This window comes from Promicromonospora sp. CA-289599, from assembly GCF_050936155.1.
In the GTDB taxonomy this organism is placed as follows: Bacteria; Actinomycetota; Actinomycetes; order Actinomycetales; family Cellulomonadaceae; genus Promicromonospora.
Genome location: NZ_JBNJNI010000001.1, coordinates 458,771 through 516,441 on the forward strand (window position 1 = coordinate 458,771; position 57,671 = coordinate 516,441).

Annotated in this window: 45 protein-coding genes (2 of these 45 running past the window's edge); 19 read left to right on the forward strand and 26 right to left on the reverse strand. The window is 68.9% G+C overall.

What is annotated here, in order from left to right; genetic code table 11:
- Together ACQEVI_RS01965 and ACQEVI_RS01970 are read right to left on the reverse strand one after the other, a co-directional pair.
- Window positions 1–1,659: the beginning of a GDSL-type esterase/lipase family protein gene (locus ACQEVI_RS01965; RefSeq protein ID WP_432894104.1), read on the reverse strand. It extends 1,947 nt beyond the left edge of the window; 1,659 of the gene's 3,606 nt are visible here — the first part of the coding sequence; its start codon is at window positions 1,657–1,659; its stop codon lies beyond the left edge, outside the window.
- A 181-nt stretch (window positions 1,660–1,840) separates the two neighbouring features.
- Complete coding sequence (locus ACQEVI_RS01970; protein WP_432894106.1) at window positions 1,841–2,860, reverse strand: LacI family DNA-binding transcriptional regulator; 1,020 nt, start codon at window positions 2,858–2,860, stop codon at window positions 1,841–1,843.
- A 95-nt stretch (window positions 2,861–2,955) separates the two neighbouring features.
- Here ACQEVI_RS01970 and ACQEVI_RS01975 point away from each other — a divergent pair, with 95 nt between their 5' ends.
- Window positions 2,956–4,086 carry a LacI family DNA-binding transcriptional regulator gene (locus ACQEVI_RS01975; RefSeq protein WP_432894108.1) on the forward strand — a complete coding sequence of 377 codons (1,131 nt, stop codon included), beginning with the start codon at window positions 2,956–2,958 and terminating at the stop codon, window positions 4,084–4,086.
- Here ACQEVI_RS01975 and ACQEVI_RS01980 read toward each other — a convergent pair.
- Genes ACQEVI_RS01980 through ACQEVI_RS01990 form a run of 3 tightly spaced genes read right to left on the reverse strand, consistent with a single transcriptional unit; the run spans window position 4,043 to window position 7,326 of the window.
- Window positions 4,043–5,380 (reverse strand): ABC transporter substrate-binding protein, encoded by a 1,338-nt coding sequence (locus ACQEVI_RS01980; RefSeq protein WP_432894110.1) that lies wholly within the window; start codon window positions 5,378–5,380, stop codon window positions 4,043–4,045. The two genes, ACQEVI_RS01975 and ACQEVI_RS01980, sit on opposite strands and share 44 nt — an antisense overlap.
- 58 nt (window positions 5,381–5,438) lie before the next feature.
- Window positions 5,439–6,350 carry a carbohydrate ABC transporter permease gene (locus tag ACQEVI_RS01985; RefSeq protein WP_432894112.1) on the reverse strand — a complete coding sequence of 304 codons (912 nt, stop codon included), beginning with the start codon at window positions 6,348–6,350 and terminating at the stop codon, window positions 5,439–5,441.
- On the reverse strand, window positions 6,340–7,326 hold the full coding sequence (locus tag ACQEVI_RS01990; RefSeq protein WP_432894114.1) for a carbohydrate ABC transporter permease: 987 nt from the start codon (window positions 7,324–7,326) through the stop codon (window positions 6,340–6,342). The genes ACQEVI_RS01985 and ACQEVI_RS01990 overlap by 11 nt, the downstream gene beginning before the upstream one ends.
- Before the next feature lie 215 nt (window positions 7,327–7,541).
- On the opposite strand from ACQEVI_RS01990, the gene ACQEVI_RS01995 reads away from it, so the two are divergent.
- Window positions 7,542–11,189 (forward strand): glycosyl hydrolase 115 family protein, encoded by a 3,648-nt coding sequence (locus ACQEVI_RS01995; protein WP_432894116.1) that lies wholly within the window; start codon window positions 7,542–7,544, stop codon window positions 11,187–11,189.
- Window positions 11,190–11,193: 4 nt separating this feature from the next.
- Here the strand turns inward: ACQEVI_RS01995 and ACQEVI_RS02000 are convergent, their stop codons facing one another.
- Window positions 11,194–12,219 carry a LacI family DNA-binding transcriptional regulator gene (locus ACQEVI_RS02000; protein WP_432894118.1) on the reverse strand — a complete coding sequence of 342 codons (1,026 nt, stop codon included), beginning with the start codon at window positions 12,217–12,219 and terminating at the stop codon, window positions 11,194–11,196.
- 374 nt (window positions 12,220–12,593) lie between these two features.
- Here ACQEVI_RS02000 and ACQEVI_RS02005 point away from each other — a divergent pair, with 374 nt between their 5' ends.
- From ACQEVI_RS02005 to ACQEVI_RS02015, 3 genes are all read left to right on the forward strand, one after another.
- Window positions 12,594–14,912 carry an RICIN domain-containing protein gene (locus ACQEVI_RS02005; RefSeq protein ID WP_432894120.1) on the forward strand — a complete coding sequence of 773 codons (2,319 nt, stop codon included), beginning with the start codon at window positions 12,594–12,596 and terminating at the stop codon, window positions 14,910–14,912.
- A gap of 85 nt (window positions 14,913–14,997) precedes the next feature.
- Window positions 14,998–16,341, forward strand: a complete 1,344-nt coding sequence (locus ACQEVI_RS02010; protein WP_432894122.1) for an RICIN domain-containing protein — start codon at window positions 14,998–15,000, stop codon at window positions 16,339–16,341.
- A gap of 169 nt (window positions 16,342–16,510) precedes the next feature.
- On the forward strand, window positions 16,511–17,986 hold the full coding sequence (locus ACQEVI_RS02015; RefSeq protein ID WP_432894124.1) for a GDSL-type esterase/lipase family protein: 1,476 nt from the start codon (window positions 16,511–16,513) through the stop codon (window positions 17,984–17,986).
- Window positions 17,987–18,097: 111 nt separating this feature from the next.
- On the opposite strand, the gene ACQEVI_RS02020 is transcribed toward ACQEVI_RS02015, so the two are convergent.
- Window positions 18,098–18,565 carry a MarR family winged helix-turn-helix transcriptional regulator gene (locus ACQEVI_RS02020; RefSeq protein ID WP_432894126.1) on the reverse strand — a complete coding sequence of 156 codons (468 nt, stop codon included), beginning with the start codon at window positions 18,563–18,565 and terminating at the stop codon, window positions 18,098–18,100.
- 138 nt (window positions 18,566–18,703) lie between these two features.
- Between ACQEVI_RS02020 and ACQEVI_RS02025 the strand changes: the two genes are divergently transcribed.
- The 5 genes from ACQEVI_RS02025 (at window position 18,704) to ACQEVI_RS02045 (ending at window position 25,323) form a co-directional block, all read left to right on the forward strand.
- A complete protein-coding gene (locus ACQEVI_RS02025) occupies window positions 18,704–19,249 on the forward strand; it encodes a GNAT family N-acetyltransferase (protein WP_432894128.1) in 546 nt (181 codons plus the stop codon).
- Between the two features lie 388 nt (window positions 19,250–19,637).
- Entirely contained in the window at window positions 19,638–22,496 is a 2,859-nt protein-coding gene (locus ACQEVI_RS02030) for a glycosyl hydrolase (RefSeq protein WP_432894130.1), read from the forward strand.
- A gap of 243 nt (window positions 22,497–22,739) precedes the next feature.
- The gene (locus ACQEVI_RS02035; protein ID WP_432894132.1) at window positions 22,740–23,180 is read left to right on the forward strand and encodes a hypothetical protein; all 441 of its coding nucleotides are present in this window, start codon (window positions 22,740–22,742) and stop codon (window positions 23,178–23,180) included.
- A gap of 250 nt (window positions 23,181–23,430) precedes the next feature.
- On the forward strand, window positions 23,431–24,735 hold the full coding sequence (locus tag ACQEVI_RS02040) for an RICIN domain-containing protein (RefSeq protein ID WP_432894134.1): 1,305 nt from the start codon (window positions 23,431–23,433) through the stop codon (window positions 24,733–24,735).
- Window positions 24,736–24,804: 69 nt separating this feature from the next.
- Window positions 24,805–25,323, forward strand: a complete 519-nt coding sequence (locus tag ACQEVI_RS02045; RefSeq protein WP_432894136.1) for a hypothetical protein — start codon at window positions 24,805–24,807, stop codon at window positions 25,321–25,323.
- 170 nt (window positions 25,324–25,493) lie between these two features.
- Here ACQEVI_RS02045 and ACQEVI_RS02050 read toward each other — a convergent pair whose 3' ends face one another.
- The gene (locus ACQEVI_RS02050) at window positions 25,494–27,107 is read right to left on the reverse strand and encodes a cellulase family glycosylhydrolase (protein WP_432894138.1); all 1,614 of its coding nucleotides are present in this window, start codon (window positions 27,105–27,107) and stop codon (window positions 25,494–25,496) included.
- A 408-nt stretch (window positions 27,108–27,515) separates the two neighbouring features.
- On the opposite strand from ACQEVI_RS02050, the gene ACQEVI_RS02055 reads away from it, so the two are divergent.
- Together ACQEVI_RS02055 and ACQEVI_RS02060 are read left to right on the forward strand one after the other, a co-directional pair.
- Window positions 27,516–28,253, forward strand: coding sequence for a phosphotransferase family protein (locus ACQEVI_RS02055; protein ID WP_432894140.1), 738 nt, complete (start codon window positions 27,516–27,518; stop codon window positions 28,251–28,253).
- Window positions 28,254–28,423: 170 nt separating this feature from the next.
- Window positions 28,424–29,206 carry an NPP1 family protein gene (locus tag ACQEVI_RS02060; protein ID WP_432894142.1) on the forward strand — a complete coding sequence of 261 codons (783 nt, stop codon included), beginning with the start codon at window positions 28,424–28,426 and terminating at the stop codon, window positions 29,204–29,206.
- Between the two features lie 108 nt (window positions 29,207–29,314).
- Here ACQEVI_RS02060 and ACQEVI_RS02065 read toward each other — a convergent pair whose 3' ends face one another.
- Together ACQEVI_RS02065 and ACQEVI_RS02070 are read right to left on the reverse strand one after the other, a co-directional pair.
- The gene (locus ACQEVI_RS02065; protein ID WP_432894144.1) at window positions 29,315–31,489 is read right to left on the reverse strand and encodes a DEAD/DEAH box helicase; all 2,175 of its coding nucleotides are present in this window, start codon (window positions 31,487–31,489) and stop codon (window positions 29,315–29,317) included.
- Between the two features lie 305 nt (window positions 31,490–31,794).
- Window positions 31,795–32,319 carry an N-acetyltransferase family protein gene (locus tag ACQEVI_RS02070; protein WP_432894146.1) on the reverse strand — a complete coding sequence of 175 codons (525 nt, stop codon included), beginning with the start codon at window positions 32,317–32,319 and terminating at the stop codon, window positions 31,795–31,797.
- A 46-nt stretch (window positions 32,320–32,365) separates the two neighbouring features.
- Between ACQEVI_RS02070 and ACQEVI_RS02075 the strand changes: the two genes are divergently transcribed.
- The gene (locus ACQEVI_RS02075) at window positions 32,366–32,935 is read left to right on the forward strand and encodes a helix-turn-helix domain-containing protein (protein WP_432894148.1); all 570 of its coding nucleotides are present in this window, start codon (window positions 32,366–32,368) and stop codon (window positions 32,933–32,935) included.
- Here the strand turns inward: ACQEVI_RS02075 and ACQEVI_RS02080 are convergent.
- The gene (locus ACQEVI_RS02080; RefSeq protein ID WP_432894150.1) at window positions 32,927–33,763 is read right to left on the reverse strand and encodes an HAD family hydrolase; all 837 of its coding nucleotides are present in this window, start codon (window positions 33,761–33,763) and stop codon (window positions 32,927–32,929) included. The genes ACQEVI_RS02075 and ACQEVI_RS02080 overlap by 9 nt on opposite strands.
- An 82-nt stretch (window positions 33,764–33,845) precedes the next feature.
- Window positions 33,846–34,703, reverse strand: a complete 858-nt coding sequence (locus tag ACQEVI_RS02085; RefSeq protein ID WP_432894152.1) for an HAD family hydrolase — start codon at window positions 34,701–34,703, stop codon at window positions 33,846–33,848.
- 94 nt (window positions 34,704–34,797) lie between these two features.
- Between ACQEVI_RS02085 and ACQEVI_RS02090 the strand changes: the two genes are divergently transcribed.
- Complete coding sequence (locus tag ACQEVI_RS02090) at window positions 34,798–35,829, forward strand: helix-turn-helix domain-containing protein (protein WP_432894154.1); 1,032 nt, start codon at window positions 34,798–34,800, stop codon at window positions 35,827–35,829.
- Here the strand turns inward: ACQEVI_RS02090 and ACQEVI_RS02095 are convergent.
- Window positions 35,826–36,674 (reverse strand): 1-aminocyclopropane-1-carboxylate deaminase/D-cysteine desulfhydrase, encoded by an 849-nt coding sequence (locus ACQEVI_RS02095; RefSeq protein ID WP_432894156.1) that lies wholly within the window; start codon window positions 36,672–36,674, stop codon window positions 35,826–35,828. The genes ACQEVI_RS02090 and ACQEVI_RS02095 overlap by 4 nt on opposite strands.
- A gap of 118 nt (window positions 36,675–36,792) precedes the next feature.
- Between ACQEVI_RS02095 and ACQEVI_RS02100 the strand changes: the two genes are divergently transcribed.
- The 3 genes from ACQEVI_RS02100 to ACQEVI_RS02110 all read left to right on the forward strand — a co-directional run bounded on the left by ACQEVI_RS02100 (window position 36,793) and on the right by ACQEVI_RS02110 (window position 40,235).
- The gene (locus ACQEVI_RS02100; protein WP_432894158.1) at window positions 36,793–37,254 is read left to right on the forward strand and encodes a hypothetical protein; all 462 of its coding nucleotides are present in this window, start codon (window positions 36,793–36,795) and stop codon (window positions 37,252–37,254) included.
- 367 nt (window positions 37,255–37,621) lie between these two features.
- Window positions 37,622–38,446, forward strand: a complete 825-nt coding sequence (locus ACQEVI_RS02105) for a transposase family protein (RefSeq protein ID WP_432894014.1) — start codon at window positions 37,622–37,624, stop codon at window positions 38,444–38,446.
- Window positions 38,447–38,471: 25 nt separating this feature from the next.
- Window positions 38,472–40,235, forward strand: coding sequence for an AAA family ATPase (locus ACQEVI_RS02110; protein ID WP_432894160.1), 1,764 nt, complete (start codon window positions 38,472–38,474; stop codon window positions 40,233–40,235).
- Between the two features lie 68 nt (window positions 40,236–40,303).
- On the opposite strand, the gene ACQEVI_RS02115 is transcribed toward ACQEVI_RS02110, so the two are convergent.
- Window positions 40,304–40,492, reverse strand: coding sequence for a hypothetical protein (locus ACQEVI_RS02115; RefSeq protein ID WP_432894162.1), 189 nt, complete (start codon window positions 40,490–40,492; stop codon window positions 40,304–40,306).
- 423 nt (window positions 40,493–40,915) lie between these two features.
- Complete coding sequence (locus ACQEVI_RS02120) at window positions 40,916–41,818, reverse strand: hypothetical protein (RefSeq protein ID WP_432894164.1); 903 nt, start codon at window positions 41,816–41,818, stop codon at window positions 40,916–40,918.
- A gap of 98 nt (window positions 41,819–41,916) precedes the next feature.
- On the opposite strand from ACQEVI_RS02120, the gene ACQEVI_RS02125 reads away from it, so the two are divergent.
- Entirely contained in the window at window positions 41,917–42,054 is a 138-nt protein-coding gene (locus ACQEVI_RS02125; protein ID WP_432894166.1) for a hypothetical protein, read from the forward strand.
- Between the two features lie 164 nt (window positions 42,055–42,218).
- Here the strand turns inward: ACQEVI_RS02125 and ACQEVI_RS02130 are convergent, their stop codons facing one another.
- Complete coding sequence (locus ACQEVI_RS02130; RefSeq protein ID WP_432894168.1) at window positions 42,219–42,944, reverse strand: hypothetical protein; 726 nt, start codon at window positions 42,942–42,944, stop codon at window positions 42,219–42,221.
- Window positions 42,945–43,584: 640 nt separating this feature from the next.
- Window positions 43,585–44,220, reverse strand: a complete 636-nt coding sequence (locus tag ACQEVI_RS02135) for an SIMPL domain-containing protein (RefSeq protein ID WP_432894170.1) — start codon at window positions 44,218–44,220, stop codon at window positions 43,585–43,587.
- Window positions 44,221–44,578: 358 nt separating this feature from the next.
- Between ACQEVI_RS02135 and ACQEVI_RS02140 the strand changes: the two genes are divergently transcribed.
- Entirely contained in the window at window positions 44,579–46,297 is a 1,719-nt protein-coding gene (locus tag ACQEVI_RS02140; RefSeq protein WP_432894172.1) for a cellulase family glycosylhydrolase, read from the forward strand.
- Between the two features lie 128 nt (window positions 46,298–46,425).
- Here ACQEVI_RS02140 and ACQEVI_RS02145 read toward each other — a convergent pair whose 3' ends face one another.
- The 9 genes from ACQEVI_RS02145 to ACQEVI_RS02185 form a co-directional block, all read right to left on the reverse strand.
- Complete coding sequence (locus tag ACQEVI_RS02145) at window positions 46,426–46,671, reverse strand: hypothetical protein (RefSeq protein WP_432894174.1); 246 nt, start codon at window positions 46,669–46,671, stop codon at window positions 46,426–46,428.
- Between the two features lie 67 nt (window positions 46,672–46,738).
- Window positions 46,739–48,589: an exodeoxyribonuclease V subunit alpha gene (gene recD / locus ACQEVI_RS02150; RefSeq protein WP_432894176.1), complete on the reverse strand. Its 1,851-nt coding sequence runs from the start codon at window positions 48,587–48,589 to the stop codon at window positions 46,739–46,741.
- The gene (locus ACQEVI_RS02155; RefSeq protein ID WP_432894178.1) at window positions 48,586–51,930 is read right to left on the reverse strand and encodes a UvrD-helicase domain-containing protein; all 3,345 of its coding nucleotides are present in this window, start codon (window positions 51,928–51,930) and stop codon (window positions 48,586–48,588) included. Before ACQEVI_RS02155 ends, recD begins: the two co-directional genes overlap by 4 nt.
- Window positions 51,930–55,334, reverse strand: a complete 3,405-nt coding sequence (gene recC, locus ACQEVI_RS02160; protein WP_432894180.1) for an exodeoxyribonuclease V subunit gamma — start codon at window positions 55,332–55,334, stop codon at window positions 51,930–51,932. Before recC ends, ACQEVI_RS02155 begins: the two co-directional genes overlap by 1 nt.
- Window positions 55,335–55,400: 66 nt before the next feature.
- Window positions 55,401–55,823: a type II toxin-antitoxin system VapC family toxin gene (locus ACQEVI_RS02165; protein ID WP_432894182.1), complete on the reverse strand. Its 423-nt coding sequence runs from the start codon at window positions 55,821–55,823 to the stop codon at window positions 55,401–55,403.
- Entirely contained in the window at window positions 55,823–56,059 is a 237-nt protein-coding gene (locus tag ACQEVI_RS02170; protein ID WP_432894183.1) for a FitA-like ribbon-helix-helix domain-containing protein, read from the reverse strand. Before ACQEVI_RS02170 ends, ACQEVI_RS02165 begins: the two co-directional genes overlap by 1 nt.
- 138 nt (window positions 56,060–56,197) lie before the next feature.
- Window positions 56,198–56,425, reverse strand: coding sequence for a helix-turn-helix domain-containing protein (locus ACQEVI_RS02175; RefSeq protein ID WP_432894185.1), 228 nt, complete (start codon window positions 56,423–56,425; stop codon window positions 56,198–56,200).
- Complete coding sequence (locus ACQEVI_RS02180; protein ID WP_432894187.1) at window positions 56,425–56,931, reverse strand: DUF2975 domain-containing protein; 507 nt, start codon at window positions 56,929–56,931, stop codon at window positions 56,425–56,427. Before ACQEVI_RS02180 ends, ACQEVI_RS02175 begins: the two co-directional genes overlap by 1 nt.
- A 77-nt stretch (window positions 56,932–57,008) precedes the next feature.
- Window positions 57,009–57,671, reverse strand: partial view of an alpha/beta fold hydrolase gene (locus ACQEVI_RS02185; RefSeq protein ID WP_432894189.1) — the 3' portion only. Its footprint extends 195 nt past the window's final position; 663 of the gene's 858 nt are visible here — the last part of the coding sequence; its start codon lies beyond the right edge, outside the window; the stop codon is at window positions 57,009–57,011.

Here is a 57,671-nt window from a genome sequence, read left to right on the forward strand (position 1 = left end):
GCCCGTGATCTCGTTGTGCTGGACGGTCACGCGGTCCGCGGCGTACGTCTCGATGCCGGAGACACCTACCCGGTCGACGAGGTTGCCCTCCACCAGTGCGTCCCGGGCGTCGGTCAGGTACACGCCGTTGGCGCCGTAGTCGGTGCCGGCCTGGGTGAGGTAGTTGCCGCGGATCGTGATGTCCGTGTGCGGCGTGAAGCGCACGTCGTCGGCCGTGCGGCGGGTACCCCAGCCGGTGGCCGTGTGGGCGGGGTCGTTTCCGGTCCACTGCTTGACGGTGATGCCGGCGAAGGACGTGTTCTTCACGGTGGAGTCCTGGACCGTGATGCCGGTCAGGACGGTTGCCCGTCCCGGAGCGGCCGGGTCGGCGGTCGTGGTCCGGAACACGATGCCGCCGGTGTTCTTGGAGCGGTCCCAGCCGGTGCCCCAGTGCACCCCGGGCGTATCGGCGGCGGTGCCGCCGATCCAGTTGATCTCGCCGGTGACGTCGTGGACGTCCACGGCGTCGATGACGAAGTGGTCGAGGATCGCTCCCGAGTCACCATGGACGCCGATACCCCGTAGGTCCCTCAGGTTCTCCCCTGGCGTACCGGTCGACGGTGCCGCGTTGGAGACGTCGAGACCGCGGATGACCCAGTGCTCCTGGTTGAACAGCCGCACGGCCTCGGCGACCGTCCCCGCACCGGCGATGCGCGGCTTCGCGCCCTCGCCATAGGCGTCGACGGTGATCGGGTGCCCGGGAACCCCGGACCCCTTCGGCCAGAGCTGCCCCGTCCACGTGTCACCCGACCGCAGCCGGATCCGGTCACCGGGCGCGAAGGTGGTGGCGCCCACCTTCTGCAGCGAGCGCCAGGCCGCGTCGGGGCTCGTGCCGCTCGCGCGGTCGTCGCCGTCGGTGCTGACGTAGTAGGTCACGGGGTCCACCGCGAAATCTGTGCGGGTGACGGCGATGTCGTCCACGTGCACGGCTCCGCGCTCACCCCCGTTGGCGTACCAGGCGATGCGGCTGATCCCTGTCAGCGACGTCCGCGGCGCCGCGTCGTCGAGCGCCCTCCGCCCGTCGATCGTGAGGTCGAACGTCTGCGCGCTGGTATCGACGGTCAGGTCGATGTCGTACCAGCGGCCCGCCTCGTACGTGCCGATCGTCCGCGACGTCCTGCCGTCGTAGGCCAGGATGTCCCCGCGTGCCAGCGCGACGCTCACCGCCGGCCGGCCGGCCTCGTCGTACAGATAGGGCAGGCCGAAGAACCCGCCCTCGCTGTCGGAGCGCATGACGCGTGCCGAGACGGTGACGACGCCGGTCAGCGGCGTCTCGAACACGCGGGCGAGCGCCGAGCCCGATGCCCCCGTGCCGGCGGTCCGGGAGACCCGCACGCTCCGGTCGTCCGCCGAGGGCACGGAGACGACGTTCACCGAGTTGCCGGTGGCGACGTCGACGTCCCAGCCCTCGGTACCACGGACGAATCGTCCCGCCGGACGGTCGTCGAACGACGAGCGCACGACGACGTCGGCGTCCGACAGCTCGCTCGACCCTTCGTACGGCACAGCGGCCGCGGGTTGCGCGGCCGCTGCCAACGGCGTGAGCACCATCGCGGCGGCGGCAGCGAGCGCGAGTCCGGGCCGCGGTCGTCGCCGTGCGGCTGTGCGTCGATTCGACATGATCATCCTCCTCATTGAGGGACCGTTCCTTGTGTGACAACGCTTTCACCAGCCGACACGCAGCGGCTACCCACGTAGGTGCGGTGTCATACAAGGTCTAGCGGCGCTCATTCTGACAACGCTTCCAGAGTCCGTCAAGAGCGCTTCGACCTGATCGCGGCACTTTCGGCGTCGAACCGCGCTACCCGGCAGTGCTGGAGCGCACGACCAGGGTGGCGGGGATGTGGACGTCGGCCGTGGCAGCGGGGTCGAGGGCCAGGGTGAGAGCCGCACGCCCTGCCTCCACGAACGGCAGCGAAACGGTCGTCAGGGACGGTGTCACGTCCTGGGCGATGGGGATGTCGTCGACACCGGAGACGGCTACGTCCTCGGGCACGCGCAGGCCGGCCTCGCTCAGGGTGTGCAGCGCGCCGATGGCCAGCACGTCATTGCCGGCGAGGATGAGGTCCGGCCGCTCGTCACGGCCCAGGAGGCGGGCGGTCGCGCTCCGCCCTCCTTCCCTGGAGACCTCCGTGGTCTCCACGACGATCGCGGTGGTGTCGTATCCATGGGCGACCAGACCTTCGACGAACCCCTGGGTACGGCTCTCCACCGCGGGGTGGTGGACGGCGGTCAGCACTGCCGGACGCGCCCTGCCGAGGGTCGCCATGTGATCGGCCACCACCCGGCCGACCGTCACGTCGTCGAACCGGATGGACGGGTAGTCGTAGTCGTGCTCGCCGACGAAGACGACGTTGGCACCCTCGGCGCGGATGAGCTCGAGCTCGGCGAGCACACGCTCGCTGTCCGTGCCGGCGAAGCTCGCGCTCGTCACGACGAGGGCGAGCGGGCGAAGGCCGCGCAGAATCCGCAGCGCCTGAAGATGGGCGTCCGCGTCAGATCCGACGGCGGTGATGCTGACCGGCACGCCGCTCGCGCGACCCGCCTCCTCCATGCCGGCCGCCAGCGCGGCGACCGACGCCGTGCGCGGATCGGTGACGATCAGCACGACACCCGACCGCCGTCCGCGCAGCGCCCGGGCGGCCTGGTTCCGCACATAACCCAGGGCGTCGGCGACGGCGACCACCCGCACGGCGAGCTCGTCGCTCACCGGCGCTTCGCCCCCGTTCAGGACCCGGGAGGCGGTCGACGGCGACACGCCCGCGACCTCGGCCACGTCGCGCAGCGTCGCGGACCCGCTCCGCTGACGAGCAGCTGCCACGCCCTGCCTCCGTTCCCTTGGCCGCACATCGGCCGCACCGCGCCAAGTATCCCATCCGGCATCACACCGTCCCGTTGAAATGGGACAATGGCCCCGTGCCGACAGATGCCAGGAGCGACACCGGGGCTCCGCCCTCCGCCGTCCGGCTGCCGGTCACTCTGCGGGACGTCGCCCGCGAGGCCGGCGTCGGCCTCGCCACGGCCTCACGCGCCCTGGATCCGGACTCGCGTTACGTGACCACGGAGGTACGACAAAGGGTCAAGGATGCGGCCCAGCGCCTCGGATACCGCCCCAACGCCTCGGCCAGGGCAACCACGACCGGCTCGACGCCGACGATCGCGATGCTCGTCTCGGACATTCGTGACCCGTACCACGCGGAGCTCGTCCATGGGGCGATCCAGCAGGCCCGATCCTCCGGTCTGATGGTGACCATCACGGGGACGGAGCACATCATCGACGACGAGGTGCGAGCCGTGCAGATGATCCGTAGCCAGCGGCCCCGGGCCATGGTGCTGACGGGAACACGCAGCGGCTCGGCGTCGTCGCGGACCGCGCTGCTCCGCGAGCTGGAGCGATATGAACAGGACGGTGGTCGGATCGTCGTCGCCGGCGACGACGAGCTACCCTTCGACACGGCGGCCGTGCCGCGGCGCGAGGGTGCCCGCAAGCTCGTCGCTGTGCTCGCCGGGCTCGGCTACCGGTCGATGGCCCTGATCACCCCCGACGTGGACTCCACCGGGGTGCGCGAGTGGGAGACCGGTGTCCTGGAGGGAGCCCGGGAACACGGGGTGCGCCTCGATCAGGCGAGCATGGTGCGCGTGCCGATGTCCCGCGAGGGCGGCCGCTCCGCCGCGTCCGGCTACCTCGGCGTGGGCCGGCCACAGGTCGACGCGCTGCTGGCGGCGACGGACACGATGGCGCTCGGAGTGATGAGCGCCGTTCGCGACGCCGGCCTGGTCATCGGGCAGGACATCGGCGTCGCCGGGTTCGACGACGTGGTCGACGCCGATGACGTGACGCCGGGCCTGACCAGCGTCGACCTCTCGCTCGAGCCCATCGGCCGCACCGCGGTCGACCTCGCGCTCCGGACGCCGGGCCCTCGCCGCCGCCTCATCGTCTTCGAGGCTCGGGTCGTGGTGCGGGGCAGCACCCCGCCCCGCACCGTGCGAGAGCAGCCCTCGGCTACTGGTTCGCCGACTGGATCGACGAGTCGAGCTCGGCGATGAATGCCTCGGCCGCCTCCTCCGGCGTCTGCGACTCGAACAGCACGTCCTGCAGGTAGCGAGCGATGAGCGTGTCGAGCTCGCTCCCGCCGTTCGGCGTGATCTCAGGGGCCTCGCCGATGTACTCCTCCTCCGCCGCGACGAAGTCCGCCGCCCGCTTCTCCCCGGGCGCGAGGCCGTCGAGGATCGAGTCCCGGACGGCTCCGTTCGACGGGATGCCGCGGTCCGCGCCGAGGATCGCCCCGGCCTCGGGGTCGTTCACCATGAAGTCGACGAACAGTGCCGCCTCGGCAGGGTGCTCGCTCGTCGAGGAGACCGACCAGTACATGCCCGGCTTGAGGTACGAGTACTTCGCCTCGTTCGCGTCCTCGCTCGGGATCTTGACGGGCTCGAGCGTGGCCCCACCGGTCGCGGCCTCGTACGCCGGGATCTGGGTGATCTGGCTGAACGCCATGGCCTGCTTGCCGGTCGAGAAGTCCGTCTGGTCGAGCCCGACCCCTGCCAGCTCCGCCTGACGCGACGCGGGAGCCGCCGCGCCCGATGCCGTCCAGTCGAGCGCCTGCTGGAAGTAGCCGGCGAGCGTCTCGGGAGAGATCGACACCCCGCCGTCGCGGAACAGCGACTCGTCGTTCTGGCGCGCCCAGAGCTGCAGCGAGTACCCGTTGTTCAGGGCGGAGATGCCGAATACCTCGCCGTCACTCTTCTCGCTGATCTCGGCCGCGAAGTCGCTGAGGTCCGCCCAGGTCCACGTGCTGGTGTCGGGGAGGCTCAGGCCGAGCTCGTCGAGCAGGTCCTGGTTGACCAGGATGCCGAAAGCGGTGGTGCTGATCGGCATGCCGTAGAGCGTGCCCTCCGAGCGTCCGAGGTCGAGGACCTTCGGGTCCAGGCCGGCGCTGTCGAGCTGCGCCGTCCGCTCGAGGTCGTACAGGGCGCCGCGGTCCGCGTAGGAGGCGAGGTAGAGCTCGTCCATCTGCATGACGTCCGGCGCGTTGCCCCCGGCCGTCTGGGTCGCGAGCTTGTCCCAGTACCCGGCCCAGTCGGCGAACTCGCCGACCACATCGATGTTCGGGTGCTTCTCCTCGAAGGCATCGATCGCCTCCTGCGTCAGGGGGTGGCGGGAGTCGCCGCCCCACCAGGTGGCACGGAGCGTCACCTGGTCCTCGCTGAGCTCCGGGGCGGTGCCATCGCTTCCGGCCCCGGGAGCGTTCCCGGTGCCGCAGGCCGTCAGCCCGGCCAGTACGGTGATGCTGGCCGCGGCAGCCGTGACGCGGCGTGCGGACGACGTTGTCAGGCGCATGATTCCTTCTCTCTGTGCTGCTCTTCCCGCCTGTACGGGAGGACGACTCACTGGTGGTTCACTTGCCGCCCGTGGTCGCGATGCCGCGGATCAGGTACTTCTGCCCGACGGTGAACGCGACCAGCAGCGGAACGATGGACACGACGCTCATGGCGAACATCGAGCCGTAGGAGGACTGGGACTGCGCGTCGATGAACGAGCGCAGCGCCACCGGCACCGTGTAGAGGTTCGGGTCGGTGAGGTAGATGAGCTGACCGAAGAAGTCGTTCCAGGTCCAGATGAAGGTGAAGATCGCGGTGGTCGCGAGGGCCGGAGCCATCAGCGGCAGCAGGATCTGGAAGAAGATCCGGGCGTGGCCGGCCCCGTCGATGCGAGCGGCCTCGTCGAGCTCTCGTGGTAGACCACGGATGAACTGGACCAGGAGGAAGACGAAGAAGCCGTCGGTGGCCAGGAACTTCGGGATGATCAGCGGCCAGAACGTGTTCACCAGCCCGGCCTGGGCCCAGATGACGTACTGCGGGACGATGACGACGTGCACCGGCAGCATGATCAGCAGCAGCATCACCGCGAAGGCCTGCCTCTTGAACCGGAACCGCAGCCGCGCGAACGCGTACGCTGCCATGGAGCAGGTGATCAGGTTGCCGATGATCGCGCCGGCGACCACGATCGCCGAGTTGAGCAGGTAGGTGCTGAACGGCGCCCCCAGTGCGTTCCAGCCGTGGGTGTAGTTGGTGACCTCGAACGTGTTCAGCACCAGCGAGGGATTGCCGAAGATGGACCCGTCCGGCCGCAGCGAGCTGACGATCATCCACAGCACCGGATACAGCGCGACCGCTACCACGCCGAGCAACAGCACGTGCCGTAGCAGCCGGCCGACGCGCGACCACGGGCCGGACGCGGTGGAGCGGGTCTTCCGTGGGGTGCGGTTGCCGTGTACCGCGGGCGATTCGGCGAGCAGCTCAGTCGTCATAGTGCACCCAGTACCTCGAAGCCCAGAAGTTGATCAGCGTGAAGGCGCCGATGATGACCACCAGCAGCCAGGCCAGCGCGGAGGCGTACCCCATCCGGAAGGCGCCGAAGCCCTCCTGGTAGAGGTACAGCGTGTAGAAGAGCGTCGAGTCGCTCGGCCCGCCCCTCCCTCCGGAGACCACGAAGGCCTGCGTGAACGCCTGGAACGAGTTGATGACCGCCAGGACCAGGTTGAAGAAGATGATCGGAGTCAGGAGGGGCAGGGTGATGGACCGGAATTGCTTCCAGGGTCCGGCGCCGTCGGTCGAGGCCGCCTCGTAGTACTCGCGTGGGATCTGCCTCAGACCCGCCAGGAAGATCACCATCGGCGACCCGAACGTCCACACGTGCAGCAGGATGAGCGTCGCCAACGCCGTGTCCGGGTCGGCGATCCAGCTCGTGCTCGACGGGATGCCGACCGCGCCCAGGAGACTGTTGAACAGGCCGGTGCCGCCGAAGATCAGGCGCCACAGCACCGCGATGGCCACGCTGGAGCCCAGCAGCGAGGGCAGATAGAACGCCGAGCGGTAGAACGTCAGCCCGCGCATGCCGCGATCCAGCACCACGGCCAGGCCCAGGGCGACGACGAGCTGTCCCGGGACACCGAGCAGCACATAGGTGAACGTCACCTCCAGCGACTTGTGCAGCCGCTCGTCGCCCAGCATCCGGGTGAAGTTGGCGAGACCCACCCACCTCGGATCCTCCAACAGGTTGTAGTCGGTGAACGCCAGGTACAGCGAGGCGACCATCGGGCCGACCGTCAACGCGACCACACCCACCAGCCATGGACCGAGAAAGGCCAGCGCCGCCTTGTCGTCCGGCGTCTCCTGCTTGGCCCGGGGCCCGCCACGGCGTCGGGCCACCCTCTGCAACTCAGCCAGGCTCACGGCCTTGCACCTCCCCTTCGAGGACCTGTGACCGTCTGCCGCGCGGCTCATTCCAGCGCGGCTCGTTGCCATGGTGACAACGGTTCCATATGCTTGTCAACAAGCCGGTCCGATCACTCCTCGGCTGCGATATCTTCGCAGTTAGGACCTCATTTCATTGCTTCGCGGGCATGTGGGTTCGGCCGGTTTCGCACGGAACACAGTCCGGTAACGGTTCCATTGGCCCCGCAGGCGCCATACCGAGCTCGGACGCCAACGGAGGTGCCATGAGCAGGGGTTTTGTCCTGGACGAGCACGAGGACGGACTGGTTCTCGCCGGGCCGGGCACAACGGCGCACGTAGCGATCGCCGAGTCCGAGCCGGCTGCCGTCCGGCGCGCCGTCGTCCACCTCGTTCGCGACCTCGGGAACGTGACCGGCCGGCCGGCTACGACCTCGCACCGAAGTGCCGGGGCGAACATCGTGGTCGGCACGATCGGCACCTCGCCGCTGGTCGACGCTGCTATCGCCGACGGCTCCCTCGACGTCTCCCAGCTGCGAACCGCCGACGGCGGCCTGCGCTGGGAAGGCTTCGTGATCGCCGCCGTCGGCGCCACCCTCTACGTCGCGGGCGCCGACCGGCGCGGCACCGTCTTCGGTGTCTACGACCTGTGCGAGGAGGTCGGCGTCTCGCCCTGGTACTGGTGGGGTGACGTGCCGGTGCACCGGCGCGAGCGCATCACGGTCGCCGCGGGGACGAGCGTCGCGGACTGGCCAGGAGTCGCCTACCGGGGCATCTTCCTCAATGACGAGGAGGAGCTCGAGAAGTGGGCCATGACCCACACCGGGGACGACACGATCGGGCCGGAGACCTACGAGCGGGTCTTCGAGCTGATCCTGCGACTCAAGGGCAACTACATCTGGCCGGCGATGCACGTGGGCGCGTTCAACCACGACCCGGCCAACGGTGCGCTCGCGCAGGAGATGGGCGTCGTCGTCGGTACGAGCCACTGCGACATGCTGCTGCGCAGCAACGAGAAGGAGTTCGGGCCCTGGGCCGCGGCCCAGGACGCGCCCGTCGACTACGACTACTCGGTCCCGGGCCGCAACCGGGAGCTGCTCCAGGAGTACTGGCGCGGGTCCGTACGACAGAACGGCGGCTACGAGGTCTCCTGGACCGTCGGCATGCGTGGCATCCATGACTACGGGTTCAAGACCTCGGTGATCGACACCGACGAGCACCTGTCCGACGCCGAGAAGCACCGGGCCCGCGTCGCGCTCCTCGGCCAGGTCATCGACGACCAGCGCGGCATCCTCGCCGAGCAGCTCGGTGAGCGCGCGCCGGGCGCCCTGCAGGTCTTCATCCCGTACAAGGAGGTCCTCCCCCTGTACGACGCGGGCCTCCCGGTACCTGACGACGTCACCATCGTGTGGGCCAACGACAACTTCGGGTACGTGCGCCGCTACCCCACCGAGGCCGAGCTCGACCGCCCTGGCGGGCACGGCCTGTACTACCACTCGTCCTACTGGTCCGAGCCCCCGCGCTCCTACCTCGCCACGTCCTCGACCCCCCTGGCGCTGGTGCGCAACGAGCTGAGCAAGGCCTGGGACCACGGCATCCGGCGGCTGTGGGTCGACAACGTCGGCGGGCTCAAGCCGCTGGAGATCGAGACCGAGTTCTTCCTCCGCTGCGGCTGGGAGGCGGGCAAGGAGACCACGACGGCCGACGTGACCGGGTTCGTCGAGCAATGGGCCGACAAGACGTTCTCCGGCGGGCACGGCAAGCAGGTCGCCCTGCTCTACGCCACCTACTACCAGCTCAACAACCAGCGCAAGGTCGAGCATCTCGAGTGCGGCGTCTTCGCTCAGACCGGATACGGCGACGAGGCGTCCCGACGTCTCGCTGAGCTGCGCCGCCTCTACCAGGAGACGAACGAGATCTTGCGCGCTCTGCCCGACGACGAGCAGGAGGCGTTCTTCGAGCTGGTCGCGGTCAAGGTCCACCTGGCCTATCTCGTCGCGGGGCAGTTCCTGCACGCCGACCGCAGCGCGCTCGCCCACCAGCAGGGGAAGGCGTCCGCGGCCGACCACCACCTGGAGCTGTCACGTACCTTCGATGCCCACAAGCGCGCGCTCCTGCACTACTACGACACCGTCCTGGCCGGTGGTCGCTGGCGGCACGTCTTCACCCCCGAGGCCTTCCCCCCGCCCGTCATGGCCATGCACCCGGCAGCGCGGCCCGCACTGCGGATCGGCCCCCCGGGGCTCGGTGTGGTCACCTACGACGGCTCGGCCGACCCAGACCCCGGCGCCCGGCCTGCCCTGACGTTCTGGCCCCACGGCGTCGCGACCAAGTGGATCGAGGTGTTCACCACCGGTGCGCCCGGAGTGTCGTTCACCATCGAGGCCGACGACTGGATCGAGGTCTCGGCCGCATCCGGCACGGTCGACACCGAGGCACGTCTCCAGGTCCGGATCGCCGACGTGCGGGCCCGCGCGGGCTCGTCCGGAACCCTCACCGTCACCGGGGACGACGGCACCGCCGTCGCCGTCGAGGTGCGCGTCGCCTCAGCGCCGCACCTGGACGCCGGGTTCGTCGGTGCCGTCGAGGCCGACGGCCACGTCACGATCGACCCCGCACACCCGGACTCGCGCCAGGACGGCGTGACCTCCTCCTGGCGAACCGTCCCGGTCCTCGGCCGGTACGGGAACAGCCTGACCGAGGCCTGCCGGTCCGGCGACGCACCGGACGTGCCGGCGGCCGACGACGCGGTCCTGACGTTCGGCGTCCACCTGACCACCCCGGGCGCCCACCTGCTCGAGCTGCACCGCCTGCCGACGCTGGACTCCACCGGTCGCCTGCGGGTCGGCGTGAGCTTCGACGACGCTCCCCCGTTCGTCGTCGAGTCCCCCACCACGGACGAGTTCCGGGGTTCCTGGACGACGGCGGTGCTCGACAACGTCGAGCGGCTCGTCGCCCGCCTGCCGTACCTCGACGCCGGGCCGCACGTCCTGCGGCTGCACGCCCTGGACCAGCACGTGGCCCTGTCCAAGATCGTCTTGTACACCGCGGACCGCAAGGAAACCAACCTTGGTCCCTCCTTCAGCCACCACACGGGCCGCCCCCTGCGCGACACGCCCGACCCGGTGGTCGACACCTTCGCCACCGAGCTCGACGACGTCGCCCGTGAGATCTACCGGACCGACCCCCGCGAGGTCCCCCTTCCGCCCGTGGTCTACACCGGTCCGAGCTTCTGGGACACCCCCACGACGTTCAAGCCCAACGTCGCCGTGCCGCAGACCGCCCTGGCCGAGCCACGGGACTGGACCGGCCCCGACGGCCGGAAGGACGTCGTCGCCGCGCTCGGCTCGGGCGTGAGCGTCGAGTCCGGCGGCGTCGTCGCGCTGGAGGCCGAGCATGCCCTCGCGCAGACCTCATCGGCCTGGTCGACGCCCGGCATCGGCGATCCGTCCGTGAGGTGGACCCACACGCAGGCCGAGACCGACGGCGGGTCGGGGCTCGCCATGCACGTCGCCCGGCGCGGGCTGCGCTGGGACGACCCCACGCACGCACCCGGACTGCACTACGCGCTCGACATCACCACGGCCGGGACCTACCACGTGTGGCTGCTGGTGAAGTTCAGCGCCCGCGACGACGACGCCTGCGTGCTCGCCCTCGACAACACGATCCAGCCGCCCGAGGAACAGCTCGCCGGTGGCGACCTGTACGCCTTCGGCACCCAGGAGATCTGGTTCTGGACCCTCCTGTCCGACCTGCCCGTCCCGACCGGCCGCCACACCCTGTCCGTCCTCGCACGCAAGTCCGGCCTGCGGGTCGATCGCCTCTACCTCACGACCGGGACCGAGCTTCCGCCGGCGGACGCTGCCTGGCGACCCAGCCACCGGGCGTCGCGGCCCGGGAACAGCGCAGGCTGACGGTTCAGGCCCGGTCAGGAATCGAGGTGGACTCGCGTCGCACGAGCTCGAAGGGCGCGGTGTACTGGCGCGGCGGCCCCGCGGGGTCGTCGATACGCGCGAGCATGAGCTCGAACACCTTGGCCGCCACCCAGCTGTGGTCCGGGGCCACCGTCGACAGCGACGGGATGAAGTTGCCCGACTCGCTGACGTTGTCGAATCCGATGACACGGACATCCTTCGGCACGGCGACGCCCCGGTCGCGGAGGCCTCGTACCACCCCCATGGCAGCGGTGTCGTTGAGCGCAACCACACCGTCGATACCGATCCCCGCGTCAGCGATCCTGCGGCCGACCTCACGGGCCCCTTCCCAGGAGAGCGACTCCAGGACGAACCGCAGCTCGGGCTCGAGGCGAAGTCCGTGCTCCTCCAAGGCGGTGCGGTAACCGTTGTAGCGTCGCGTGACCATGGTGAGTCGGTCGAGATGTGGCCCGGTGACCACGGCGATCCGGCCGCAGCCCTGCTCGATGAGATGTGTGGTTGCCGCAGCGGTCCCGGCCTCGTTCGGCATCATGACGTGGTCGAACCTGCCGCCGGCGTCCTGCTCGCCGAGCATGACGATCGGGTAGCTCTGCGACGACACCGGTGTCGTCAGCGGGTCCACGTCGACTGCCGCCAGGATGAGGCCGTCCAGCTGGAAAGGACGGGACTGTGCGATCGCGGTGGCGCCGGCCTCTGTGCCGGTGCCGGTCCGCTCGATCGCGATGTGGTAGCCCTGCCGCTCCGCCTGGTCGATGAGCAGGGCGGCGAGCATCCCGTAGTAGGAGTTGGCGACCTGAGGAACGGCGAGGCCGATGACGCCTGAGCGCCCGGACCTGAGGTTTCGGGCCGCCAGATTGATCTGGTAGCCCGACTCTCGTATGGCTCCCAGGACGCGTTCACGATTGGCGTCGCTCACCCTGACGCGGTTGTTGATGACGTTGGAGACCGTCATGGGCGACACACCCGCCAACCGCGCGACCTCGATCATCGTGACCTTGCCGCTCTTCACGCATCCTCCGACTATCGAGCTGAACCGGCCCACCCTATCGATCGATCATCGTTACGCACCGCCACGCGCTGGTCATCGCCGACCTGACGGCCGATCACGCCATGTATCGTTCCACAACGTTAGAGACAGCACCTTACATTATCAAAAGGCATCTTCTCTCGATCAGAACTCAAGATCGAACATCCGGCCATGGCTCGATTGCAGGCTGAAATTCCACCGTCCGACGCCCATTGCACCCGGTGACGCGTGCGGCTATGCTCGGCCAGGCGTTGTATCGATACATCGTCATGTTTCAGCATATTTGCCTGCGGTTTGCCGGCACGGATACCCCGCACGAGGCCGACCTACACCTTCGAGCACTCCGGGAGCACGCCATGCGCCTGTCACTGACCCGACGACTAAGAACTCTGGCGGCCGCCGTCGCCACCACCGCGTTAGGGGCTGCGGCCTTCGTCTTCGCCCCTCTCGCTTCCGCGGCGCCCGACCCCTCCGTCTGGTATGTCCTCCAGGCCCGTTCCTCAGGGCTGGTCCTCGAGATCGAGGGCGCCTCGACCGCGACCGGCGCCGAGCTGGTCCAGAACCGCCGCACCGACGCCGACAACCAGCAGTTCCGCTTCATCGACGCCGGAGGTGGCTACCACCGCATCCAGGCCCGGCACTCGGACCTGGTTCTGGACGTGTGGGAGCGCAACCAGGACGACGGCGCGACCATCGCCCAGTACACCGACCAGAACGCCACGAACCAGCAGTGGCAGCTCCAGGAGAGCGGCGACTGGACCACGATCGTCTCCCGCTTCTCCGGCAAGGCCCTCGACGTGTGGGAGCAGTCGACCACCCCCGGGAGCCGCATCAGCCAATACACCCCCAACGGGGGCGCCAACCAGCAGTTCCAGCTGATTCCCGCCGACGACGACCCGACCGACCCGCCGACGGATCCCCCGCCCGGGGGCGGCGACGGCCGGTACGAGGTCGAGGCGCTGACGCGCGGCGTCACGGTCGTGCCCTCCGGCAACGGCCGGCTCGTCTCGTGGCGGCTGCTGGGTACCGACCCAGGGGACGTCGCGTTCAACCTTTACCGTGACGGCACCAGACTGAACAGCTCCCCGATCACGGGAGCGACGAACTACCGCGACACCGGAGGGTCCGCCTCCTCGCAGTACACGGTGCGCACCGTGGTCGACGGCGCCGAGGGCGACGCCTCGGGTGTCGAGGCGCGGTTCAACTCAGGCGGCTACCTCGACGTCCCGATCCAGCGCCCCGCGGGCGGGTCGACCCCCTCGGGCTCGTTCTCGTACGAGGCGAACGACCTCAGCACGGCCGACCTGGACGGCGACGGAACCTACGAGCTGATCGTCAAGTGGTACCCGACCAACGCCAAGGACAACGCCCAGTCGGGCTACACCGGCAACACCATCATGGACGCCTACCGGCTCAACGGTCAGCGACTGTGGCGGATCGACCTGGGCCGGAACATCCGCTCCGGGGCGCACTACACGCAGTTCCAGGTGTACGACTACGACGGCGACGGCCGTGCCGAGATCGCGATGAAGACCGCCGACGGCACCCGCGACAACAGCGGCACCGTGATCGGTAACGCCAACGCCGACCACCGGAACTCCTCGGGCTACGTCCTGAGCGGACCGGAGTACCTCACGATCTTCGACGGGCAGTCCGGCGCGGCGATGGACACCGTGAACTACCAGCCCGCCCGCGGCAACGTCGCCGCGTGGGGTGACAGCTACGGCAACCGCGTCGACCGCTTCCTCGCCGGCACCGCCTACCTCGACGGTGCGACCCCGTCGATGATCTTCTCCCGTGGGTACTACACCCGTTCGGTGATCTGGGCCGTCGACTGGGACGGCTCCGACCTCACCACCCGGTGGGTCTTCGACTCGAACCAGGCCGGTTCGCAGTACGAGGGCAACGGCGCGCACAGCCTCTCCATCGCCGATCTGAACGGTGACGGCCGCCAGGACGTCGTATTCGGGGCGATGGCGATCGGCGCCAACGGGCAGCCCCTGTGGAACACGAACCTGAAGCACGGCGACGCCCTCCACGTGTCCGACTTCGAGCCGAACAACCCCGGCCAGGAGGTGTTCATGCCCGGGGAATGGTCGACGATGCCGTCCTCCCGGCTGGTCGACGGCGACAACGGCCGGGTCCTGTATCAGACCTCGTCCGGCGCGGACAACGGCCGTGGTGTGGCCGCGAACATCTGGTCAGGCAATCCCGGCTCGGAGTACTGGTCGGCCACGGTCGGCGGCATGCAGAACGCCTCGGGCCGGAACATCGGCTCCAAGCCGGGCTCGATCAACTTCCTGTCCTGGTGGGACGGCGACGGGGAACGCGAGCTGCTCGACGGCACGCGGATCACCGACTACCCCTCCGGGACAGCGCTGACCGGGGCGGGAGTGTCGTCGAACAACGGCACCAAGTCCACGCCAGGGCTGTCGGCCGACCTGTTCGGCGACTGGCGCGAAGAGGTCGTCTGGCGCACCAGCGACAACTCGTCCCTGCGGATCTACGCCACGCCGCACCAGACGAACCTACGGATCGCCACCCTGATGCACGACGTGCAGTACCGCGTCGCCATCGCCTGGCAGAACACCGGCTACAACCAGCCGCCGCACCCGAGCTTCTACATCGGGAGCGACGTGACCTCCTACCCCTGGCCGGACATCCACACGCCGTGAGCCCGGCCGGCGCCACCGCAGGTTCAGCCCGACGTCTGCGGCTACCCGGCTCGCAGAGCATGTTCCCTACACCAAGGAGTCAATGATGACGATGCAACGAAGGACCTTCCTCCGCGTGGGCGCGGCGGGTGCGGCAGGCGTGGGCCTGTCCATGCTCGGCGCGGGATCGGCGCTGGGCGCCATGCTGGACTCGGCCCCTGCACCAGGTCTCGGGCTGATGGGCCCGGCGCCGTCCACGCCGTTCCGGGTCGGTGTGCGCCGGTACAACTGGACCCGCGGCAACCGACCGGTCACCACGTACGTCTACTACCCGGCCACAGGTACCCCGGGTGGGAACCCCGTGACGGACGCCCCGGTCGCCGACGGCGTCTTCCCGATCTACAACAGCACCCACGGTCTCGGGAGCAGCCCGCAGAACTCGCTGTTCATCATCCGGGCCCTGGCGGCGGCGGGCTTCGTCGTCCCCGCCCCGCACTTCAACCACAGCTTCGAGGACGTCAACAACGGCAACTCCTCCCGCGACGTCTCCCAGGCCCTCACCAACACCCTGGCGCTCAACAACAGCGGTCCGCTGGCCGGGCACATCAACACCGACATCGGCGTCGGCGTCTCGGGCCACTCCCTGGGCGGCATGATCACCCACGGCCTGCTGACCTCCTGGCCCGACAGCCGCATCATCTCCGCCAACCCGCAGTCCTGCATCGACATGGGCAACCCGTCCAGCTCGGTCAACGCCAAGGTCCTGTTCGTCCACGGCGACCGGGACTCGACCACGCAGTACTCCTCCGCCCGGCAGGCGTACAACGAGATCACCTGGCCCAAGGCGTTCCTCACGTTCGTCGGCGGCAGCCACACCAGCTTCTGGAGCGACAACCGTTTCCCGAACACCGTCGTCGAGTGGGCCCGCTGGACCATGTACGGGGACACCGCCGCCCGCGACCGCCTCGCATCCGCGGCCGCCGGACCGAACACCCGGTGGGAGGCCCAGCTGGGTGGCGACACGCCCAGCGAACCCGGCACCTACACCCTGATGGCCCAGCACAGCGGCAAGCACGCCGACATCAACGGGGTCTCCACCGCCGCCGGCGCCCTGCTGCACCAGTGGTCCTCCACCGGCGGCACCAACCAGCAGTTCGAGTTCATCGACACCGACAACGGCCACGTCAAGATCAAGGCGCGGCACTCCGGCCTGGTCCTCCAGGTCGCGAACAACAGCAACGGGGCCGACATCACCCAGCAGGCCGACACCGGCGCCACCAGCCAGCAGTGGCGCCTCACGGAGCACGGCGGCGACGTCGTCAGCATCATCAACCGGCAGTCCGGCCTGGCCATGGACGTCTGGGAGAGGTCGTCCGCCGACGGCGCCCGCATCTCCCAGTACACCTACAACGGCAGCCCCAACCAGCGCTTCACCCGCCGCGGTGTCTGACGCCTGTTCGACGTGCGCCTGACGTGTGGTGGGGCGGGCCGATGATCCGGTCCCGCCCCACCACACGTCAGGCATCTCCCAGGGCAGTACCAGTGCCCCGGCAAGCTGCGCGCCCCGTCGTCCGGGCGCACCGTCGTCCAGGCGATTCGATCACTCTCGGAGGTCAAACATGCGTTCACCCAGGCAGCGTGCCGCGCTGCTCTCTGCCGGACTCGCCGCAACACTGGTCGGCGGCGGCCTCATGACCAGCCCTACGCTGGCGTCCGCCGCTGTGGCGGAGACGCGCTACGAGGCCGAGGCAGCGCCGGCCACCTGCGACGGCACCATCGACTCCAACCACAACGGCTATTCCGGCACCGGGTTCTGCAACGGCGACAACGAGGTCGGCGCAGCGTCGCAGTTCACGGTGAGCACGTCGGAGGCCGGCACGTCGACGATCACCGTCCACTACGCCAACGGTGCGACGGCCGATCGCCCCGCGGACGTGCTGGTCAACGGCGCGAAGGCGCTGTCGGTCTCGTTCGAGCCCACCGGCGCCTGGAACAGCTGGACAACAAAGACCGCAGCCGTGCAGCTGAGTCCGGGCACCAACACGATCCGGCTCAGCCCCACCAGCGCCAACGGCTTGCCCAACGTGGACTCGCTCGACATCGAGGCCGGCTCGTCGCCCCAGCCACCCGGCTGGCCGTCGCAGTGCGCCCGCAGCACGCCCATCGTCTGCCGCTTCGACATCGCACCCGGCAACTACACCGTCACCGCATGGATCGGCGACCGCGACACCGCCGGCAACACCTCCATGTCGGTGGAGGCCCGCCGCCGCGTCCTGCCCGCGGTCAGCACCGCGGCCGGCACGATCACCCAGCACACCTACACCATCAACGTCCGGAATCCGGAAGGCCAGCCGACGGGCCAGGGCGGGACAGGTAACCCCGGACTGAACATCACCTTCGCCGGTTCGGCGCCGAAGCTGTCGGGACTGACGGTGCAGGCGGCGACCAACCCCCTGGTGGTGTACCTGGCGGGTGACTCGACGACGTGTGACCAGCCGGTCGCCCCGTGGACCGGTTGGGGGCAGCTCCTGACCACGCGGGTGTCGGCGGGCGCGGTCGTCGCCAACTACGGGGACTCCGGCGAGAGCTCGGGGAGTTTCCTGCGGAACTCTGCGCTGTTCCCGACCATGAAGCCGCTGATCAAGAGGAACGACCTGGTACTCATCCAGTTCGGACACAACGACAAGACCACCTCGGCGGCGGATTTCCGCGGCAACCTCACGTCCATGATCAACCAGGTACGAGAAAGGGGAGGCGAGCCCGTGCTCGTCACACCACCGGTGCGGCGGCAGTTCAACGGCACCCGACTCACCCCCACCGCGCTTCACATCAACGGCGTAGGTGTCGACCTGCCGGCGGAGATGCGCAGGCTCGGCTCCACGCTCAACGTGCCGGTGATCGACCTGACCGCCAAGAGCAAGGCACTGGTGGAATCCATGGGCCCGAACGAGTCCGCCAGACTCTTCCTGCGCCAGGCGGAGGACGGGCACAGGGACGACACCCACTTCTCCGAGTACGGCGCCGGGCGGATGGCTGACCTGGTGGTCGAGGGGGTCCGCGAGCGCAACCTGTCGCTCGTCAGCTATCTGCGCTGACGCTGCCGTATCGGTGCCCGGCTGGGTTCGACCTGCCGTCGGTACTCATCTGCCGCCCGCATGCGATCACGCGCGTGCGGGCGGCAGGGAGCCGGGAGTGCCGTACGCCGATCAGCCCGGCTCGGCGTCGATCTGCTCGAGGATGCGGCCCGAGATCCGCCCGAGCGCGGCGAGGTCGTCGGGGCTGAGCGCGTCGATGACCAGCCTCCGGACCGTGACCACATGCTTGGGCGCCGCGGCTTCGATGACCTCGCGACCCTGCGCGGTGATCACCACGAACGCACCACGGCCGTCCTCGGCGCACTCCTCGCGGGCCACGAGTCCGCGCTTGATCATCCTGGCCACCTGGTGCGACAAGCGGCTCCGCTCCCAGTCGATCTCCTCGGCCAGGTCCTGGAACCGCACGCGCCCGTCGGTGACGTCGGTGAGCGCGACGAGGATCTCGAAGTCGGCGCCGGACAGGCCCGAGTGTGTCTGGAGGTCCGCCGTCAGCTGCCTGGAGAGCTTCTGGTGCAGCTGGATGAAGGTGCGCCAGGACCGCTCTTCGTCGTCACTCAGCCAGGGCACGTTGTTACTCATGCCAATCAGGTTACCGAATAGTTGATGCATCATTCACTGGCTGGATCCAAATAGGTGGCGCGTCACATCGGTAGATCGGTCGCCCGCGGCATGGAATTTGTCTTGCTCCTCAGCCTTGATGCCCCCGAGGGTGACGGGATGCTGATCAGACAAGAGCGCCCGTCCGACATCCAGACTGTCCGCGCAGTCACCGCGGCGGCCTTCGGAAGGGTCGCGCACGCCGCGCCACCCATCGAGCCCGACGGCGCACCCGGTGAGGCCACCCTGGTCGGCTGGCTGCGCGACGACCCGGGGTGGGTGCCGGAGCTGTCGCTGGTCGCCGAGTCCGGACCTTCCGGCACGGAGGTGGTCGGTCATGTGATCGCCACCCACGGGCAGCTCGCGGATCGGCCCGCACTCGGGCTGGGGCCGCTCAGCGTTGATCCCGCGCACCAGGGCCGCGGGATCGGGTCCGCCTTGATGCACACGCTCCTCGGTGCGGCCGATGCGATGGGCGAGCCGGTGGTGGTGCTGCTCGGCGACCCGGCGCTCTACTCCCGGTTCGGGTTCGTACCTGCCGGTGGTCTTGGGATCGAGGCGCCCGACCCGAGGTGGGGCGACTACTTCCAGGCGCGGGCTCTGAGCGCATGGCGTGCGGAGCATGCCGGGCGGTTCCGGTACGCCGCCTCGTTCGACCGGCTCTGAGAGCGCGCCAGTCGCAGCGGTGCTGAGCAGGCCGTCTCACCCATCGACATGAACCAATACAAAACCCAATGAAAACGATGTCTCACCACAATTGGTTGACGATGGTGCTTTGTTCCTGCCAATGTGTGAGAGCGCTTCCACTATTTCGCCCGCCAGAAGCGGTGCGATGTGCAGTTTCGCAAGTCCTTCATCACCCTCAATGACGCGGGAACGAGATGAGCCGAGCACCCGATGTCGGGGCGGCTCCGAGAGGACAACGATGTTCGATCCTTCTGCCTGCCCGGTTTCGACGGCTCACTCCGACAGAACAGCGCGCCCGCACCGCAATGACCGGTCACGGCCTCGACGGCGGAGATGGCGTTCGCTCACGGCCGTCCTCGCAGCAGTGGTGGTCGCGCTCTCCACGAGCAGCGCCGTCCCGGCCGTGGCGGCCGAACCGACGCCCGTGGGTGCAGGGAGCTACACGACCGATCAGGTCGGCCCGGCCCCCGAGGGGTGCGCCCCGCTCGCGACCGACGCTCGCGCGTTCATCACCGACTCGGCTCCTGAAGGGGCGGTGCCCACGAACGACTGGTGGTCCTCCCTGAGCTTCAAGAAGTTCGACTGCTCGATGAGCGAACCGCTGCACGCGCACCCCGTGTCGTACAAGCCGTCCCCCGGGGGCCTCGGGCTCTCGTACACCCAGCAGCCCACGCTCTACGGGACGCCCGGCGGCATCGGGGAGTTCCACTACCCGTACAGCCAGGACCTCGTCGTCGGGGTCGCCGGACTGAACGCGTCCGTCGCCGAGGTCGCCGACTGGAGCGACTGGACCGTCACCCCGTCGTGGAGCGACGGGGCACGCTCCATGAAGGCGACGATCGGGCACGGGCTTCCCGTCACCTGGTTCGAGATGACGGGCGGTGACGCGCGCCTCACCGGTGCGTCGGACCTTCGCGTGTGGCTCCGCGACGGCGCCCGCATCGGGTTCAGCACGGGCGGCGCCGACTACGTCGCGTTCGCGCCGACCGGCTCGTCCTGGACGACCTCCGGCAATGTGCTGAGCAGCAACCTCTCCGGCAAGGGCTACCTCTCGGTCGCCGCACTTCCCACGACCCCCGGGGACAACGACGCGGCGCGAACCGCCCAGGCGGACTCCTACGCCCCGTACGCGTATGTCGAGGTGACCGGGACCCGCGCCGACTACGTCTACGACGAGGCCACGAGCATCGTGCGCACGACCTACTCCTTCGAGACGGAGGCACACGAGGGCACCAACGCGGGCACGATCGTGGCCCTCTACCCGCACCAGAACGTGTACCTCGAGGGTTCGACGGGCGACGGGCCGGGCGGTGGCGCGGCATCCGACCGCGACTACGAGTCCGCACGCGGCACGATGAACACGCTGATCGGAGCGACGTCGTTCACGACGGAGACTCCGTTCACCGGCGTCCTACCGGAGGTCCCTGCGGTCGCGACCTCAGCAGGCGACGCGAACGCGCGGCTCGACGCCCTGCTCGACGCCGAGGCGGGCGACCCGATGAGCATCGACGGTAGCGACACCTACTGGACCGGAAAGGCACTCGGCCGCGCGGTGCGGATCGCGGAGATCGCCGATCAGCTCGACCGCACGAGCGTGCGCGACACGGCGCTCGAACAGATCGAGACGGTGCTCACGGACTGGTTCACGGCGAGCCCCGGTGAGACGGAGCAGCTGTTCGCGTACAACGAGAACTGGGGCACCCTGGTGGGCTTTCCCGCCGGATACGGGTCGGACAGAGAGCTGAACGACCATCACTTCCACTACGGGTACTTCATCGTCGCCGCCGCCACTCTGGCGCGTTTCGATCCGGAGTGGGCCACCGACCAGGAGTTCGGTGGCATGGTCGACGAGCTCATCGCAGATGCCAACAACTTCGACCGCACCGACCTGCGCTACCCGTATCTCCGGGACTTCGACATCTATGCGGGCCACGACTGGGCGGCAGGCCACGGCGCGTTCGTCAACGGCAACAACCAGGAGTCGAGCTCGGAGGGCCAGAACTTCGCGAACGGTCTCATCCAGTGGGGCACCGCCACCGGCGACGATGCCACGCGTGACGCCGGGATCTACCTCTACGCCACGCAGACGGCGGCGATCCAGCAGTACTGGTTCGACGGGTCCGGCGCGATGCCCGACGCCTTCGGGCACTCGACGGTAGGCATGATCTGGGGCAGCGGTGGGGCGTACGCGACCTGGTTCAGCGGCGAGGCCGAGATGATCCAGGGCATCAACACGCTGCCGATCACCGGTGGTCATCTCTACCTGGGCCTGCGCCCCGACGACGTGGTCGACAACTACGACGAGATGGTCGCCGTGAACAACGGCAACCCGACGGTGTGGCAGGACCTCCTGTGGTCTTATCTAGCGCTCGGGGACGGTCAGCGAGCGCTCGCCGCACTCGACGCCGACCGCCAGTATCCGGTCGAAGAGGGCGAGAGCCGCGCGCACACGTACCACTGGATCGCCAACGTCGCCGCGCTGGGCACCGTCGACCCGGCGGTCACCGCCGACTCACCGCTGGCGGCCGTCTTCACCAAGAACGGGGCGCGCACCTACGTGGCCTCGAACATCACGCGATCACCTCTGACCGTCGAGTTCTCGGACGGGACCTCGCTCGCGGTCCCTGCCGGGAAGACCGTCACCTCGGGTGCTCATACGTGGAGCGGGGGCGGCGCCCCGGGCGGCACCGACCCGACGGATCCCACCGATCCCACCGATCCCACCGATCCGCCCGTTCGCGCCGCGACGACGTTCTACCTGACCGCGGGCGGCGACCTCACCGAAGATCCCGGTCCCGCTGCCACGGCCGAGCTGGGCGCGAGGTCGGGCCCCGATGCGGTCGGCGACCCGAGCACCGGGCTCACCGCCACGCTGGAGCACGTCACGGCGGAGTTCGGCGGCCTGCGGACGGCGTTCGACCTCGGCGTCGACGCGGGCACGAACGTCGGTAACGGCACGCGAGTGCGCGTCTCCTACGATCTCACCGGCGACGGCTCCTTCGACCGGGTGGAGACCTACCGGTACTTCGCCACGGATCCGGTGCCCGGCTTCGAGCGCTACACCTCCGTGAACCAGGCGCTGGAGAGCTCCGCGGGCACTCCTGGCGATCTCACCGACGGCACGATCAAGGTCGAGCTCTGGAACGTGATCGGCAACGCGCCCTCGCTCGTGAACCTCGCGGACTCCGTGGTGGAGGTGCCGTTCGGACCGTTGACCGTGAGCTGACGAGCACCCAGGAACACGATGGCCCCGGTCGGCAGCGACCGGGGCCATCTGTGGTGCATTTCGGTCCTGACCGAAGTGCCAGTGGTCTCTGACCGTACTGCTATTACGGTCAGGCCGACGAACCCAGGTCGACCCTGTCGGGAGCGATCGCGGGTGAGTCAGGAATGGCTGCACTGGTTGCGACTGAGGAGATCCATGAGACTGAGAAGTATCGGAAAGCGGGCGGCTAGAACGGTCACGACGATGATCGCGGCAGCGGTCCTCGTCGTTCCGCTGACGGCGCAGGCAGCAACACCGGCAACACCGGCGGAGCCGACCGCCACGGTCGGAACGGCCGCATGGACACCGCAGATCTACCCGCTGCTCTCGGGCGAGTGGGTAAGGCGGGGTGTGCCGACCAGCGAGGTGGACTCGGAGCTGGCCATCTGCTCCTGGGCGTCCGGGATCGCCTGCGTGGCGGTTGGTGAGGGCGACGGCGGGCACAGCATCTTCCACCTGTTCCAGTGCGACACGCGGACGCTCTCGAACTTCGTCGACGCGCTCTCCGTCCGCAACAACCAGACGGGCGGCGCCGAGGTCTGGTTCCGGGGTCCCAACTACCAGTTCCATGCCCCTGCGGACGGCAGCATCCGCACGTTCCCGGACTGGGCGACGTACGACTTCACTCACCTCGACATCTGCTAAGACCTTCCGACCCGGACACCTTGATCGCGGTGTCCGGGCCGGAAGCCCTTTCCGCTGCCTCGTTCGCCCGTCACGAGCCATTGACACGCAGTCGCAGGGCCGGAAGAATTTACTGGGATGTTAACGTTCACATCCGCTCTCGACGAGGAGAGACGTGAACGTAGCTGCGCATCGGCAACGCCGCCGACGTCGTGGCGCGGCCCCGACCGACGGCCTCTGGCCCCGTCAGGCACGAGACAAAGGAGTCCACATGACACACGCCGTCCCCACCCTCCAGGCAGGCCACAGACTGCTCGCCTTCCTCGCAGCACTCGCCATCGCCCTGTCCGTCGCCCAGGTCGTGAACGCACCTCCGGCCCAGGCGGCGACCGCGTACATCTACACCACGTTCAAGGGCGACGCCGCCGCCGACCAGGAGCTGTGGGTCTACACCTCCTCGAACGCGACCAGCTTCAGCCCCCTCGCGGACACCAACTACCGAGGCCCCTCGGGCGCGCTGCGCGACCCGAGCATCATCAAGTCGGGCGGCACCTACTACATCGCGTACACGGTCCAGTCCTGGACCACGCAGTCCACGCACTTCAACATCGCGCGCAGCACGGACCTGCGGAACTGGACGCATGTGGCCTCCGTCCCGGCCGGCGTCAGCGGCACGGCCTACACCTGGGCTCCCGAGTTCTACGTCGAGGGCGGCACGGTCCGCGTCGTCGTCAGCCTCGGCACCTCGAACCACCAGTTCGTGCCGTACGTGTACACCGCCCAGAACAGCGGTCTGACCTCGTGGAGCGGCCCGACCCAGCTCGGTATCCCCGCCAACCACATCGACACGTACATCGTGAAGCGCGGCTCGACCTACCACGCGTTCGTGAAGAACGAGACCTCCAAGTGGATCGAGCGGTGGACGTCGACCAACTTCACCACCTGGACCAACCAGGGGAACCTGTGGCAGCAGCACCATGAGGGCCCCTCGGTCGTGCAGCAGGCGGACGGTACGTACCGCGCCTACATCGACCGGTACACCAACGGCGGCATGTGGACCTCCACGAGCTCCGACCTCACGTCCTGGAGCGGCCTGTCCCAGGTCGGCTGCGCCGGCTGCCGGCACGGCACCGTCATCCTCGACACGACCTACGCCGGGGCATCCGGCGAACGCGTCACCAACCGGCACAGCGGCCTGGTCATGGACGTCCAGAACCCCAACCTGAACAACAACGCCCGTGTCGGCCAGTACGCGTGGAACGGGGAGAACTGGCAGCGCTGGACCTTCGAGGACGCCGGCTCCGGCTACGTCCGGCTCCGCTCCGTCCATTCCAACAAGTGTCTCGATGTCTCCGGCACCGCGGACGGGTCCGAGCTCGTGCAGTACGACTGCCACAGCGGCACCAACCAGCAGTTCACGCTGCGGAACACGAGCAACGGCTACGTCGAGATCGTCGACCGGCGCACCGGCAAGTGCGTCGACGTCCCTGGACTGTCGACGTCGAACGGCACGATCCTGAAGATCTACCCCTGCAACGGCGGCAACAACCAGCAGTGGCTGCGCGCCACCGCCTGACCTGAGACACCGGACGGCGTCGGTACCCACACGGGGCCGACGCCGTTCGGCGGCCGATAGATTCCACGCATGTCGTCTCGAGAGTTCTATCTCGCCCTGCCTGGATCAGCACGTCTCGCACGACCGTTGCCCCTCGTCTCAGTCATCGTCCAGGCCGTCCTGCGACGCCGACAACCAGCACCCGAGCCCGTGCTCCTGCTGGACGACGGCGGCTTCACCGCCTGGGGCGGGCTCCGGGTCCGCTGGACCGACGTCGTCTCCTGGGAGGTCTACCGCCATCACGGCCTCTACGAGCTCACCGAGGAGGAGCGCGACCCGGACGAACCCGACGACACCCACGAAGAGGTCGACGAGCTTCTCGTGCTCGTCACCGTGCGGCACCCAGAAGCGATCCTCCGGAGACTCGAACCGAACGTTCGGGAGGCCTATCTCGACTCCGAGCTCAACGACGAGCACGGCAGGCCGATCGAACCCGGGTCGCCGATTCGCTTCGGCGTCGACGACCTCGACGCCCCCGCTGACGAGGTGATCGCCGAGGTCGAACGCTTCAGCGGTATGCCGCCGTCCTCCCGCCCTGCACGGACATAGCGTGTGATCCACGTGCCGTCTCGTCGATCTCAGCCAAGGTCTCCCCCGACATGTTCCGCTGGAGCTCCAGCCGCGATCGTCGGGCAACAGGACGATGGCAAGGGCGGCACCGCGTCGCGGTGCCGCCCCAGGCCGGAGGCCGCCGTATTCGGCCGGCGCCTATGCGGTCGCTATGCGAGGGTCCAGCGTTGGTTGCTGCCGCCGTTGCAGGCCCAGAGGATGATCTGCGTGCCGTTGGCAGTGCCTCCGGCGTTGGCGTCGAGGCAGAGCCCGTTGTGAACGTTGGTGATGGTGCCGTTGGTGTTCACGTTCCAGCGCTGGTTCGCACCGCCCGTGCAGTCCCAGATCGCGGCCTTGGTGCCGTTGGCCGTGCCCCAGCCCGCCGCCTCGAGGCACTTGCCGTTGACCTTCAGCTCACCGGCGGAGGTGCGGGCGTATGCCTGGCCGGCGCCTTGCCAGCAGTCCCACAGCTGCGCCTGCGTCCCGTTCGTCGTCGAGGAGTTCGGGATGTCCACGCAGCGGTTCGATGCCGCTCCCCTGATCGCCGTCGAGCCGGACGGCTGGCCCGTGCCACCAAGGCCGCTCATGATGGCGTCGATGATGCCCTGCTGGGTCACCGAGTTGGCCGACCGGTTGAATAGCCCGAACCCGTACTGCCCGTTGACGCCGTTGTCCCAGTAGATGGTGCTGGCCCCGTACTTCTTCGCGGTGGCCACCAGCATGCGCGCGAAGTCCTGGCGGTAACGGTTGTTCGACGAGTCGTGTGACGACTTGTCGATCGAGCCGTACTCGCCGACGACGACCGGGTACCCGCGAGTGACGAAGGCGTCGTAGGTCTTCTTCAGCTGCGAGTCCAGGTAATCCTCCTGCCCCCAGGTGGACGTTCTCGACGAATTGGTGGCGTTAGGACCCCACTGGGTGATGTTGCCATTCTCCTCGCCGGCGAAGTCCCACGGAGCGTAGTAGTGCACGGAGATCATGATCCGTCGCTCGTTGCTGGGGATGGAGGAGGACCGGTGGTTGTCCGTCGGGATCACGAAGCCGTAGTTCCCCGTGGTGTAGTCGATGTTCGTGTTCCAACCGGGGACGAGCAGCCACCTCGAGCTGTTGTTCCCGCCGGCCTGCCGGACGGTGTCGACGAAGATCTGGTTGTAGCTGTTGATGTTCGAGTAGCACGGCTGCGTGGGGTTGCCGAACTGCCCGTCGAAGTTCTCGTTCATCGACTCCAGGATCAGGCGCTGGTCGTAGTTCTGGAACCTTGTGGCGATCTGCTGCCACGCCTTCTGATACTTGGCCTTGATCGCCGTCTGGTTGGACGAGTCACAGATCAGCCACGAGCCGGGGACGTTCTTGTAGCCGTCACCATGCATGTTGATGACGACGTACATGCCCCGGTTGTAGGCGTAGTCGACAACTTGCTGAATCCTGTTCAGCCAAGCCGAGTTGATCGTGTAGTTCGGGGCAGAACCTATGGTGTTCAAGTAGGACACCGGGATCCGGATCGTCTTGAACCCCGCAGCACGCACCCTGTCGATCTGGGCCTGGGTCACGGTCGGGTTGTTCCAGGCGGTCTCGCTCGGGTTCCCGTTGGAGCTGGCTTCCAGGCTGTTCCCAAGGTTCCAGCCGGCGCCCATCTCGGCGACGATCTGTGCCGCGTTCAGCGGCGTCACGGTGTCGGCCGACGCCCGGGTCGCCAGGCTGGTGGTGGATACGCCGACCACCATCATCGCGGCGACAAGACAGGTGATCAGACGTTTGAAGGATGCTCGTCTCACAAGAGGCATCGCTGCTCCTTTCGTCGAGGCTCGATCCGGCCGAACTGGCCTCGAACGAGCTACTTGTTGGACTCGTCGGCAGGGACGGTGAGGCTCGGCGACAGTGCCGGCCTCGCCGCCGGTACGGCGAGCTTCTTCCATGGCAACTTCACGATGTGCGCTTCTTCGCGCACTGGTGGATTTACTTCGACGGGGTCATTCCCTCGAAGCGCTTCAACACGATATGACTTTCGTCCGAAAGCGCGCAACCCTCGATTTTTGCGAAATCGATCTCGAAGGCCGATCCGATCGCCATCGATTCAAGAAGTTCCTCATCGAAGCGCTTCGAGCACAGATTGCCGCGGCACGGTCGGCCGCGCAGCCGCTCGCGAACAAATCCGGTGACTCCGGCGGCAGCCCCACGCGATCATGGCCGGCATGGAAGAGGTGAAGGTCGTCGTCGCCCATCAGGCGTGCGCGACCCTACGCGTCGGCGACACGTTCCTGAAGATCGACGGTGACCAGACGCGCACCGACGTCGAGGTGCAGGCGATGGCCATGGCGCCGGTCCCGACCCCGGAGATCCTCTGGCGCAAGCCGCCCGTGCTCGCGCTCGCCGCTCTCCCCGGGACTGCGCTCGGCCGCCTCGGCGAACCGTCGCCCGCGTCGTCGACCGCATGGGCCGCCGCGGGCGCCGTCGTGCGGAAGCTGCACGACTCTCCCCTGCCGCCCTGGCCCGGCCGGAGCATCGACGAGCTCGCCTCGGAGCTTGACGGCGAGTGCGAGTGGCTCGTCACCAGCGGCACCCTTCCCGCGGACCTGGTCACGCGCAACCGGCAGGTCGCCGAGGCTGCGCTGCGGCCGTGGACACCCGTGTTCGTGCACGGCGACCTGCAGCTCGCCCACGTCTTCGTCGAGGGCGACGAGGTCACCGGCGTCATCGACTGGTCAGAGGCGAGCCAGGGCGACGCCCTGTTCGACCTCGCCATCCTGACGCTCGGGAACGAGGACCGCCTCGACGACGTCGTCGCCGGCTACGGCACCGACGTCGACCTCGACGTGGTCCGTGGGTGGTGGTCGCTGCGCAGCCTGGTGGCCATCCGCTGGCTGGTCGAGCACGGCTTCGACCCGGCCGCGCCGGGCTGCGAGATCGACGTGCTGCGCGCCGGCATGTGAGACGAAATCCGGGGGGTGACACGGACTTTCACCCTGTGTACATTGTCTTGACATTAGGACGTCATGTCCTGGTAGACCGTCAGACAGCATCGACTGCCAGTGTCGGCAGGCCCGGTAAGAAGTCTCGGACGCAGTGCAACTGATTCGGAGAAACCATCATGTTTGCTGCAGTGAGCTCAAGAACGTCCCGCCTGGCCAGGACCCTCCTGGCCATGATCGGCGCGGCCCTGCTGATCGTCAGCATGCCGACCGTCGCCTCCGCCGCCGTGCTGAACCCGCTGCCGCCGAACGCCACGGACTTCCAGCGGACCTTCCAGCCCTACTTCGACTACGACGGCGACAGCTGCTTCCCCGCCGCGGCCATCGACAGCAGCGGCAGGCTCAACGGCGGCCTCGACGACAGCGGCCCGGTCACCGGCCAGTGCCGGAGCGGCCACCTCGGCAAGGCCAACACCTATTCGCGAGCCACGTGCAACAACGGCTGGTGCGCGATCGCCTACTCCCTGTACTTCGAGAAGGACATGAGCTGTGCCGGCTGCACGTCGACGTCGCACCGCCATGACTGGGAGGGCGTCGTGGTCTGGGTACAGCAGGGCGCGGGCACACCCGCCTACATCTCCGTGTCCGGCCACGGCGAGTACGAGACCAAGGCGTGGAACAGCATCTCGGAGAAGAGCGGCGCGCGCGTCAAGGCGGTCTACCACAAGGGCGGCGGCATCGACACTCACTCCATGCGGTTCGCCAAGTCCGGTGAGCGGCCGGAGGCCTGGGGCGACGGTGGCTGGGACGAGCCCGCACTGGTCGGCTGGGACCGGCTCGATGCCGGCCTGCGCAACACGCTGAACAACTCGTCGTGGGGCAAAGCCAACTTCCCGCTGCAGGACAGCAGGTTCGGGACCGAGCTGAGCCGTGCCAAGCCGTCCGGCATACCGTTCAACCCCAGCACCTTCTGACCCGAGTCGTAGCCGCAGCGGAGCGAACCCCGTGGTCGGCAGAATGTCAGGTGATCGGTAATCCGGAATGCCGATCACCTGACATTCTGCCGACCACCCGCCTGGTCCCTAGCGGGACCCGAGAGCGTCGGTGAGGAGCGTGACGAGAGCCTCGAGCTGGACGTCGGTGGATGATGCGACGTCGTCGTCCCCCGCCCCGTCCAGCGCCCTGGCGGCCAGCCCTGACTTGCTGTCGATCAGCTCCGCGATGGTGGAGTCGATCGTCTGGGCGGCGATGATCCGCCAGGCCGTGACAGGTTCGGCCTGGCCGATCCGGTGGATCCGGTCGATGGCCTGGGTCTGCTCGGCGTAGGTCCAGGACAGCTCGGCCAGCACCAGGTTGGAGGCGACCTGGAGGTTCAGCCCCACTCCGGCGGCCGTCAGGGAGCAGACCGCTATCGACACGTCGGGGTCGCTCGTGAACGCGGTGATGTTCTTCTCGCGCGTCTTCGGCGTCTGGTCGCCGCGGATCGAGGCGTAGCCGATGCCGCGGTCCGCGAAGGTCTTCTCGGCCTGATCCATGACGTCGACGTGCTTGGCGAAGAACACCACCTTGCCGACGTTGCGGGCCAGCTGTGCGGCGTAGTCGGCGGCCAGCCCGGCCTTCGCCTGGCCGATCCGACGGACCATGCTGAACACGTTCTCGCCGTCGGCCCGCGAGCTGGAGTCCTTCAGCTCTGCCGCCGCGACCCGGCGCGCGAGGTCCAGGTCGAGCTCACCCTCGACGACGTCGCTCGTGACGGAGCTCTCGGCGCGCGCCTGCACGGCGGACCGGTAGCGGCTCACCAGGCGCTCGGCGAGCGCCGCCTCGGCGGCACGGATCGAGCGGCCGGCCGCGCCGTCGAGCTCGACCGGCAGGTCCGCCACCCGGCGGGCGGGGATGTCGGCGACGACGTCGGCCTTGCGGCGGCGCACGATGCCCATGTCGATGACGCTGGTCCTGGCCGCGGCGTAGAAACCGGGGTCGGCCGGTGTGAGCTCGGTGCCCTCGAGGGCGGTCAACAGCGAGGCGAGCGGCTTCGTGTCGTCGATCCAGCCGAGGAACTGCCAGATCGCCCGGAAGTCCTCGATGTCGTTGATCAGCGGGGTGCCGGTGAGCGCCATCAGGAGCGGCCGCGCGGTCCGGGCGCGGATCCGCTCGGAGACGGCGAGCACGTGCTGGGAGCGCTGGGAGCCCTTGTTCTTGATGAAGTGCGCCTCGTCGACGACCATGCCGCGGAACCCGAGGTCGCCGAGCCAGCCGATGTGCCGGTCCAGGAGCTCGTAGTTCACGATCACGACGTCCGCGAACCCGTCGATCTGCTCGCCGTCGCCGTGGACGACGGTCGCCCGGCGCTGCGGCGTCCACATCCCGACCTCGTGCGCCCAGTTCGTCTTGACCACGTTGGGCGCCACGACCAGCAGCGGGTAGGCGTCCGCCGCCTGGGCGGCGAGCAGCGCCTGGGCGGTCTTGCCGAGCCCGGGCTCGTCGGCGAGCAGGAAGGTGCGGTGCCCGCGTGCGGTGGCCTCGACGACCTGGGCCTGGTGCCGCATCAGCTCCCGGCCGTGGCGGGCGGACAGCGAGCGGGGCTCGGGCAGCGGCATGCAGGCGGGTGCGCCGGCGCCGGCGTACTCGAAGGAGCGGAACAGCGGCTCGAGCAGCTCCCAGCCGGCCAGCCGGCGGACCTTCGGGGCCACCCGTTCGGCCGCGGCCTCGAAGTCCGGGGCGAGGAACGGGTTCGCGAGCTGGCGGGAGATCACCGAGCGGGGCACCACCCGCTTCTCGGCACCGGGCGCCGGCGCGGCCGGCGGGGCAGGCGGCGGCTCTTCCGGCGGCTCCAGGCCACCGGCGCGCATCATGGTCGCCTTGTAGGCGCGTGCCGCGTCGGAGACCTTGGCGTCCTCGGCGAGCAGCTCGAGCAGCGAGGTGTCCCGGGCGGCGATCCTCGCCAGCAGCGTCGCGACCTCGTCGAGCCGCTTGAGCTGCTGGTTCCGCTTGTTGTCGGTGAGGGCGCCGTCGGCCTTGAGCCGGGCTCGTTCCTCACGCATGAGCAGCGCGACGACCTGGAACTTCGTGCGGACCGCCGGTCGCGTCGGCGGTCTCCGCACCGCGCCGTCGACCTCGCGGGCGACCTCCGCGAGCACCGGGATCATCCCCTGCTCGGCGGGCCGCTGGGCGCGGCGGCGCTGGCCGCCGGATCCGGCCCGCTGGCCGCCAGATCCGGTTCGCGTGCGACCGGACCGGCGTTGGCCTGGTGGTGCCACATCTACTCCTTCGCTGCATCCGTACACGACGGCGGCGCTACGGGCTACGCCCACACCGAGGACCGGTCGGACGTCGGACAGCTGGCTCGTGAGGCACGTAGCCCCGGGCCAGGACGCTCCGATCGGCCGCCGGTTCACCGCGTAACTTCCCCGCCTGCGGCCGCGTGCTCACGCCGATGGTGACACGCCGCCGGTTGTCTCCGCGAACCATCGCGGGCACGGTCGTCGCCCGGCTTGATTGCCGGAGAACCAGGAGTCTACCGCCGGACACCCCGCCTCGGTTCGATGGGGGGCGGGAACGAGGCTCACGGGGACGTCGTCAGGTCACGTTGCATGAGCTGCGTGTCGATCCAGCGGCCGTGCTTGAGTCCGACCGCGTGCAGCCGGCCGACGTCGACGAAGCCGAGGCGGCGGTGCAGCGCGGCCGACGCCGGACTACCGGTGTCGGCGATGACGGCGACCATCTGGCGGCATCCGGCCGCGGTGGCCTGGTCGATCAGCTCCGCGAGCAGCGTGGTGCCGATGCCGCGACCGGTCGCGGCAGGGGCGAGATAGATGGTGTTCTCGACCGTGTAGCGGTACGCGGACCTGGAGCGCCACGGCGCGACGTAGGCGAAGCCGAGCACCTCCCCTGCCGCCTCGGCGACCAGGAACGGGAAACCCTCCGCCCTCAGGTCCGAGTGCCGCTGCGCCCACTCCTCCGCGGTCGGTGGGACCTCGCTGAAGGTCGCGACGGTGTGCTCGACGTAGTGCGCCATGATCCTCGCCACGGCGGTGAGGTCGGACGAGGCGGGCTCCACGGGGCGGACTTCGGTCGGGGACGCGGGCACAGCAGACTCTTTTCGCTATAGTGAATCGTGCGGTTATTATAGCGAAATGTTTGACCTTGTGAAGCTGGGTATCCGTGTCCAGGGCCTGCGCCACGACCGGGGCATGACTCTGGCCGAGCTGGCGTCCGCGACAGAGGTGAGCGTCAGCATGCTGTCCTCGGTGGAACGCGGGCAGAAGGCTCCCACCGTCGTGGTGCTGTCCCGTATCGCCGACGGCCTCGGCATCGGCCTGGCCGACCTCATCGACGACGTCGAGCCGCGCCGCGTGATCGTTCGCCGGGCCGCCGATCAGGACATGGTCGCAGAACCCGGCGGGTGGTTCCGGACCATCGTCAGCCCCGTCGTTCCCGGGGTGAACTTCGAGTGGATCCGCACCACCTTGCCGGGCGGCTGCGACGCCGGCGAGTTTCCCGCCTACGCGCCAGGCTCGCACGAGTTCGTCGTCGTGGAGACAGGTACGTTACGGCTCCGTCTCGCCGACGAGGTCACGGACCTCTCCGCCGGGGACTCGGTCTACTTCGCCGCCGACGTGGCGCACGCCTACGCCAACCCTGACGACGAACCGTGCACCTACTACGTCGCCGCACTGATCATGCGTCCAAGAGGTTCACTGTGACGGCAAGGTGACCGCCAGACCGAGGGGCCGGTGTGCGTCCAGCGCGGTAGCGGCCCCGTGCTGGTCAAGGGTTCCGGTGACCGCGTCCGCCGCCTCCCGCACCACTGCCGAGGCGTGTCCCATCGCCACGCCGCGGGCCGCCCAGCGAAGCATCTCCAGATCGTTCTCCCCGTCGCCGACCGCGAGAGTCAGTGCCGGCTCCACGCCGAGGTTGGCCCGCACCTTCTCCAGGGCGGTCGCCTTGCTCAGGCCGGGAGCAGTGACATCCACCCAGTCCGGCTCCGTCAGAAGGGCAGTCAGACCGGTGGCGCGCACAGGATCGACGAGGCGACCGACGCCGGGGCCACGCACGACGAGCCGTGTCGTGGACCGCTCCCCCAGCAAGTCGGCCGAGACGATCTGCTGGGCGCCGTTGAGCTGTCCCGTCGGGAAAAGATGCGTGACGTCGTATCCCCACCCGACCCGTTCGGCGCCGATCCGCACGTCAGGAAGAATGGTTCGCGCGAGCCGCACGACCGGCCCCGGGTCGAAGTTCCGCACCTCTTCCAGCCCGTAGCCGCGCGGCACCCGGGAGTCGAGACGCGCGGTGACCGCGCCGTTGGACGCGATCACCCACTCGTCGGTCAGGCCGAGCTCCACGGCGATGGGCAGAATCCCGACCAGGGATCGTCCCGAGGCCAGCACCACGCGGTGCCCGTCTGTCCGGAAGCGGGCGACGGCGGCCTTGACCGTCGGCGCGATCTGCGTCGTGCCGGACCGCGCGAGGGTGCCATCGATGTCGAGCGCCGCCAGCATCGTGCGGTTCTGGAGGGTGTCCTGATGGTTCATGGCCGACGTCGCTTCCAGATCTGGGTCACGCTGGCTGGAACGCAGTGGGTGGAAGTGGGGTTGCTTATCGGGACAAACTGGTTTAAATATCCTCCGCCGCAGGGATGGCATCAAGTGCGAGTGCTGCTCCGTGTTCGTCAAGGGTTCCGGTGACCTCGTCAGCCGCCGCCCGCACCGCGGCCGAGGCATGCCCCATCGCCACACCGCGGGCGGCCCAGCGCAGCATCTCCAGGTCGTTCTCCCCGTCGCCGATCGCGAGCGTCCGTGCCGGGTCTATACCCAGGTTGGCCCGCACCTTCTCCAGGGCGGTCGCCTTGCTCAGGCCAGGAGCGGTGACATCCACCCAGTCCGGCTCCGTCAGAAGAGCCGTCAGGCCCGCGGCACGCACGGGCCCGACGAGGCGATCGATACCAGGACCGCGCAAAACCAGCCGCGTCGTGGACCGCTTCCCCAGAAAGTCGGCCGAAACGATCTGCTGCGCACCGTTGAGCTGTCCCGCCGGGAAGAGATGCGTGACGTCGTACCCCCACCCGACCCGTTCGGCACCCATCCGCACGCCAGGAAACACGGCTCGGGCAAGCTGCACGACCGGTCCTGGGTCGAAGTTCTGGACGTCCTCGAGCTCGTAGCCGCGCGGCACACGCCGGTCAAGGCGAGCAGTGATCGCACCGTTGGAGGCAATCACCCACTCGTCGTCCAGACCGAGCTCGCGCGCTACAGGCAAAACCCCGGTCAGAGACCGGCCGGAGGCAAGCACCACATGATTCCCAGCGGTGAGAAACCGGGCAATGGCGGCCTTCACGGGGTGCGCTATCTGCACAGTTCCCGAAGGCGCGAGAGTGCCGTCAATGTCGAGAGCGGCCAGGATCGGAGCGACGAACGCGGTCGCAGGGAGACGAGGTACGGACCCGTCGCGGAGTTCGGTTCTCATGGCATCCATCCAATGCGCGAACCTACGACCGAAACACCCCGCACAGACATGATCCTCATGGCAGGATTTCCCTGTCTGACGGGGAGAGATCGGGGAGCTGGCAATGGCGGCACGCAGCGTGAAGGCGGAACAGCGCGCTCTCGTCGCAGACCTGCGCGCACACCAGCGCACGTGGGCCGAGATCGCGACCGTGCTATCTGAAAAGTTCGGCGTGAATCTCCGGGCAGCCATGCGGATGGTGCACGGATGGAGCCAGCAGGATGCCGCGGATCGGTGGAACGAACGCTGGCCAAACGACCCAAAGACGTTCAAGAACTTTTCGTATTGGGAGCAGTGGCCCGCGCCCACCGGTCACGCACCGTCACTGGATGTACTGGCGCGGCTCGCAGAGTTGTACGACTGCTCGCTGGCGGACCTGGTCGCCGACTGCGCCGACTACCGGCATCGAGATGGCGCATTCCTCGACGTTCAAGCCCTCCGAAACGTGCCGAAGAGCCTGGCCTCTGACACACCCGAAGGCGGGTTAGAAGACCTTCTGGCCCGACTAGACCAAATGGACATCGGCGAACTCGCCCGAACAACCACGGTGTGGGCGGCACGTTTGGGTACGCCGGACGCGCGCCGCTCGGTGCTGCTCAAACTGTCGGCAGGTCTGTCTCTCGCGGCCGCCTCTACGCAGATGGCTGACGAAGTAGCGGGCGGCTCACCCGGAAAAGCGTCCGTCGGCGAGCGTGGCTTCGAAGGGATCTGGCATTCGCGATACCGGTACCGCAGCTCCAGCCAAGCCGAAGAGCAGGTCGACGAGCACTACCTCGTGGCACGCCAACAGGGCAGGCGACTGGTCGCGCAGGGATTGCCACAGGCCTCGGGCTCGGAAGTCCGACTGGAGCTCGCCCTCGATCCGCCGGTGGCGACCGGGACCTGGCGCGAGACCACTGCCCCGGACGGGCACTATCGCGGCGCCACCTATCACGGCGCGCTGCAGATGGTGATCGATCCGAGCGGGCGTTCCATGCACGGGATGTGGCTCGGCTTTGGACGCCGATTCAACGTGAATGCCGGTGAATGGACCCTGACGTGGCAGGAACGTTCGATCAGCAAGAGCACCCAGCGGGAGTACTACGACCGAACCTAAGTCTGGAAGTTGGGACCGGTGACCACTGCAACGATCCGCGTTCCCGTGGGGAACTTCCGTCGAGCAGCAAGGTCGTAGATGCCGTACATCATCTTCGCCACGTACACCCAGTCCAGGCGCAGCCCGTGACGAAGCCAGAAGTCTTCGATGAACTCAGCCAGCTCCGGTTTCGTCTTGGCGTACCCGCCGAAGTGATAGCCGGTCTCGATCGCCCAGTTGTCGGTTACCTTGCCGGACTCAGCACGTTGGAGGGCGGCGACGTCGTCGGACAGGAAGTCCCCGCCCTTCAGCGAGGAGAAGCCGATCGCCTGCTGTCCGGGCGCTAGCCCTGCCGCGATACCGGCCAGGGTTCCACCGGTGCCGACACCACAGCAGATGACGTCGAATTCCTCGGTGATCTCACCTACGAGCTCGGCGCACCCACGTACAGCCAAGGCGTTGCTGCCGCCCTCTGGCACCAGATAGAAGTCCCCGAACTCCGCGCGCAGTTGATCGGTCACATCTGGCTCTGTCTTGCGCCGGTATGTCTGACGATCCAGATAGACCAGGTGCATGCCGCGATCCACGGCGAACTGGAGCGACGGGTTCAGCGGGTCATGTTCCTCGCCGCGGATCACACCGACCGTTTCGAACCCGAACAGCGCACCCGCCGCCGCGACCGCCCGGATGTGGTTGGAGTAGGCGCCGCCGAACGTCAGCAACCGCGGAGCACCAGCGGCCCGGGCAGCTTCGAGGTTGTACTTCAGCTTGCGCCACTTGTTGCCCGGCAAGTCCGGGTGGATCAGGTCGTCCCGCTTGAGCAACAGCCGCACGCCAGCCGCGTCGAGGCGCTCGTCGTCAAGCACCTGGACCGGTGACGGTAGCTGCAGTGCGGGCCCAGGCATGTCGGCAGTCTGGCACGCAGCCCACGATGACTCCACAATGCCCGCTGACGTCGGAGCCAATCTCCGCCAGACTTGCCGAATGGCGAACGAGGAACAGTCTGGCCAGGGCAGTCCGGAGCAGCTCGCCGTGGGCGGCGTCTGGCACAGCCACTACACCTACGAGAGCACAGGGCGCGGTCCGATCACGCAGCACCACTACGTGGTCGTCCGGCAGGACGGCGATCAACTCACCGTGGAGAGCCTTCCGGACTCCAATGACTCCCCCGTGTCCCTGTCACTGACCTTGCGCGGACCGATCGCAACGGGCACCTGGACCGAGCACACAGCCGTCGACGGCTACTACCGGGGAGCGGTCTACCACGGAGCGCTACAGCTCGTCGTTGATCAAACCGGCCGCAGCATGGCCGGCAAGTGGGTGGGCTTCGACAAGGAGCTCCATGTCGACTCCGGGCCCTGGGCGCTCGATCTGATGGACGTCGCAACGGACGATGCGACGCTGAAGCAGTACAGCAGGAGCCCGCAGGCGTCCGAAACCGATTGAATCGAAAGGTCACCGAATCGACGCCGGTCGGAGCCGCGCAAAAACACCGTGTGAGCTGCGGTTACGAAGCGGCCCGCACTCTCTCAGAGGGTGCGGTCCACTTTGTTCTGATCTTGCGTGAAAATTGCACGACACTCAGCGGTGGGCTCCGTGCTACCGCCCGGCACTCGTGCCATGTCGGCTCCACTTGGGATGCTTGCCCGACCGAGGTTGGCCCAGACATGTAGGAGACGACATGCTGCCTGAGAGCCCTATTCAGGGGCGTCGAGGGTCTTATGAGTGCTTCACGTCCTGACCTGCGTCGTTGCTGGTCAGGGGCAAGTTTCGGCAGGTAGCGCAACGGCCCTTGCGTTCGGTTGGATCCAGGTTGTCTACGCCAGGTTCCGAGCCGATCGAAGGGCCGATGCGCTACAAGAGTACTTGCGGGCTGACGCCTGCCCAGACGACCGAGCTGATCGCCCGCGCATGGCAGGTCCACCAGAACCGGCCACCGGATCAGAGGTACGACTTCGTGCTGCCGTTCGGCACAGCGGTGACGCTGGTGCTCCTCAAAGCGCGGCACAACCTCGCTCAGCAGCTGACCGGAGACCTGTTCGGCATCTCTCAGGCCACGGTCTCGCGGATCTGGCGGTACCTACTGCCGCTGCTCGGACAGGTCACCGCACTGGACCGCACCCGTCTGGCCGACGCACTGGCGCGCGGGACGGTGCTGGTCGACGGCACCCCGATCCCGACCGGCAACCGTGCCGGGACCGGGACGACGAACTTCAACGCCAAGCACAAGAAGCAGGCGCTGGGCGTTCAGGTCGCGGCCTTCCGAGACGGGACACTGGCCGACGTCTCCGTGCCCGTACGCGGCTCCCGGCACGACTCGCGGGCCCTGGACGAGGTCGGATGGGCCGGCCAAATCACCACCGCCCGGGCCGAGCGCGTGGTCGCGGTGCTGGCCGACACCGCCTACGTCAAGCACACCCGCCTGACCCCGCGCAAGAAGACCACCGGCATCCCACGCAGCACCGCTGACAAAGCATGGAACCGGCACATCGCCAGCCTCCGAGCACCGGTCGAACGCGCGATCGCCCTGCTCAAACAGTGGAAGATCCTCTCAGCCGGCTACCGCGGCCGACTGGCCGAACTACCAAGCATCATCCACATGATCACCAACCTGGAGTTCTACCGACTCACGCGCTGAATAGGGCTCTGAGTACGAACCGCTGTTGCATGGCATCGCCGTCGCCGGCTATAGGTCGTTCGCGGGGCGGCAGGAGATCCTGTTACCAACGAAGGTCACTGTACTTGCAGGCATCAACAACAGCGGCAAGTCCAACGTCCTGGGATTTCTCCAGCGTTTCCTCCCCGTGCTCAACCATCAAGACCGTTTGGGAAACCGCGCAAGTACACCGCGCCTACTGTCAGACCTCGACATCCCTCGGGGCTTCATGGCGCCTTCAGACTTCGAGGTCGGCGTGCCGATCCACCTCGGCGGGGCCAGTACCAGCACCACAGAGGAGATCGTAAGGCGGGCACTCGACCAGGGCAGTCTTGAGGGCTACAGCAGAGCAGTCATGGAGATCCTGTCTCCGGGCGAGCCGCTATTTTGGGCACGCTACTCCTTCGACAGCAGCAAGGGGATGTTTTCTCCATCGAGCAAGCAAGCCATGGAAGCGGTAGAGCGGTGGCCCGAGTGGAACGATACTGCCTCCGCGATGGTCGGAGGTTTTATTAGAAGCCGCGCCTCGGACCCTCCCGGCGTCATGGCCCAGCTCCTCGCCTCGATTCCGTTACCCATAATTCCTCCTGTGGCCACGATAGCCAGCTCTCGTCGCGTGGAGGCAGGTTTCGAGGGGATGGAACCCGAATGGAGCTCGGGCCGCGGCATCATCGATGCGCTGTTCAAACTTCAGACTCCCACGTACGGCGAGTGGGAGAGTTCGACACGAAGCTGGCAGGCAATCAACCGGTTCACGCAAACCGTACTCGGGGACCCCGATGCGCAACTCACTGTCCCCCATGACCGATCAACGATCCAGGTGTCGGCCAACGGTCGGGTCCTGCCGCTCAGCAGCCTGGGCAGCGGGGTAGAACAGGTGGTCATCCTCGCGGCTGCGGCCACCGTGGTCTCGAAGCACCTCGTCTGCGTCGAGGAGCCGGAGACCAACCTGCATCCACTCCTACAGAAGAAGTTGCTGCGTTACCTGACCGAAGACACCGATAACCAGTACGTGATCGCGACGCACTCCTCTCATTTCCTGGATGACTCGCGCGCTACGGCCTACAACGTCCAATTGACCGAGACGGGCACGACATTGACGCTCGCCCGACGCCCGCACGAGCTGGTCCAGATCTGCAACGACCTCGGGTACAGACCTTCCGACCTCCAGCAGGCCAACTGTGTCATCTGGGTAGAGGGACCATCGGACCGCACGTATGTCCGCCGCTGGCTCGAACTCGTCGAACCAGATCTCGCTGAAGGGATCGACTACAGCATCATGTTCTACGGCGGCAAGCTGCTGTCGCACCTCAGCACCAGCGAGGAAGCTCTGGAACAGTTCATTAGCCTTCGACGGCTCAACCGAGCTTCTACTATCCTGATCGACTCGGACAAGAACAGCCCAGACGCCAAACTTAACGCTACAAAGCGGCGCATCCAAGAGGAGTATCTCAAGGATGCGCCCGCACCGGGCGGCGCATGGATCACAGCGGGATACACGATTGAGAACTACATCCCTGGTGAGATATTGACCGAGGCAGTCAGCCAAGTTCACCCAAGGATCTCATTCGGCCCGGTGGACAAATGGACCAACCCATTTCCAAAACGGAGCGGCACCCAGTTTGACAAAATCGCGATCTCTCAGGCAGTCGCCGACATGCTCGAGCCATCACATCTTGACTCGCTCGGCCTTCGAGAAAAGGTCCAAACACTTTGCGACTTCATCAGAGCCGCGAATGGGCACTCGACTGCGAGTTTCTCAGTTTCGTGACCATGCACTTCTGCGCTACAGCCGTGGACCCTCGTCACTCCAGTCCACGGCTGTAGCGCTAGATCGGATCAGGCGTCTCGGTGTCCCGCCGCTCCTGCTGGACCAAACAGGGGCTCCATGTGCCAGCCCACGCCTACCTCGTTCACCGGGAAGAGGTCGTCCATCTTCGCCCTCGCCGTCTGGATCACCGGCCGCAGCTCGTGCTGGTAGACCTGTTCGGTGACGACGGTGCTGCTGTGCCCGACGGTCCGAGACACCTCTCCCAGCGGTACCTCTCCGGCCGACATCACCGACGTGTAGGTTGTGCCGCCAGTCGCGCGGCGTCGACTCAGCAGGAACGATCCCCGGCACCTTGGCGAGCGCTCGACGAACGTCTCGGGCGACTTTCCAGGAACTCATCATGGTTCCGTTGCGGGTGCCGAACACGAAGCCGTTCGGGTCCCACTCCCCCCGAGCTCGCACAGCCCGAGGTGCCTCCGTCAGCTCCTGCCGCCGCTGCCTGATGCCGAGACCATGCCGACCAGCACCATCACCCGAGAGGATGCCCGCGCCTGGCTCGACGCGCGAGCGGTCGCCCTCGGCGTCGGATCTGACCTCTTTGACAACAGCATGGCGACCGGCGACTACAGCGCAGTACGGACATCGGCGCGAGAGTTGCTTGCTGTTGTAGCCGATCCAGCCTAATCCGTACCGGCCGCTGAGATGGGGGGTTCGAGTGGAATACCAGACGACTTGGAGAGCCAGTATTCGCGCACTTCCATCGAGGGCTCGAATGCCGGAAGCTCCAGTGCCAGCCTGTACGTGGTAACGGTCGTCTCCCCCGTAACCTCGCGCATTGGCTCCGCGACAAAGGGGCTCTCAATCCCGGTGCTCCAGGTGACGCTCGCGCCCCAATCCGTCGACCCCTGGTAGGACACCATGGGCAAGGCGCATCGATCCTGCCCATTGTTCGATGTCGGCGCCCCCGCCTCGATCCACTCGTACAACATCGCCACGACGGCAAAGTTGATGCTCCTCACAGCACCCGGTTCGACCAGAACCCGCTCGACCCGCGACCGTTCCATGACCGCTATGGCGTTGTCCATCATCCCCGTCCGACCTGGCGTGTATTCGACCTTGAACTCCACCAGTCGATTGCTGCCGTTGCTCAGAGAGACCGACGACAGAAGCGCGACCCGCAGGTCATGTTCACCAGGACTGCGCAGTCGACGGTCCGGTGTGAGCAGATCCCACTGCTGTCCGCCGCCGATATAAGGCCAGATCGGGTCACTTGCGAACGCGACGCTAACTTCTGGGAGCGTGGCATCCATGTGGGTGCGGACAGTCTCTGTCACCAGCGTGCGGCTATGGCGCTCCTCATCCCGCGCTACCTGGAGAGCCGAGTTAGCAATCTCGAGCCCTTTGACCGCGGCGTTGGCAGCGTCCTTGGACGCATCCGCACTACGCCGCGTGTGCACCGACTGATAGATGACGGCCACGGCCGCTATAGCGGCCACACCCGTGGTCATCCACTCGCCGGCTGTCACGTCAAATCCCGAAAGCGCCTGCCCAGCCTGATATGCAATGTTCATGCTGGTAAGCATGTCCTCACCCGTCCGATCTTGTATGGGTCTTGCGGCGGTGTCTCGGGTGTTTTTCACCGCCGCGCCCGTGCCACGGGTGGCGGTGCGCAGGGGGGTTCGTGATGCTCGACAGCATGGTTCACATCAGGTACGGAAACTTCGTGTACACCATCCCGGACACCAAGGCGCTCGAGTTCCATATGGTCATCCGCAAGACGCTGGACGACGGCGATGTTGGCGAGCTAAGTCCAGGATGAACGGGGGGCGCCGGCAACGCTCTACGTCACCCGGGGCGTGCCCATCAGCGTCCATACCGGGCCAGCACCGTCCTGACTTGTCGAGGTCAGGTCAGCGCCGTTCGACGCCACCGTCTCGCCACCTGCGGTTGGCGTCCCATAGGCCCCGGCCACACGTAACGCCGTCAGGAGTCTGGGTCCGCTGCCTTCCATATCTCGTAGATGTCGGCCCGGAGCATCCCGCCCTTGATCCTGAGGCGGACACCATCGTTGACCTTCTGAACCAGCCCACGCAACTCCGTAGCGCGTTCTGCAGCCCATCCGTGGTGAAGAGCCCACGTGTAGAGCTCGTCACCATCGAACTGATGTCGGTGCCTCTTCAGGATGAGAAGTGCTTCGACCACCACCTCTTTCTCGTGACCGGTGGTCAGGGGGTTGTTCTGGTTGACGAGCGACACCATCGTCTCCATCGCAGCCTCAATGACAGGGGCGCTCAGCGCGGGTGCCGACAAGTCCATCTGCCCGCCAAGTACCTCAGCACCGACTGCTCTCGCCCACGAGACCACTTCCTTCGGTAGCCACGTCAATACACAGAGCGCCCGGACAAGATCGTTGTCGCTGATCTCGCCCAGGGCCTTCGTGTTCGGCCAGGCCGCCAGCACAGGGCCGCCAGACCAGTTGCCCCCGTGAATCGTCTTCCAAGTTTCCGTCACGACGTCCGGCCGGGTAGCGAATTGATTGACGACCGCGCGCCCCGAACGTTCCCTCCTGTCCGGCAAATAAAGCAGGATCTGGCCTCCGACCGCGTCTCGCTGGTTGAGGACCCACTGAGTGGCGAGCCGGTCAGCCTCCGCGGCGGTGAGCCCATCCGCTGTGAGCGCGGTCGGGTAGTTGCGCGAACGTTCGAACACGAGGAGCCTCCACGAATCATGCGAACCTGACGGCGGCACGCGTACTGCAAGTGTCAGACGTCTGCTCGATACGAGCAGTGGCCAGGGTGGCCAAACTCCCGACTTCACCCCTGCGCGGTTCCGTGACATGAAACGTGGCCATAGGAGCGACGCCACGGGCAGCCACTGGCGCGCTGTGGCCACTGGTCACCCCGGGCGCAGGGCGTGCTGTCGTGAACAGCAGGGCGTCGGGAACCGCTCCCCACGGACGCCTCCTCTGTGGCAGCCGTCCGGCCGGTGCGTGACAAACTGCATGACAACGCCTGCCGCAACGAGCGCTCATCAGTGGATGCCTGTGGACACGGCGAGGCTGGATTCGGCTCGCCATCCAACCGTCGAAACCGGCCGGAGGCTGCTGAAAATCGAAAGGTCGCCAAATCGCCAGCCGCAGCTCGTGGTGCAGTGGTGTTGGGTATCGGCGGGACCTGTTGCTCTGCTGGCGGCCCGCTGTCAGGGTCCCGATGAAGCCAACGGACGACGGAGGAACAGGGGTACAGCAGCTCCCGCAATCCTCTAGGTTCCCGGGTGCCCCCGGAGGATACTTAAGGAGCGTCAGGGTTCAAGTCCCCCTCCGGACACGCCTTGCCCCCTGCTTGGATGCTCAGGTCTCGAGGGCGTACCCGACCAGGACGGCGGCGGCGACCTCGACCGCGCCCGGCGCGAGGTCGTCGGTCGAGATCCCACCGCCACCGCCTGGGCCACGGGGTATCTCGCCCACGTCGGGGTTCAGGTCCTGGATATGAACCACGCTACCGAGCCTCACCCCGGCCGCGTCGGCGTACGCCTCAGCCTTGCGCCGGGCTGCCGCGACCGCCTCCCGGCGGGCCTGGTCACGCATCGTCGGCTTGTCGAGCACGTCGAAGGTGACGCTGTCGACGTGCTCGGCGCCAGCCGCCACGATCGCGGTGACGAGCCGCTGGACGGCCTCGATCTCCCCGGTCTGGATGGCGTACTCGACCCGGCACCGGAACCCGAGAAGCTTCCGGGACTCGCCGTACCCGTCGTACGCCGACCTGATGGAGAGCCGCGATGAGGAGACGGCGCTGTCCGGGATGCCGTGCGCCCGGATCACCTCACGGACGCGGGTGACGGCCGTGCTCGCGTCGGCGAACGCCACCTCGGCTTCCGCCTCGACCACGTCGACCGCGACGGCGATCTGCGCGATCTCGGGCTCGGCACGGACCACACCGGTCCCGTGGACACTGAGACCCCAGGGCTGATCGATCTTCTGATACATCCGCACATTCAACCGCAGGTCACTCCTCGGCTCGTCACCGCTGCCAGAACACGCTGGACGCTCGGCGACGCATCCGCCACACCTCGAAGCGCTTCGACGTTGTGACATCGATTTCCACCACCGCTGCGGTTAAGACTATAGACAGCGGCGCTCAAACTGGGACTTGCGCGCGCTAGGACCGACGTCATACCTTGTTGAAGCGCTTCGAGGAATCGGTGTCTTCGAAGCAGATGCTGGGCCGGTACTACGTGGCGAGCGATCGCCGCTCATCAAAGCGATCGCCGCTGATCACTCAGACCGCTCGACGGGGAGCCAACCGCCCTCATCGAGCCACCCATGCGCGAAGAAGGGCATATCCGTGAAGAGACCCCCGTTGAAGAAGCTCGTCGCTCTGGCGGCCGGGCTGGCACTGACGGCCAGCCTCGCCGCCCCTGCCGGTGCGCAGACGGCGCCCGCGCGGAGCCAGTCCGACGCGCCGACGTCGGCCGCGGAGATCGTCGCCGCCATGCAGCCGGGCTGGAACCTCGGCAACTCTCTTGACGCCCAGTGCTGCGGCGACGGCGGCGAGACCGCGTGGGGCAACCCCCGCGTCGACGACACGTTCTTCGACGACATCAAGGCCGAGGGCTTCAACTCGGTCCGCATCCCGGTCAGCTGGGGCAAGTACACCGGCCCGGCGCCCGACTACACCATCGAGCCCGAGACCATGGAACGCGTGCAGGAGATCGTCGACTTCGCCCTCGACGCCGACCTCATCGTCATGATCAACACGCACCACGACTCATGGCAGTGGATCGAGCACCTGGCCCAGCCGGCGAAGCACGACGAGGTCCTGGCCCAGTTCGACGCGACCTGGGTCCAGATCGCGGACACCTTCAAGGACTACCCGCAGGAGCTGGTGTTCGAGCCCCTCAACGAGGTCGGCTTCAAGGACACTTCCGGCGTCGACGAGGACCACCGTCTCATGGCCGAGCTGAACAGCTCGTTCCACGAGATCGTGCGCTCCTCAGGCGGCAACAACGGCGACCGCCTCTTGGTCCTGGAGACGATCTACACCAGGTCCGACCAGGTCCACCTGGACGCACTCGCCGCCGAGATCGAGGCTCTCGACGACCCGATGCTGGCCGCCAGCACGCACAACTACGGCTACTGGCCCTTCAGCGTCAACGTCGCCGGGACGACCACCTACAGCACGGAGGCGCGGGAGCTGCTCGAGCAGGACTTCAAGACTCAGGTCGACACCTTCGTCTCCCAGGGCATCCCCGTCGTCATCGGTGAGTACGGCCTGCTCGACAACTACGACAAGAAGGTCGAGCGCGGCGAGTACCTGAAGTTCTTCGAGCACTTCGGCTACCTCGCCCGCACCACGGGCATCACCACCATGTGGTGGGACAACGGCACGCACTTCGACCGCTTCATGCGCGAGTGGCGCGACCAGGAGCAGTTCGACTACATCTCCACGTCGTGGACCACGCGCTCCGGCACCGCGTCCTCCGACCTCGTGTTCGTCGATGCCACGAGCAAGATCAAGGACAAGTCGGTCACCCTGAACCTCAACGGCCTCAAGTTCGAGAAGCTCCGCTTCGGGAACAGCACGCTGCGGGCAGGTAAGGACTACACGGTCAAGGGCACCAGGCTGACGCTCAAGAAGGAGCTGCTGAAGCGCGTCCTGGGCGACCGCGATCTCGGGGCCACCGGGCAGCTGCAGGTGCACTTCTCGGACGGCATGCCGTGGAACCTCAACGTGATCAGCTTTGCGGCCTCGGCTGTCGAGGACGCCGCCGGCACCAACGAGTCGCTGGTGATCCCGGCGACGTTCAACGGCAACCAGCTGGCCACGATGGAGTCGGTGTACGACGACGGCACCGGGGCCGGGTTCCACGACTGGACCACGTTCCCCGAGTTCTGGGACGACTTCAGGCCCGACTACGAGGACGGGACCATCACGCTGACCAAGCGATACCTGGACAGCCTCAAGGACGGCGAGCCCGTGTCCCTGACGTTCCACCTCCGGAGCGGCCAGACCCTGCAGTACACGGTCACCCGTAGCGGCAGCGCCGTCACCGGCACCGCCTGACCTGCGTAGACCTCGGGGGCGGCACGAACGTGTGCCGCCTCCGAGGCCCGGCCCGTCGAGAGCGACCCCGACACACTGCACCCCATCGTCGGCGTGTCGCGTGCGGTGGGTAGGGGTGGACGGTTCTGCTACGAGTCGCCGGCCGGCCGCTCGCCGTCGCCGGGAGCGTCGTCCTCGGCCGCCGGGGTGGCCCGCACCATCGCGAACACCGGGAAGAACGCCACGCCGAGCGCGAGGCCGACCGCGAGGTTGTCCAGCGCCAGGCCGAGCGCCAGCCCGATGCTCAGGCCGACCGCGACGCCGGCCCCCCAGTTCCGGCCGGCGGGCGAGGCGGTCTCGTTGCCGCTCTGGTCATCCGGTCCGGTGTTTGCCATGACCCCAACGTAGGCAGGTGGTGGTCCGCGCGTCCTCCCCCCGGAGACTGATATTCCACTGCCCGGCCTACTCCGTCGGGATGTCACCCCGCAGGCGCTCGGCCAGCCCGCTCGCGCGGCGCGCCCGCCGCTGGACGGCGGCCCGCACCGCCTCCGGCGTCCCGACCACCCGGACTCGTCGCCGCGCCCGCGTCACCGCCGTGTAGAACAGCTCGCGCGTGAGCAGCGGCGACGTCTCGTCCGGCAGCAGCACCGTCACCTCCTCTGCCTGGCTGCCCTGGCTCTTGTGCACGGTCATGGCGTGCAGCGTCTCGACGTCGCCCAGGCGGGAGACCGCGAACGACGCGCCACCGCTGATGTGGGCGCGCAGATGCTCGCCGTCGGCCACCACCACCCCGGTGTCGCCGTTGAACAGGCCGAGGCTGTAGTCGTTCGTGGTGATCAGCACGGGCCGCCCCGCGTACCACTCCGTGCCGACGGCGGCGCCCAGGTAGGCGCCGGAGGCCTCGCCGAGCCGGCGCTCGACCAACCGGTTCCAGTGCGCCACACCCCACGGGCCCTCCCGGTGGGCACACAGCAAGCGGTGCCGTTCGGCCGTCGCGAGCGCCCCGGCGGCGTCGCCCGCCAGCGCCAGGCCGCGGACGTCGAGGGCGTGCCGCGTCAGCTCGTCCTGGAGGGCGGTGAGCCCGGCCGCGTCGTCGGGGTGGACGAGCTCCACGGCCTCGTCGCCCGCCATCAGCTCCGCCAGCACCGCGTCCGGGTCGCCGTCCTGGATCGCGGCGGCCAGCCGGGTGATCGCCGTGCTCTCGGAGCGGTGGTCGGTGACCAGGGCCGACACGACGCCGTCGCCCCGCTCGCCCAGCCCGGCGACGAGGTCGGCGAGCACCGCGCCAGCCTCGACGGACGCGAGCTGGTCGGGGTCGCCCACGAGCACGAGCCTTGCGTCGGGGCGCACCGCCTCCAGCAGCCGGGCCATGAGCGTGAGCGAGACCATGGACGTCTCGTCGACCACCACGACGTCGTGCGGCAGGCGGCCCACGCGGTCGTGCCGGAACCGGGTGCTCGACCCGGGCCGCGAGCCGAGCAGCCGGTGCAGCGTGCCCGCCTGGAGCCCGGCGAGCCGACGACGGTCGTCGTCGGTGAACTCCGGCCGCCTGGCCTCCGGGGGCGCGCCGAGCGACTCGGCCACTGCCTCCTGCATCCGTGCGGCAGCCTTGCCGGTGGGCGCGGCGAGCGCGATGCGCAGGCGGCGTCCGCCCGCGTGCTCGGCCTGCTCCGCCAGCAGAGCGAGGAGGCCGGCCACGGTCGTCGTCTTGCCGCGGCCGGGGCCGCCGGTGAGCACGGTCGTCAGGCGCCGCGCGGTCGACAGCGCCGCGACGCGCTGCTCGGCGTACGCGTCGCCAGGGAAGAGCCGGGCGGCGCTGCCCTCCAGCAGGGCGTCGTCGACCGCTGGGGCGGGGGCGGCCAGCCGGGCGACGACGTCGTCGCGCACCTGCCGCTCCTCGCGCCAGTACCGGTCGAGGTAGAGCAGGCCGAGGTCGGCCCGCACCACCGACCGCTCGGCGAGCGGGCTGGCGGCGACCCGGTCGAGCCAGCCGTCGGCGGCGGGCCAGGGCAGCGGTTCCTCTTCGATCCCGGCCGCTTCGGCCCCGGCCGCGCCCGGCTTCCCGCCGTCGTCGAACGCCCCCAGGTCGACGCACACCGAACCCTGTCGCACCGCGCGGACCGCGAGCGCCACGGCGAGGCGCACGGTCTCGTCGTCCTCGCCGACGACGTCGGCCGTGCGGCGTGCGACGTGCACGTCGGCGGCGGTGAGCACGCCGGCGTGGTTGAAGGTGCGCAGCAGCCCCGTCGCGCCCAGCGCGCGGCGGGCGTCGTGGGGGTCGTCGCTGGTCCAGCGTTCGATCGCGGGCGTCATGCGGCCTGCTCCCCTACGGCTCCGGCGAGCAGGTCGGAGAGCGCGACCAGGAGCGCCGTCGGCGGCTGCCACGAGAACACGCCCGCGGGGCTGCCGTTCGCAGCGGAGCCGCCGCCCGAGTCGGGGGTGTCCGGACCGGCCATGCCGCGCACGAAGAGGTAGAGCGCCCCGCCCAGGTGGGTGTCGGGGTCGTAACCGGGCAGCCGCCAGCGCAGGTAGCGGTGCAGCACCGCGCCGTACAGCAGGGCCTGCAACGGGTAGTGCGAGTGCAGCATGGCCTCGGCCATCCGGTCCCGTGAGTAGTCGGCGACGGCGGGACCGAGGAAGTTCGTCTTGTAGTCGACGACGACGAACCGCCCGGACGGCAGCCGCAGCACGACGTCGATGGAGCCGGTGAGGTAGCCGCGCAGCGTCTGGTCCCCGAGCGCGGGGTGTTCGAGCCGGTCGGCGTAGGCGGCGAGCGGGTCGTCGGCGGGCAGGTGGGTGCGCAGCAGCGGGGCGAGGTCGCCCAGCCTGGCCTCGCCGCGGCCCGGCCCGCGCAGGTCACCGCCCAGGTCGCCACCGTTCAGCGGCAGCTCGAACGTCAGCTCGCGGAGCCGGTCCGGCAGGCCGATCTCGCCCAGCGTCAGGCCGCCGGCCAACGGGCCGAGCGGCGTGCGGTGCAGCGGCAGGAGCCCGTCGGCGATCGCCGCGGGATCGGCCTGCACGGGCCACCAGCGCAGCTGTTCGGTAACGTGCTCCAGCAGCTCGGCACGTAGGTCGGGTACGAACGGGTCGGCGTGCTCCAGCACCGCGTGCACCAGGGACCCGAAGGCGGCGCCCAGGGGCAGGTCGGCCATCGGCGACGTCCCGGCGATCGGCGCGCCCGGCGTCTCGACGTCCGGCTCCACCGCGTCCGGCTCGTCGTCCTTCCCCGCGGCCTCGGGCTCGCTGCCCACATGGGGTGCGTCGTCGCCGGCCGCGATGAGGCCGCTGTAGGAGGTACGCCGCCACTCGGTGTCGACGGCGCGGTCGAAGGCGCGCGCCTCGAACGGCGTGTGCCCGTCCGCCGGTTCGGGAGCGGACGCCTCGGCGGGTTCCGCGACCTCGGCCGCGGGGCCGCCCAGCTCCTCCAGCAGCCCCAGGACGCGCGTGGCGTAGTCGTCGTCCTTGATCGGCTGCGTGCCCGGCACCTCACGCGTACCGGGGACGCGGCCGAACAGGAGGCGGTGCAGGCCGCTGGTCGGGGTGCTCGACGTCGGCGCCCACCACGCCACGACCTGCGACTGCGCGCGGGTCAGGGCGACGTAGAGCTTGCGCAGCTCCTCGCCGTCCTCCTCCGCGCGGTGCGCGGCGCAGTGGGCGTCCCAGTGCGCGCCGGAGCCGGAGACGTCGATCGTCCGTGCGCCGCGGTCGTCGTGGTAGAGCGCGATCTCGACCGGGCGCGAGTAGTTGTCGTAGCCGAACGGCAGGTAGACCACCGGGTACTGGAGCCCCTTGCTGCCGTGCACGGTGACGATCTGCACGGCAGCGGCGTCGGAGTCGAGGCGGCGCGGCCGCTCGGCCGTACCCGTCCGGCGCCGCTCGTCGCGGAACCAGGCGAGCAGGGCAGTCAGGCCGAGCGACTCGGTGACGCTCACCTCGTGCAGGAGCTGCCCCAGGTGGCGGACGTCGGTCAGCAGCCGCTCGCCCTCGGCCTGAGCCAGCACCCGGCCGCTGAGCCCGCGCTCCTCGGCGGCCTCCAGCAGGGCGGCGACTCCCCGGTGGCGGAGCAGGATCGCCCAGCCGCGCAGGGTGTCGGCGTCGCGGGCGGTCAGGGCCTCGCCGCCTTCGTCGAGGTCGGTCGCCGTGCGGCCGAGGAACGGTGTCAGGGCCGCCGCGCGCACCAGGCCCGAGCGGTGCGGGGACTCCAGCGCCTCCAGCAGGGTCAACCACTCGTCGGCGGCGGGCGTCTCGAACACGTCGCCGCCGGGCATCACGGCCGCGACGCCGCGCTCGGCGAGCGCGTCCTGGACGAGGCGGCCGTGCACCCGCGCGGAGACGAGGACGGCGACGTCGCCGGGCACCAGCGGGCGTCCGTCCCAGGTCGCGCCCGAGGCGAGCAGCCCTGCGACGTCGGCGGCGAGGTCCTTCGCGACGTGCTGCCGGGCGGCGCCTACCTGGATCGCGCTGCTCCGGACCTTGGGCAGACCCTCGCGCAGCACCTGCCGCAGCCGGAACGGCGCCGGGTGCGGCGCTCCTGACAGCCGGCTGTCCCCGCCCTCGGCCGTCACGGGGTGCACCACGATCTCCGCGTGGCCGAGCGCCGCGTTGCCCAGCAGCACTCCCAGGGTCTCGACGAGCGGCGCGTCCGAGCGCCAGTTGCTGCCGAGTGTCGCCCGGGTGGCGGCGCCCCGGGCGGCGTCGAGGTAGGCGACGACGTCGCCACCGCGGAAGGCGTAGATCGCCTGCTTGGGGTCGCCGACCAGGACCATCGCGCCGGTGTCCGCACCGCCGAAGGCCCGCTCCAGCACCTGCCACTGCACCGGGTCGGTGTCCTGGAACTCGTCGACCAGCACCACCTTCCAGCGTTCGCGCATCCGCGCGCCGACGGCGGCGCCGTCGTCGGCAGACGCCGGGTCGAGGGCGTCGGCGAGCCGCCCGAGCAGGTCGTCGTACGACAGGATGCCGAGGCGGCGCTTGCGCCGCTCCATCTCGGCGCGCACCTCGCGGGCGAAGGACACACGCGCCGAACCGACGGAGTCGGCCGGGTCGGCGTCGGCGAGCGCCGCGCGCGGGTCCTCGACAGCGGCGGTGGCGACCTTGAGGGCGCAGGCCCGGTCGAAGGGCGGCGGCTCGGGGGCGTTGCCGTAGCGCTGGAGGTAGAGGTCGTCGACCACCTCGACGGTGAGCTCGGTCAGGGACTCGACCAGCTCGGCGCCGGGTTCGGTGTCCCCGGCGACGCCGAGGGAGCGCAGCACGAGCTGGCAGAACTGGTGGATGGTCGCGATGGTGGCGTGGTCGAACGAGGCCAGCGCGTCGGCCAGGCGCCGGTGCCGGGCGGCCCGTTCGGCGTCGTCGACGTCGAGCAGCGCCGCCAGGACTTCGTCGACCGGTCCGGTGTCGCCGCCCGCGAGGGCGGCCGCGAACGCACGCTCGGCGCGCAGCAGGGCGCCACGCACCCGGTCGCGCAGCTCCTGGGTCGCGGCGCGACCGAAGGTCACCACCAGCATCTGGTCGAGGGGTACGACACCCTCGGCGACGTAGCGGGTCACGAGCGCGCCGATCGCGAAGGTCTTGCCGGTGCCCGCGCTGGCCTCCAGCAGGGCCGTGCCGCGCGGCAGCGGCCCGGCAAGATCGAAGACACCGTCGAAGACGTCCATCAGTCGCTGAACCTCTCGTTCTCCAGCAGCGGGCTCCAGACGCGCATGGCCAGCGCCCCGAAGCGGGTGGTCTCCCCCGGGTGCTCCTCGCCGGGTCGCGGCTCCACGCCGGTCCCGGGCAGCGGCGCCCTAGGACCGTGGATGCGCACGTGCTCGGGTTGCGCGCACTCCCCGTCGAGGCGTCCGCCGGGCCCGAGCTGCCCGGTCCACGTCTGCCCCGCCCGGAACTGCGCGTCGGCGGGATCGGCACGGCTCCGGCGTTCGTCGGCGTAGACCGCCGACGCCCTGACCGGCAGCGGCAGCGGTTCGGTGAGCCCGCGGTCGCGCAGCGCGACGAGGTCGCGCAGCAGGTCGACCGCCGTATGGTCCAGCGGTCCCAGCCGGGACCCCTGCCAGGTCTTACGTGACCGCGGGTTGGTCGGCCGGCCGAACGAGTACCCGACCCAGGGGCGGTCGTCGTCCGACGCAGCGAGCGCGAGCAGCCGGATCCATGTCCCCAGGCGCTGCCTGCCGCCGAGCCGGGCGTACGACACCGCCACGAGCCGGTCGCCGTGCACGCCGGGCACCGAGCCGCGCAGGCTGCGTCCGCCGCCCAGGTCGACGTCGATGTCCACGACCCGGGCGGAGCTCGCCCGCACGCCTGCGGCGGCTTCGGCGAGGGGGCCGATCTCCGCGGCGATGCCGACCAGGGGGCGCCAGCCGAGGCGTCCGGGCGGCAGCTTCCCGCGGCGCCACTCCTTCTGCACGGCGTCCGGGAGCGCGACGCCGGACAGCGCGTCCCGCAGCACCCGCTCCCCCACCGCCCAGCGGCCGAGCCCGTCGAGCTCGACGGGCAGCCCGTCGTCGAGCGGCTCCTCGTCCCAGGACCGGCCGACGTCGAGGCGCTGGACGAGGAACCCGCGGGCGGGCGAGCGGTAGAAGGCGAGCAGGTCGTCGAGGGGGACGACGCCGTCGTCCGCCCCCGCTCCGGCCGTCGCGACCGGTGCCAGTGGCTCGGCCAGGAACGGGCCCGCCGGAGTGCGGGACCCGGCGGCGGCGCGGGCCCCGGCGAGGGCCGCGCGGTCGAACGTGAAGGCGGAGCCGGGCACGAGCGCCCCTGCCTCGACGTTGCGCCGGTCGAAGGGCTGCAGCGGGTGCCGGACGGTCACCGCCCGGGACACCGGACGCCCGTCGGGCGTGCGTGCCGTCTCGTCGAGCGCGTCGAGCAGCTCGCCCAGCGGCACCGCGGGCGGCCGCTCCTGGCCCGAGTACTCGTCGGCGCCGCTGTAGGTCACCACCAGGGTCTCGGTGGCGGCGAGGATCGCGTCGAGGAACAGCTGCCGGTCCTCGCTGCGGGGGTCGCGTTCGCCCGTCCTCGGCTCGCGGGCCAGCACGTCGTCGCCGTCGGTGATGCCGACGCGCGGGAAGACGCCGTCGTCGAGCCCCAGCAGGGCGATGACGCGATGCGGCACCGACCGCATGGGCACGAGCGTGGCCACGGTGAGCGTGCCGGTGCGGAAGTTCGACCGGGTCGGGCGGCCGGCCACGCGGTCGGCGAGCAGCGCGCGCACGTCCGGCAGCCGCAGGGACACCGCGAGGTCCGTCGCGTCGTCCCGCACGCGGGCGAGCTCGCGCCGTACCTGCGCGAGCTGCCACGCGTCGGAGGTCGGCACGGTGGTGAGCGCCGCGACGCCCTCCTCGAGCGCGGTCAGCCAGTGGTCGAGCGGATGCCCGCCGACGAGCGCGTCGGTGATGTCCCGCAGCCGCTCCACGAGCTCGGTCAGGCGGCCGACGAGCTCGACCTGCCCGCTGCCGACGTCGTCCAGGGGCAGGGTGCGCTCCAACCAGGTGCCCGTGTCGTCGGACATCGCGACACCGGCGAGCAGCCGGTCCACTCCCTCCTGCCAGGTGCCGGACGCGTAGTCCGCCAGGCCGAAGTCGGCGCGGTGCGCGGCGTCGAACCCCCACCGCACGCCGGTCTCGCGCGCCCACCCCGCGAGCTGTTCCAGGTCGTCGTCACGGAACCCGAAGCGTCGGCGCACGGGCTCGGCGTGGGCGAGGTCCACGACGGCGCCCACGCCCGCCCGGCCGCCGGCCAGGTCCAGGAGCCGCATCACCACCGCGAGCAGCGGGTTCGTCCGGTCCAGCGCCCGGTCGGCGAGCCGCACCCGCAGGCCGTGCGCGGGGTGGCCCTGCGGGCCCACGACGTCGGCCAGCCCGAAGGCGGCGGTGACCAGCGGCGCGTACGTCTCGATGTCGGGGCACATGACGAGCACGTCGCGCGGTTCGAGCGTCGGGTCGTCGGCGAGCAGGCCGAGCAGCACGTCGCGCAGCACCTCGACCTGCCGCGCCGGGCCGTGGCAGGCGTGCACCTGGACCGAGCGGTCGGCGGGGTCGAGCAGGCGGGTGCCGACGTCGCCGACGGCATCGGCGCGCAGGTCGCGCTGCAGCATCCCGAGGAGGGTCGACGGCGGTTCTGCGTCGTCGTCGGCGCCCGGCTCGCCGGGGACGGGCTCGTCCCGCAGGTCGATCGCGGACAGGGTGCGCTGCAGCTCGCGCGTGTCGCGGCCGAGCGTGGCCAGGAGCCGGTGCCCGACGCGCTCGTGGGAGCGGTCCGCAGCCCGGTCGACGGGCCCGCCGAGATCCTTGAGCGCCGACCACAGCGGCGCCGAGGGATGCGGCAGCCACAGGTGCACGTCGCGGTGTGCCCCGAGCGCGCCCACCAGCTCTACCTCGCTCGCGGCCAGGCGGGTGTGCCCGAACAGGGACAGCCGCTCCGGCAGGTCGAATCCCCCGGGCTCGGCCCGCAGCCGCTCGACGACGGCGGCGTGCCGCACGTGCGGCGGGTCTCCGTCGACCCGCTCGGCCAGGGCCCGCCACAGCCGCGGCTGCCACGCGAGGTCGGCGGGGACCGCGCGTCCGCACCCGTCGGTGTCGCGGCCCGCCGCCCAATCGGCGACCAGCGCCGGGCGCTGGGCGGCGTAGCCCGCCATCAGCCGCGCGAGGCGGCGGGCGACGGAGAGCCGGCGACCGCGCCGCAGGTCCCCCTCCTCCCCCGGTATCCCGTGCCCGAGATGCTGGGCGAGCAGCGCGGCCCACGGTTCGTCGAGGCTCGCGTCGATCGCCGCCAGCAGCGGCCAGGTCAGCGCTTCGGGCGCCCACGGGTCGTCGTCGCGGGTGCCCGTGACCTCGGCGAACAGTGAGTGCGGCGAGCGCAGATCGACGCCGGCGCACACGCCGTCGTCCCGACCGCCCGCAGCGCCGAGGCGATGGCTGAGCCGCTGCGCGAGCCAGCGTTCGACGCCGCGGGCGGGTACCACGACGACCTCGGTCGCGAACGGGTCTTCCAGGGGCGTGGAGAGCAGGTCCCCCAGGCCCCGCGCGAGCAGGTCCGTGCGCGGAGCACGATGAAGGACGACTGCCATGGCGCCAACGTATCGCGCACCAGCGCTGACGGGTCGGCCACCGAAGGTGTGTCCCTCGGGGTGCGTCTACGTTCTGGGTGGCTGCACCCACGGGCAGAACACCCGAACGCCCAGGGGCGTGAAGTGGCGGAGGTTACGGGTGACCACGGTCATCCCGTGTGCCTCGGCGACGGCCGCGATCTGGGCGTCGTCGTAAGGGGCGTGCTCCGGGACGGGGTAGCGGGCAAGGATCCGTGCGGCGGGCAGGTCGAACGGGAGGACGCGGCCGGCGAAGCCGGGCAGGACGCGCTCCGCGAGCCATCGCCGCAGGATCGCCCCCTGGGCGGGGTCTGTCTGCTCCTTGCGGACGACGCCGCGCTCGATCTCCGCGACGGTCAACGCCGTTATGTACTGGTCGACCAGCGGGACGGTGCGCGCCCAGTCTGCGACCAGAGGTTCGCGGTCGGGCCGGCGCAGGGCGGAGATGACGTTGGTGTCCAGGACGTACATCAGAGCTCGGCGGTGCGGGCGGTCAGACCCAGACGCTCGGGCTCGAAGTCGATGTCGTCACTCTCCGGCATGGCGAGGTAGTCGACGATGCTCGTCGGTTCAGCGATGAGCGCTTCCTCCACGATCGCGCGAGCCTCGGCCTCCATCGACCGGTGGTGCCGGGCGGCACGCTCGCTCAGGACCGCCTTGGTTCCAGCGGGGAGATTGCGAATAAGGATCTGTTCCAAGATGACCACCTCCAGACGATATCGACTCAATGATATCGCGCCGGTCAAGGCTCACCGATCAGACCTCCGGGCCGGCCTAGCCGGCTGGTGCGCCGGGCGTTCCCTACCACGGACCCCATACCCCATAGGTCAGGTCGCTGCCGAGTCTCAGGCCTCCGCGTCGGTGGCGCCGTCCGGCACCTGGCGGATCAGATCACCCGGTTGGCAGTCGAGGACGGTACACAGGGCGTCGAGCGTGGTGAACCGGACAGCCTTGGCACGGCCGTTCTTCAGGACGGCGAGGTTGGCGGGCGTGATCCCTATCCGCTCGGCGAGCTCCCCCACCGACATCTTGCGGCGCGCGAGCATGACGTCGATCTCGATGATGATCGGCATCAGACCACTTCATCGAGCTCGGCTCGCAGGGTGGTCGCTTCGCCCTTCAGGCCGACGGCTTTCGCGAGGAGGGAGCGCAGGACACCGACGAGGAGTGCGATACCCGCAGCGAGCACCGCGCTTCCGAGCAGCAGGAGGGCGATGCCCGGCTGCAGGCCGGTCTGCGTGGTCTGCCAGGTCAGCCAGAGCAGGAGGCCGAGCGCCAGCACGCCGGCACCTCCGGCGGCACCGATGATCACGTCGACCCAGCGGAAGCCCTCCGGCGAGAAGACGGTGTCGCGGCGCACCAGGGTGAGCAGCCGCCACACGCAGACGAGGACCAGCTGAGCAGCCACCAGAGCAAGGCTCGCGGTCACCAGGGTCGGCGAACGAAGGTGCGCCGCCTCCGGGTACTGGACCGCGAGGGACCTCGAGATGTCGGGGAGCACCCACAGCTGGGCCATGAGGAGACCCAGGAACATGAAGACGAGGACCGCTCTCAGCAGGCCTGTCGCAAGAACGTTCACGACCACCACCCCTATCGATTGCCAGCGGAAAACTATCGTATAACGATAGATTCCTGTCGCGCTAGGGTGTGGGCCGTTCAGCCGAGATTCGCTGAGGAGCGCTCACCGAGGGCCTCGAGCACCGTCGCCACGACTGCCTCCGGCGCGTCCTCCGGGACGAGGTGCCCGGCGTACGCCACGGTGTGGAAGGCAGCGCCCGGGATGCGCCGCGCCAGCTCCCGCCCGCGGTCCAGCGGCACCCACCCGTCCTGCTCGCCCCACAGGATCGTGACGGGGCAGCGCATCTCGTCGTAGCGGTCCTGGATCTCGTCGGTGTACTCGTCCCGCATCTGGGCGATCTGACGGTAGAACGCCGCCTGACCGACCTCACCCGTCCACGGCGCGGTGTAGCGGAGCATCTCCTCCTCCGACAGCGAGCGGTGCACGGCCCCGGCGACGTAGGCGCGCAGGAGCGCGTCGTGGATGTAGGCCGGCAGCTCGACGAAGGCCTGCTCGTGCCGACGGGCGGTCTGCACGAACGGCGACCCGTGGGGGCTGAGCGCCACGGGATCGATCAGGGTGAGCGTCCGGTAGTCGCGCCCGTCCAGCAGGTGGGTGCGCAGCGCGGTCGCGCCGCCGAAGTCGTGTGCGACGACGTCGGGGCGCTCCAGCTCCCAGTGCGTCAGCAGACTGTCGAAGAGCCGGTTCTGCACACCGAGCGAGACGTCCTGGCCGTCCTCCTTGTGCGAGCGTCCGTAGCC

What these genes read in the sequence shown, in the direction of transcription:
- ACQEVI_RS01980 (WP_432894110.1), bottom strand. Translation starts at nt 5,380, where the DNA reads ATGCGCCTGACAACGTCGTCCGCACGCCGCGTCACGGCTGCCGCGGCC.
- ACQEVI_RS01985 (WP_432894112.1), bottom strand. Translation starts at nt 6,350, where the DNA reads ATGACGACTGAGCTGCTCGCCGAATCGCCCGCGGTACACGGCAACCGC.
- ACQEVI_RS01990 (WP_432894114.1), bottom strand. Translation starts at nt 7,326, where the DNA reads ATGAGCCGCGCGGCAGACGGTCACAGGTCCTCGAAGGGGAGGTGCAAG.
- ACQEVI_RS01995 (WP_432894116.1), top strand. Translation starts at nt 7,542, where the DNA reads ATGAGCAGGGGTTTTGTCCTGGACGAGCACGAGGACGGACTGGTTCTC.
- ACQEVI_RS02005 (WP_432894120.1), top strand. Translation starts at nt 12,594, where the DNA reads ATGCGCCTGTCACTGACCCGACGACTAAGAACTCTGGCGGCCGCCGTC.
- ACQEVI_RS02010 (WP_432894122.1), top strand. Translation starts at nt 14,998, where the DNA reads ATGACGATGCAACGAAGGACCTTCCTCCGCGTGGGCGCGGCGGGTGCG.
- ACQEVI_RS02015 (WP_432894124.1), top strand. Translation starts at nt 16,511, where the DNA reads ATGCGTTCACCCAGGCAGCGTGCCGCGCTGCTCTCTGCCGGACTCGCC.
- ACQEVI_RS02020 (WP_432894126.1), bottom strand. Translation starts at nt 18,565, where the DNA reads ATGAGTAACAACGTGCCCTGGCTGAGTGACGACGAAGAGCGGTCCTGG.
- ACQEVI_RS02025 (WP_432894128.1), top strand. Translation starts at nt 18,704, where the DNA reads ATGCTGATCAGACAAGAGCGCCCGTCCGACATCCAGACTGTCCGCGCA.
- ACQEVI_RS02035 (WP_432894132.1), top strand. Translation starts at nt 22,740, where the DNA reads ATGATCGCGGCAGCGGTCCTCGTCGTTCCGCTGACGGCGCAGGCAGCA.
- ACQEVI_RS02040 (WP_432894134.1), top strand. Translation starts at nt 23,431, where the DNA reads ATGACACACGCCGTCCCCACCCTCCAGGCAGGCCACAGACTGCTCGCC.
- ACQEVI_RS02045 (WP_432894136.1), top strand. Translation starts at nt 24,805, where the DNA reads ATGTCGTCTCGAGAGTTCTATCTCGCCCTGCCTGGATCAGCACGTCTC.
- ACQEVI_RS02050 (WP_432894138.1), bottom strand. Translation starts at nt 27,107, where the DNA reads ATGCCTCTTGTGAGACGAGCATCCTTCAAACGTCTGATCACCTGTCTT.
- ACQEVI_RS02055 (WP_432894140.1), top strand. Translation starts at nt 27,516, where the DNA reads ATGGAAGAGGTGAAGGTCGTCGTCGCCCATCAGGCGTGCGCGACCCTA.
- ACQEVI_RS02075 (WP_432894148.1), top strand. Translation starts at nt 32,366, where the DNA reads ATGTTTGACCTTGTGAAGCTGGGTATCCGTGTCCAGGGCCTGCGCCAC.
- ACQEVI_RS02080 (WP_432894150.1), bottom strand. Translation starts at nt 33,763, where the DNA reads ATGAACCATCAGGACACCCTCCAGAACCGCACGATGCTGGCGGCGCTC.
- ACQEVI_RS02085 (WP_432894152.1), bottom strand. Translation starts at nt 34,703, where the DNA reads ATGGATGCCATGAGAACCGAACTCCGCGACGGGTCCGTACCTCGTCTC.
- ACQEVI_RS02090 (WP_432894154.1), top strand. Translation starts at nt 34,798, where the DNA reads ATGGCGGCACGCAGCGTGAAGGCGGAACAGCGCGCTCTCGTCGCAGAC.
- ACQEVI_RS02100 (WP_432894158.1), top strand. Translation starts at nt 36,793, where the DNA reads ATGGCGAACGAGGAACAGTCTGGCCAGGGCAGTCCGGAGCAGCTCGCC.
- ACQEVI_RS02120 (WP_432894164.1), bottom strand. Translation starts at nt 41,818, where the DNA reads ATGCTTACCAGCATGAACATTGCATATCAGGCTGGGCAGGCGCTTTCG.
- ACQEVI_RS02135 (WP_432894170.1), bottom strand. Translation starts at nt 44,220, where the DNA reads ATGTATCAGAAGATCGATCAGCCCTGGGGTCTCAGTGTCCACGGGACC.
- ACQEVI_RS02145 (WP_432894174.1), bottom strand. Translation starts at nt 46,671, where the DNA reads ATGGCAAACACCGGACCGGATGACCAGAGCGGCAACGAGACCGCCTCG.
- recD (WP_432894176.1), bottom strand. Translation starts at nt 48,589, where the DNA reads ATGACGCCCGCGATCGAACGCTGGACCAGCGACGACCCCCACGACGCC.
- ACQEVI_RS02155 (WP_432894178.1), bottom strand. Translation starts at nt 51,930, where the DNA reads ATGGACGTCTTCGACGGTGTCTTCGATCTTGCCGGGCCGCTGCCGCGC.
- recC (WP_432894180.1), bottom strand. Translation starts at nt 55,334, where the DNA reads ATGGCAGTCGTCCTTCATCGTGCTCCGCGCACGGACCTGCTCGCGCGG.
- ACQEVI_RS02165 (WP_432894182.1), bottom strand. Translation starts at nt 55,823, where the DNA reads ATGTACGTCCTGGACACCAACGTCATCTCCGCCCTGCGCCGGCCCGAC.
- ACQEVI_RS02175 (WP_432894185.1), bottom strand. Translation starts at nt 56,425, where the DNA reads ATGCCGATCATCATCGAGATCGACGTCATGCTCGCGCGCCGCAAGATG.